Source organism: Alteribacter aurantiacus DSM 18675, from assembly GCF_000429705.1.
Taxonomy (GTDB): domain Bacteria; phylum Bacillota; class Bacilli; order Bacillales; family Salisediminibacteriaceae; genus Alteribacter; species Alteribacter aurantiacus.
Window position 1 is genome coordinate 689,679 of the sequence record NZ_KE386941.1, and the last position, 57,364, is coordinate 747,042.

Below are 57,364 nucleotides of genomic sequence, written 5' to 3' on the forward strand. Positions count from 1 at the left end.
AAAAATTACAAAATACGATGAGTCAATATGAAAATAATCATAACTGGCAACTGTATTTGTGGAAAGAAGAAGCGATTATTGGAGTCGTGGGTATTGAAAAAGACGGTGAAACGGTCTATTTACAACATTTGTGTGTTAATCCGTCGTACCGTGAAGAGGGAATCGGAAAGAAAATTGTGAGAGAATTGGAAGCTTACACGGGATATGAGCTTTGCCCAACAAAGTCTACTAGTTCATTTCTTTCCTCTTGTAATGATTGCAATGATTAAAGAAAAAGAAAGGAAGGTCTAAGCCTCCCTTTCTTTTTTCTTTTGGATCAAACTGGATTTCCTTGCTTGAATCACATCGGTACGATCTCTTTTTTTGTGTTTAAGAACCAAATTAGGATCATAGTGATCTTCTTGTCCCTTCCAATTTAGACCTTTTTCTTTGCAAATCTCCTTGCAAGTCGCTTCTAACTGCTTATCATTTAATTCAATATTAAACGGGGTGTAGGGGGCACTCGCTTTCATTTTCTTTTCTAACGCGATAAGTGATACATAAAGATGATTGTAGTCCATGCCTAATTCATCATACTTGTGAGGATCTTGACTGACCATGAAAACAACCTTGGAGATTAGTTTTTTCGCTCCAGCATGATTTCCCTGACGCTGATGATAAAGAGCGACAGCGAGTTGAATGAGGGCGAGCCAGTGACGTTGTTTGTCTTTTTTCCAATGCTCTTCCATTACTTCATGACATTCAAATAAGTCTCTTTCTCCTTGAAAGTAAATCAAGTATTCAATATAAGCACGCGGATAATGGTTCATACATACCTCCCAAAATAAACGGTTTCTTTTACTACGATACACTTAGAAAGGGTTTGTAATCAAACGTTTTAGTGCTTAATATACGAGGCGTACCGATTCTTTGTGTGATATAATGCTACAAGAATAAACTTGAAATGGTGAATGCAGAATGCAATATAGCGTGAAATTAAACTCTTTTGAAGGACCGTTGGATTTACTTTTGCATCTTTTGCAAAAAAACGACTTGGATTTATACGACATCCCGGTTGCCCAGATCACGGACCAGTACATGGAATATATACATACGATGCAAGTGCTTCAGTTAGACATAGCAAGTGAATATCTCGTAATGGCTGCTTCTCTTCTAGAGATGAAAAGCAAGCTGTTATTGCCACCTCAGCAGGAGGAAGAGCTATACGAAGAAGAATATATTATGGACGATGCAGATGATCCTAGAGATGATCTTATGAAAAGACTGATTGAATATAAAAAGTATAAAGAGGCTGCAGGAGAGTTAAAAGAAAAAGAAGTGAAACGAAGTCGGTTGTTTTCCAAACCTGCTGCCGACTTAACTCCTCTTCTTGAAGACGAGAGCAAAGAAAATGCCAATGTGGATGTTTCATTGTACGACATGCTCAGTGCTTTCCAAAAGCTTGTGAAACGGAAAAAAGAATCAAAGCCTATTTATTCTAAAGTGCATCGAGATGAAGTGCCGATTGAGGAACGAATGACGGAAATTATTCAGCGATTAGAATCATTGGAAGGAAGAATCACTTTTACAGCTTTATTTGATGACCGTTCTAGAACCCAAAAGGTCGTTACTTTTCTTGCCGTTTTGGAATTGATGAAGTCGAAAATGATCGGTTGTACACAAGACGGGAATTTTAATGACATTGTTGTTTACCAAAAAGAGGTGTTAACGATTGACGAATAATGAAATGAAAGCCATTATTGAAGGATTACTGTTCGTCTCAGGAGAAGAGGGAATTGAGCTTTCCCAACTTGAATCTGTCCTTCAAAAAGATAAGGAAACAATAAAGGACCAAGTAAACATTCTTACAGAAGAATTTAAACAAAAAGAGCGAGGCATTCAAATCGTAGAGTTGGGAGGGAATTACATCCTCACAACGAAAGAGGAACATGCAGATTACTTTAAAAAGCTTGTACAATCTCCTACAACTGCTACGTTGTCACAAGCAGCTCTTGAAACGCTAGCCATCATCGCGTATAAACAGCCGATCTCCAGGGTTGAAATTGAGGATATTAGAGGTGTGAAGTCCGAGAGACCGGTCAGAACCCTCCAAGGAAAAGTGTTGATTAAAGAGGTTGGAAGAGTGGAAGGTACTGGAAGAGCGATTTTGTATGGGACAACGAAAGAGTTCTTGGAGCACTTTGGGCTTCGCTCAATAGAAGAGCTTCCCCCGTTACCAGAGGATGTGGAAGAAGATGATATTGAAGGTGAAGCAGACCTTTTCTTTGAAAAATTCCAAGAGCAAATTTAGCGTTAACCGTGACATCATTTAGTACAGGCATCATAGAATGTACTATAGTGTGTCGAGGAGGTTATTATGGTTGATAACGTTGTGAGAGACCACCTTTTATTCACTGAAGAAAGACTTTCGGCCAGCGCGAAAGAGCTTCGTCAATTTTTAAATCGAGTAACTGTGGAAATGTTAACCGATGGTGATCGTGCAAAAAGCTTTGTAGAGGTTTTATTAGATGATTTGAGACGACTATCCGTGTTTTTTGATGAGGGGGCTGAAAGGTGCAGAATGGTTTTGTCTGCAGGAACGTTCAGGCTGCCTGTAGCGAAAAAAACGTTGCATTGGATCTTCCACTGGTGTGTTGAAGCTTTTTTCCAACCTCGTCAAGATGCATGGTATGAAGAGAGCCGTGCAGCTTATCAAAATGAATCAGTCATCCGATTTAGAGACAATCCTCCTGATCAAATACAAGCACTGTTTATGAAGCTTGAAGTCAACCTGTTACAACTGAGAGAAGAAATAGAACATTATGAAGTGGAATAAAAAAAGCACGAGCCGTCTAAAGAATGTAGAGGCTCGTGCTTTTTTTATACACTGATATTTTTTATGAAGGGATAGTGGTTGATCTGAAGATAAAGGGGTTCGTCTTGATTATATTCACCGTAAATGATGTCTTTGACTTGTAATCCTTCTTTTGTAAACATGCCTTTTAATTTTTCGGTTGTTAAGGGTGTTTGGTCTACGTTTTGTTCCACCCATTGTCCATCACTGATAATGCAAATGGGAAGGGTGGCTTTTAGCTGTGATTGTTTATTTAGATCTTGCTGAGAAAGGGGTTGAAAAGGTGTTTTTTTTAGCACATTGACTGTTCCATTTGGCTCAAGGATGGCATATTCAATTTCTTTAAAAGAAAAAACATCCTTGTCTCTTAATAAATGCTGAAGTTGGTCAAGGTCCAATTTATTCTTCTTGAGTTGATCACGATCAATGATCCCTTCTCGAATCACAATGGCCGGCTTTCCTTCTAAAAGAGATCTTGTTTTTTTCCATTTTTGTGTAATGAACTCGATAAAATAGATAAACGCTCCCCACAACGTTATGGCATAGAGGACATAATGCAACCCGGTTTCTTTGTCATAAATAGCATTCCCCACTAATTCTCCCAACACAAGCGCTGAGATAAAATCGAATGGTGTAAGTTGATTAATCTGCGTTTTCCCTAGCACTTTCGTCAGAACCAATAAGGCAAAAAAGCCGACAATAAGTTCAAAGGTTAACGAAGGAAAAGTAGTGTTCAATGCAAAGACCTCACAATGCAACGTTCATTTCCCTTTATTATGTCTTCATACAAACACTCGATACACTAACCTTTTCCATTTATGAATTTCAAAGGTTTGAGAAAGCTAAAGCTAACAAGGAAATAAGCATCTTTACATATTTCTTTTAAGGCTTTTCATACTAAAGAAATGAAGAAGGAGGGGCTTGTAGTGTTCAATGGAGGAAAATCCATGTTTATCATTGTGGTGATTGCTCTTTGTTTCTCTCTTGCTTTCGGGTGCGGTGGAGCTGATCAAACCAAGGAGAAAGCAAAAGCGAAAAGCGGAGCCGAAGTGACCTATATTGAAGATAAAAGCACGGTAAGTCAGGCAAAAGCAGACGGTGCAAAAAAAGAAGTGGCGACAATAAAAGAAGTGAAAAAAGTTCGTGGGGCTTCAGTGGATAACGATATTTATTTAGCCCTAACGGTTGAGGGGTTTGACCGTTTCTTTTTGGAAAGAATCAGAAGCGACGCTCAAAAAAAAGTGAGCAACAAATACCCGAAAGAAAATGTTCACATCACAACGGACAGTAAGATCTCCTCAGACTTGGAAAAGCTAGAGAAAAAATTATCCAAAGACGGAGTGAAGAAAGCAGATTTAAAAACGGATTTGAAAGAAGTTGAAGATGACATGAAAGGATAGGAGGAGAGTTCAGTGGGAAAGAAAAACAAGCTTCAAAAACTAACGCCAGAACAACGAAAGTATCAACTGACGGCGCAAAAGCATGAAATAAAACGACCTGTAATAAAAAATGTAATTAAAGCTTTCTTTGTAGGAGGGTTTATTTGTACGATCGGCCAAGCCATTCAGCTTTTTTACATGTATCAATTTGATTTTACGGAAAAAACGGCAGGGAACCCAACTGTAGCTACTCTCATTTTTATTGCTGTCCTTTTGACTGGCTTTGGTGTATATGATCGATTTGCCCAGTTTGCAGGTGCAGGGACAGCTGTTCCAGTTACAGGTTTTGCTAATAGTATCGCATCTGCCGCTATTGAACATAAGACAGAAGGCTATGTTCTTGGTGTTGGAGGGAACATGTTTAAATTAGCGGGATCTGTCATCGTGTTTGGTACATTTGCAGCGTTTGTGATCGCTTTGATACTTACACTTACCGGGATAGAAGGAGGATAAACGATGCTAGCAGGTAAACGCACATGGACGTTTGACAAACGACCTGTAATTGCTTCAACGGGCGTTGTTGTCGGTCCTTTTGAAGGAAACGGAAGGTTGTCTGATGATTACGATATTATTCATGAAGACATGTGGTGTGGACAGGACTCTTATGAAAAAGCGCAGAAAAAGATCTTTGAAGATGCTGCGTTAAAAGCTCTCGATAAAATTGGTAAGAAACCTGATGATGTTCAGTTTATTTTCGCAGGGGATCTCTCGAACCAAATTACAACGACGTCATTTGCGTGCAGGACGTTATGTATTCCCTACATCGGATTATTCGGTGCGTGCTCTACGTCGATGGAAGGGCTAGCCCTTGCTGCATATGTAATGAATTATCAAGGAGCCAACCTTGTTGTGACTGGTTCATCCAGTCATAATGCGGTTGTAGAAAAAACGTTCCGTTACCCTACAGAGTATGGTGCTCAAAAACCACCTACTTCTCAATGGACCGTTACCGGGGCAGGAATGGCTTGTTTAACAAGAGATGGTGATGGTCCTGTCGTGACTTCAGCGACGATCGGCAAAGTGATCGATATGGGCATGAGTGATCCCTACAACATGGGTGCGGCAATGGCTCCTGCTGCAGTGGATACGATACAAGCTCATTTAAAAGATTTAGGTATTTCCGCCGATCATTATGATCTAATCGTAACGGGAGATCTAGGAAAAATCGGTCGATCCATTGCGTTGGATTTGTTCGAACAACAAGGGACACCCATATCCCCCGATGTATTTCAAGATTGTGGGTTGCTTTTATATAAAGAAAATCAGCCTGTTTTCGCAGGAGGAAGTGGAGCAGGCTGTTCAGCTGCAGTGACGTATGGTCACCTCTTAAATCGAATGAAGCGGGGCGAGCTAAAACGCATCTTAATTGTGGCAACTGGTGCCCTTTTATCACCGCTTACCTTTCAACAACATGAATCGATTCCATGTGTTGCCCATGCTGTAGCTATCGAAGCAGGAGAGGTGAAAAGTCAATGATGACGTTCTTTTGGGCTTTTGTAGTAGGTGGTTCGATTTGCGTAATTGGTCAACTGCTTATGGATGTAGCCAAACTAACCCCAGCGCACACCATGAGTACATTGGTTGTAGCAGGTGCTGTTATGGATGGATTAGGACTGTATGAACCGTTGATTGATTTTGCAGGAGCAGGTGCCACAGTACCGATTACAAGCTTTGGTAACGCCCTTGTTCACGGTGCTGTTGCAGAAGCTAATCAGCATGGAATAATCGGAATTGTGACCGGGATTTTCGAAGTAACTAGTGCAGGTATATCTTCGGCCATTATTTTTGGATTTATAGCGGCCCTCATCTTCCGTCCTAAGGGGTAAAAAAGGAGTGAAAGAAAATGAATAAAGAGTCGGAGTACGTTCAAGACTGCTATCTTTCGTTACAATCTCTTGGTACAGGCTTAAATAATCTTCAAATAGAAACGTCAGACGAGGAGGCACACGATGTCTTTCGCGAGGGAGCATTAAAAACAAAATCAATGGCTGATGAATTGGGAAAAAGAGTGCAAAAGCTAAAGCTAGAAGGAAATTAAACACTCGTTTACAAAGGAGAGAATAGTATGCCTGGTTGGTTGGAAGTAACGGTTCGAACAATTAGTGCGTTAATTTTAATTTTGGCTGCATCAAAATTGTTAGTTAGAAAAAGTCTGGCACACATGACACAAACGGAATTCATAGTCCTTGCTTTCTTTGGAGCCATGCTTGGTGTAGGGGCCATACAATTGTCGATTCCGATCGCGTTTCCTCTTCTAGGCTTTTTTATCGCAACGTTGTTTTTATATGCTGTTCAGCTCGTGAAACTAAAAAGCCGGACATTTCGCGTGTGGTTGCAAGCCGAACCTGCTCCGGTAATTAAGAATGGCAAGATCCTTGAAGAGGAACTAAGAAAACAAAAAATCTCAAGTGATGATCTTGAAACGGAATTGAGAAGAAAAGGAATCTTCAAAGTTCAAGATGTAGAGTTTGCTATGCTCGAAGGCACAGGTGAGGTCGATGCTCTTCTTAAAAGGGATGTGCAGCCTGTCACAGCTCGTGATTTGAATTTGAATTTGGGAACGGTAAAAGAGACAGAAACGGTCATTAGAGACGGAAAGATACAAGATGAAGCCTTAAACAGGCTTGGCTTTAGCAGAAGGTGGATGGAAGAGAAAGTTGAGAAGTTAGGGCTTACCGTCGATAATATCTTCCTTGCCCAAGTGGATCGTGATGGTCAACTATACACAGACATCTATGACGACCAGTTAAAGCAAGCAGAACCTAAAGAAAAAGAAACTCTTTATGCTCTTCTACAAAAAACACAGGCTGATCTTGAGAGGCTCTCGGAAAAGACAATGGACGAAGAAGCGAAAAGGATGTATACCCGTCAGGCTATTGAGCTAAAAGAGCTAGAAAAAAAGCTCGATACATTTCTTTTAAGCTAATGAAAAAACGGCGGACCTTCTTTGCTATACTGGTTTTCGGAGACATGAAGCTCTAGATTTTCATTAATGCTTGCAAAAAAGACATTGCCAGAATGAATGACCCCCTTTTCTTTTAATTGGTCATGTAGCCATGCGAGGTCCAGGCCCAATTTTTCCAAAACGCTAATATACACTTTTCCTTCCATGATCACCGGGTACGCAATGCCGGGTGATTTTTTTTGTAGTTTTAAATCCTCAATGGTTACTGCTTCTTTATCTTCAATTAATTGTACGGTAAGAGAGCCGTTCCCCTCTACAATAGCTAACTTTACGTTAGATAAGTCAAATACATTTTTTTCTCTTAGCATTTGCAAAATGTTATCAACGGAATAACGCATTTTTTCCAAGTTTCTTCTTAATAATTTCCCATCATGGACGACAATGGTAGGTTCAAAGGTCATCCATTTTCCCATTTTTCGATATTTAATCATGATATACGAAGCGAATCGTTGAAGAACGGCTATGCCGATAATAGCAACAACGGTATGGATGTGTTGGACATTCGGTTGGGCAATATCGGCCCCTGTAACAGACGCGAGTGTCATGACGACAAGGAAGTCAAACACAGGCAATTGTCCAATTGATCGTTTGCCCATAAAAAGGGTTATAGCAAGTAAAAGAGGTAAAATAGTGGCGATGCGAAAGACGACAATCAAAAGCTCCCCAACCATATCCTTACCTCCTCTGTTGTGATACTGTCTATTTTCTTCCATTTTCCTTTCATTATACTTACTTCTTCCTGTGAATGGCATATCAAACTCACTTACGCATAGACTTGTACAAACGCGCAATAGAGGACGGTGTGCCATGATTAATAGGGTTTTGAATGTGATTGTTGTATTGATTATAACCAGTTTGTTGATCTCGCCAATCCAAACAGCTGCCGTTAGTTATCCTGGAGAAACGTCTGCTCATGGTGCCATCTTGATGGAGCTGGAAAGCGGGAGAATTCTGTATGAAAAAGAAGCACACACACAAATGAGAATTGCGAGTATAACGAAAATAATGACAGCATTACTTGCCATCGAGTCCGGAAAAATGGACGAGATGGTTACAGTCTCTACAAGGGCAGAAGGGACAGAAGGATCATCACTTTATTTATATGCTGGTGAAAAGTTGCCTCTAAAAGATTTAGTTTATGGGCTCATGCTTCGTTCAGGAAATGATGCAGCGGTAGCCATAGCAGAACATGTAGGCGGAAGTCTTGAAGGCTTTGTGTATTTAATGAATGAAAAAGCAGAAGAAATCGGTATGAGTAATACGGTTTTCAACAACCCCCACGGACTAGATGATCATGAAGAACATTACTCTACAGCTTATGACATGGCCATCCTCACACGTTATGCAATGAAAAACCCAACGTACCAAGAAGTATCTGGAACAAAAAGCTACCGTGCATCTGAAAGGGAGAATGGGTACCGTCTGTTTAATAATAAAAACCGTCTCCTAACACAGTTGTATCCTTATTCAACTGGTGGGAAGACCGGTTATACGAAGAGAGCAAAGCGTACCCTTGTATCAACGGCAGAAAAAGATGGTGTAGAACTTGTTACGGTTACGTTAAACGCCGGTAGTGACTGGCACGATCATATGAATTTATTTAACTGGGCGTTTAATACCTTTACGACGGAAGAGATTATTAGAGAGGGTAAAATAAACGGAGTTAAAGATCCCTTCTACCAAGGGAAGCTCTATGCAAAGTACAGCTTTGAATATCCTTTGACCGAAGAAGAAAAAGAGAGTGTTGAACAAGAAGTGCGCCTTCTCTCACCTGATGAAAGGTGGGTAAAAACCGGGTATCCGGATCCTATTGGGGCGATTCATATCACTCTAGAAGGTAAAGGAATCGGTGTTGTTCCTCTATCTTTTGAGAAAGTAGCCAAGGAAGAACCGTCCTTCTTGAAAAAGTTCTGGGATGCGCTCTTTATGATTAGCGGAGTGAAGGACAGTGGTTAACATCATTTGGGTGGCCTTATTCGTGATCGGAATCGTTTTTGCTATGTTTAACGGAACGATGGATCAAGTGAATAAGGCAGTTTTCGACGGGGCAAAAGAAGCGGTAGCTATTTGTATTGGATTAATTAGCGTTCTAGTTTTTTGGTTAGGGTTAATGAAGGTAGCTGAAAAAGGTGGGATTCTAAGGGGGCTCAGTAGAATTATGGGCCCTGTCGTTAGGAAATTGTTTCCCGACGTTCCTAAAGAACACCCTGCCATGGGATATATCCTATCGAACATGAGTGCGAATTTATTTGGACTTGGTAATGCAGCGACGCCAATGGGAATTAAAGCGATGGAAGAATTAAAAAGACTGAATGACGGTAAAGACGAGGCAAGCCGATCCATGATTACGTTACTTGCGATCAACACTGCAAGTATAACGCTTATTCCTACAACTGTTATTTCGTTGAGGCTGAACTACGGTTCGGTTTCCCCGACGGAGATTGTAGGAACTACGATTGTAGCCACTGCTTGTTCTACTGCAGGTGCTATTCTAATCGACCGTTATTTTCACTTTCGACGAATGCAAAAAAAGAGGGGGTGATCACACATGCAATGGATTACTTATTTGTCATTGTGGATCATCCCATTGTTAATTGCCTTTATTTTAGTTGTGGCGACGATCAAAAAAGTTCCCACTTATGAGACGTTTGTTGAAGGAGCGAAAGAAGGCGTTTCTATGGCTTTTTCGGTTATCCCATACTTAGTGGGAATGCTTGTAGCCATAAGCGTGTTCAGAGAGTCAGGTGCTATGGACTTCTTTATTGACTTATTAAGACCAGCTCTTGCTGCAGTGGGAATTCCAGCTGATATCGTCCCACTTGCTATGATTCGCCCTCTATCGGGGACAGGAGCTCTTGGGATGACTTCTGACCTCATTGCTACCCACGGTCCTGACTCCTTTATTGGGAGACTCGCATCTACCATGCAGGGAAGTACCGATACGACCTTTTATGTCCTAACGGTTTATTTTGGCGCCGTTGGCATTAAAAAAATGGGGGATGCATTAAAAGTTGGACTTTTGGCCGATGTGATCGGAATTCTGGCTGCAATTACTGTCGTGACATTGGTTTTTGGATAAGCTATGAAAGTATAAATGATCGTGTTAGAGGGTCTGCCCTGCAAGCTTTTATACCTTGCAGAGCAGGCTCTCTTTTATTATTTTCTCGGTTATCGTAAAAAATCTTGCTTTCAGATAAAAATTGTTGAAGTCGCTACTTCTAAAACGGTGATGGTAGTAATGAAATGGTTTAATCTATATGAAAACTGTCTTTATTTGAATAAAAACGTTGAGACTCGAGTGAAAAAAAGCTAAAATTAAGGTTTGAAACAGAAAGGTATACGCCGACAATGCATATAGAGTGGTTTTGAAGGCAACAGAAGAGGTGAAAGCAGTGGAGAGATTACAAAAAGTTATTGCCCAAGCGGGCGTTACATCAAGAAGAAAAGCAGAGCAATTCATTGAAGAAGGACGAGTGACTGTTAACGGAAAAACAATTGTTGAACTGGGCACAAAAGTGGACCCTCATAACGATAAAGTCGAGGTAGACGGTGTGCCGATCGATAAAGAAGAACCTGTATACTACCTTCTTTACAAGCCCCAAGGTGTCATTTCAAGCGTTGAAGATCATTTAGATAGGAAGGTCGTAACGGACTTTGTAGGTTCAGAGAAGCGTATTTATCCTATAGGTCGTCTTGACTACGATACGTCAGGTTTAATTCTTCTAACAAATGACGGTGACTTTGCCAATGTTCTTATGCACCCGAAATTCCGTATTCATAAAACGTATATTGCTAAAGTCAAAGGAATTCCATCAAGACAAAATTTAAAACTTCTTGAAAGAGGGATTAAATTAGAGGATGGAAAAACAGCACCGGCAAGAGTGAAGCTTGTGAAAGCAAACAATCAAAAAGGAACCGCTATCGTTGAAATCACGATTCACGAAGGAAAGAACCGACAAGTGAGGCGGATGTTTGAGGCAATTGGACACCCGGTTGACAAGCTTAAAAGAGAGCAGTATGGATTTTTAACTCTAAAAGGACTCAATGCAGGGGAGTTCAGGGAACTAAAGCCACATGAAGTCAAGAAATTAAGAGAGCTTGCTGTCACATAATCGTCATTTTTAAATAAGACACTTCACTGTTAAGACAAATGCTGTAGTGCTAATATAAAAATAGTGCTCGAAATTTGTGGAACAGAGACACGTTAGATAAAAAGCAAGTTACTTTGTGTCAGGTCATGTAACGGGTACACGATCGTCATTCATTGTTGGAGTGATCGTTTAGAAAAGAAGAATTACTATTCTTTAAGTAGCAGCTATTAAAAATGAGGGATGAAGATGAAAAAGAGGAGACTGATTATACGTTCAGCTATCTTGGTTGTCTTGGCAATTGCCTTAGGGTATACAGCCGTGACCTATTTCTCAGAGGAGCGAGGGCTGGTTGATGCAGGGGATCAAGCACCTGATTTTGCTCTTGAAGATATGAATGGAAACACAGTCCACTTGGATGAGCTAAAAGGAAAAGGCGTATACCTGACTTTTTGGGCAACGTACTGTACCTATTGCCGTCAAAAAATGGAGTACTTAAAAGAGTACCATGAAGAGTATCAAGAAAAAGGCGTTGAAATTGTGGCATTGAATGTTGATGAATCTACAGTACAGGTTCAACGTTTCCTAGATCGTCATAACGTTCCCTATACAAATGCCATTGACAGAGGGATGAAGGTAAGTAACGCCTACGGGGTAAACAGCCTTCCAGCCGTTCTGTTAATCGATGAAGAGGGCGATGTGATTGACCGTCAAATCGGCGGAAAGACTGAACAACAAGTATTAGAAGCGCTGGATCAACTGGTACCTGGCAGCGAGTAGGGGGTCACCATGAGTAAAGTCAAATGTGAATGTGGGCATTTAAATCCTTACGGCACCTATTTGTGTGAATCGTGTGGAAAGCCCCTGAAAGAAGATGACAACTCTTTAGCGAATATGCGTTATGAGGGTGTTGCAAGACGTTCTCAAACGTATAAAAAATCAATTGTTGATAAGATTTGGAACTTCTTCTCTTCAGTAAAAGTCGGTGTTTGGATTATCGTTCTTACGTTAATCGCGTCTTCCATAGGAACGATTTTTCCACAAGAGATGTTTATTCCTCCTGGACAACCGGCCTCTGTCTATTACTATGAGGAATACGGTACGATGGGGCAATTATTCTATCAACTTGGCTTTCATAATTTATATAGTTCTTGGTGGTATATGCTTCTTGTAGCCGGTCTTGGTGTATCTTTAATTATTGCTAGTATCGACCGCTTTGTACCTTTGTATAGAGCATTGAAAACGCAGCGAGTAACAAGGCACCCAGGGTTCATGAAACGTCAGCGATTGTTTAAAAAAGCCGATACTGTTACTGAACCAAGCGAAGAGATTAAGAAAGCTTCTGAAGTACTTAAGGAAAGAAAATACAATGTACGCGAAGAAAACGGCAATATCTTAGCTGAAAAGGGGCGTTTTTCCAGGTGGGGTCCTTATGTCAATCATGTAGGATTGATTATCTTTTTGATAGGTGCCATGTTAAGGCTTTTCCCGGAAATGTACTTAGAAGACCATATATGGGTAAGGGAAGGCCAAGAAGTTGAAGTACGTGGAACTGGAGGAGAGTATTCAGTTCGCAATGATGATTTCTTGGTTGAATTTTACGATCCAGAAGACGAACGGTTCCGCGAAGGACTTGAACGCTCAGGTGGAGATGTCGTAAAGACATATCAAACGACAGCGACCTTGTTCAAACAATCATCTGAAACCATTGGTGCAGGTGAAAAAGAAGAAGTTCAACAGCACCGGATTCGTGTGAATGACCCGATGTCATTTGAAGGCTTCTCCTTATATCAAGTGGATTATAAATTAAATGAATTAGCCGCTTTTACTTTTGCGTTAGAAGAAATTGACGGAGATTCGGAAGGTCTTGAAGATGTAAGGTTTGAGGTTAATCTGTACGACCCTGAACCATCTTACGAATTCGATAATGGGTACCGTGTTGAAATCTACGATTATTTCCCGAACTTTACCTTTAACGATGACGGGGAGCCTTCAACACTTAATCGGATTCCTGATAACCCTCGGTTTATTTTTGAAGTATTTGCTCCTGGTGAAGACGATGGAGAGCTCAGCTTTGTTGGCATTCAACTAAACGAAGCGATAGAAGAAGATAATCAATACCGTCTGCGCATGGTCGACTTTGAAACCAATCATGTAAGCGCACTTGCGGTTAGGCGGGATCGTACGTTGCCAATCCTTATTCTTGGAGGGATCATCTTTATGGTAGGTCTCGTTCAAGGTTCCTACTGGCATCACCGACGCATGTGGATTCAAGAGCGTGATGGTGAACTCTGGATTGCAGGACATGCAAACAAGAACTGGAATGCTTTGAAAAAAGACTTCGATTATCTTGCGGAGCAAACGAACATTCCTGCGCCTAATGACCAGACGGATGAACAGGATGAAAGCGAGCGTACTGACGAAGGAGTGAGAGAGGCCGATGACAATGGCTCAACTAAGCAGTAATTTACTTTTGATCGCGTTCTTTTTGTATTTCCTTTCAACGCTCATGTTTGCAGTATCTGTAACAGGGCGTCGCTTTAAAGATAAAAAAGGAATTGAACGAAACCGACTGGGGACATATGGATATATTTCATCAGTAGCTGCCTTTGTATTAGCGATGGGGTATTTTATTACCAGGTGGATTGCCGGAGGACACGCTCCGGTAAGTAACATGTTTGAATATACGACGTTTCTTGGAATAATGATGGGGCTTGGTTTTGTAATCATTTATCCGATCTACAAAAGCCGAGTGTTAGGGTTATTCACGATGCCAGTCGTAATGTTGATTATTGCATACGCATCTGTGTTTCCTACTGAAATTCAACCGCTGATCCCGGCACTGCAGTCTAATTGGTTAAAAATCCACGTGATTACAACCGCATTGGGACAAGGGATTTTGGCAGTCGGTTTTGCCGCTGGTCTTGTTTATTTGGTTAGAGTAACAGATTTTAAAACAAAATCGAAAAAAGTGACATCATTAGAATTGGTCTTTTTCGGTTTACTCTGCTTTGTCGGACATATCCTTTTGAATATGGGCTTTTCCGCAGTTAACTACGAAGCTGAGTTTCAGTATATAAATGAATTTGGACAAGAGGCACCAATTACGTATCAACTACCTGCCTTAATCGGACCGAATGAAGGAACACTACTATCCGAGGATCGGTTATCACCGCTTGTAAATGCGCCTGATTTCATCGTTCCTGATGATTTAAATGCTGTTATTTGGGCGTTTATCTCTGGTGCTGTTCTATATTGGGTGCTTCGTCTGATCTTTAGAAAGCCGATTGGTGGAGCGTTACAGCCCCTTGTAAAAAGCGTAAACCCTCAAAGTGCTGATGAGTTGAGTTACCGTGCCATTGCAATTGGGTTCCCGATTTTTACTCTTGGAGGACTGATCTTTGCAATGATTTGGGCACAAATTGCCTGGACCCGCTTCTGGGGTTGGGACCCTAAAGAAGTGTGGGCACTGATTACATTCTTGTTTTACGCAGCATATTTACACCTTCGTTTATCAAGAGGGTGGCAAGGTGAAAAGAGCGCATGGCTTTGCGTAATCGGCTTTGCCATTATCATGTTCAACTTGATTTTTGTAAATCTCGTTATAGCCGGCCTTCATTCTTACGCTGGTATGTAAATAAATCTAAGACCGCTTTAGAAGGTTATTCACTTTCTAAGGCGGTCTTTTATATGTTCTAGTAAGAAACCTTGCAAGGTTCACCTTTTTGACACAACTTTCAAGGAGAAAAATGACGTGATATACAAAGAAATGATACACTAGTAATACTAGACATTTGTTTGCACATAGGGGGTAACATACGTGAGTACGGAAGCAAAGTTATTGGTGGTTGATGATGAAGAACGCATTCGTCGACTCCTTAAGATGTACTTAGAACGAGAGAATTATGAAGTGAAGGATGCGGAGAATGGAGAGCAAGCATTGGAGATGTCTTTGGAAGAAGATTTCGATCTTATCTTGCTTGACTTAATGATGCCTGGAATTGATGGTATTGAAGTGTGCGAAGAACTTAGAAAACATAAAGCGACACCTGTGATCATGCTGACCGCCAAAGGTGAAGAAGCAAATCGTGTACAAGGATTTGAAGCGGGTACGGACGATTATATCGTTAAGCCATTCAGTCCAAGAGAAGTTGTACTTCGGGTTAAGGCGTTACTAAGACGAGCTTCAACAACGAAGTTCTTGCAAACGGAAACACAAGCAAAAGATGTCCTTGTTTTCCCTCATTTAACGATCGACAATGATGCTCATAAGGTGATGGCAGGCGGTGAGGAGATTAACCTCACTCCAAAAGAATACGAACTTCTCCACTACCTTGCTCAAGCTCCGGATAAAGTATTTGCTCGTGAGGACCTACTTAAAGATGTGTGGAATTACGAGTTTTTCGGTGATTTGAGAACGGTCGATACGCATATTAAAAGGCTTAGAGAAAAGTTAAACAAAGTTTCTCCTGAAGCGGCCCACATGATTGCTACCGTTTGGGGTATCGGTTATAAATTTGAGGCGAGTAAATAGATGTTTTGGAGAAGTGTAGTAGGAAAGTTATGGGCGACGATCTTACTCTTAGTAAGCGTCGTCCTTTTAGTACTTACTGTCCTTTTGCTTCAATACTTTGAACGTTTTCATGCTGAACAATCAGAAGAACAACTTTTAAATCATGCATCATTGATTGCAAGCCTTATTGAAGATGATCATACAGACGAAGCAGCGATTGCCATGTCAAGAAAAATTGCAGAAACTTACGGGACGCGAGCTGTTATTATTTTGGATGAAGAGGAATTTTGGTATTCTTCAAATAATACCAAAGGAGAGCTACCGATTGACTTGTTTTACTCGGATAGAGAGCTATCCCAAGTCATGGATGACCAAGAAGTGGTCGTCCAACGTGGCGACTACGAGCTCAACCAACATAACGGTGATCACCAAGAACTACTTATCGTGGGCCTTCCGGTAACAAGTAGTAATCAAAATGGAGCCGTGTACTTGTATATGCCTCTTGATATTGTAGAGGAGGCTTCGGTACAAACGAAGCACATTATCTTGTTAAGTGCAGGCGTTGCCATTGTATTAACGACTATTTTTGCCTTTTTTCTAACAACAAGGATTACTGCCCCGTTACGTAAGATGCGTCGAGCTTCTCTTGAAGTGGCTAAAGGGAATTTCAACACGAAAATTCCGATTCGATCAAATGACGAAATCGGACTGTTAAGTATGGCATTTAATAGAATGGCCCGTGCTCTTAACACTAATTTAGACATGCTTAATCGTGAGAAAGAACAACTATCAAGAATCTTGAGTTCAATGGCTGATGGGGTAATTACTCTTGATCGAACGGGGAAAATGAGTGTTATGAACCCACCTGCTGAAGCATTTGTTATGGCTTGGACATATGAAAACCACCCTCAAGCCTCCAAACAAGTTTTACCACAAGAAATTAAACACTTGTTTAAAAAGGTAACAGACAAGGGTCAAGAGCAACTAGTGGAAGTTGATGTGCAAGGAAGAAGCTGGGTCATCGTCATGACACCTTTGTATGACCAAGAAAACATTCGCGGTGCCGTTGCAGTATTACGTGACATGACAGAGGAACGAATGCACGATAAGCTGCGTAAAGATTTTATTGCAAACGTGTCGCACGAACTCCGAACACCGATTTCAATGCTCCAAGGCTATAGTGAAGCCATTATTGATGATGTAGCAGGATCTGAAGAAGAGAAAAAGGAGTTAGCTCAGATCATTTATGATGAGTCCCTTCGCATGGGGCGTCTAGTGAACGAACTTCTCGATCTTGCCAGAATGGAAGCCGGCCACATTCAGTTAAACCTTGAATGGGTTGATACCACTGATTTATCGAAGAGAATTGTCCGTAAGTTTAGTGGAATTGCAAAAGAACACCGTGTTCAATTAAAAGAACAAATCGACTCTGTTAAATCATCACTATACGTTGATCCGGATCGAATTGAGCAAGTACTGACGAACTTAATTGATAATGCGATTCGTCACACCCCTGAAAACGGCGAAGTTACGTTAAGGCTTGCTGAAGAGGAAACGGGGATCACAATGGACGTGATAGATACAGGCAGTGGTATACCCGAAGAGGATCTCCCATTTGTGTTCGAACGGTTTTATAAAGCTGATAAAGCAAGAACTAGAGGACGCGCCGGCACAGGACTTGGCCTCGCGATTGTTAAAAATTTAGTCGAAGCCCATAAAGGAAAAGTGTCTGTTCATAGTAAACTGAATGAAGGCACGACATTTACAGTGTATTTACCTTATGAAAAAGAATAAGCCAACATGCCCCCAAGGTCCGGGTTTGACCTTGGGGGCATGTTGGCGAAGCAATGAGCGGAGCCAATGCATCCCTTGAAGCAGGTTACGAGCGCTTTTCTCGTAACCTGCGAGCAGTGACAAGCGTTTACATCACGATTAAAAAACATCGAGTTGCTTCGACGAAGACGCTTCAAAGCGTAAGCTAGAAGAGGAAGAAGCAAGTAATGCATCAGCGCTTTGTGTTTACATCTTCAGTTGCCTGCTAACCCAGTACCATGAGTATAGAAAATGATTATGAGCTCTTCTTACGATTACAGGTCTTTTTTGATCTCTCTTACAACGTGAGTAATTTCGGGAATAATAAGCTCGTCCATTGCCAGTTTCACAGCTCCTGAACTCCCCGGTGTTGAAAAAATAGCTATTTTTCCTCTTATGCCTGCAATTGTTCTACTTAGCATAGCAGCGGAACCGATATCTTTTTCATAACTCAAATATCTGAACAATTCTCCAAAACCGGGAATGGTTTTGTCTAGTAGTTGTTCTATTGCTTCGTATGTAAGGTCTCGTAAGGCAAGGCCGGTCCCGCCATTAATGAGTACTGCGTCGACCTGTCTGTGTGCTTCCGCTGACATAACGGCTTTTTGAATAGCTGAGTAATCATCTTTTACTATAAGGTGGTTGATAATATCATGGCCGGCTTCTTGTAATTTACTGACCATAAGGTGGCCACTTTTATCTGTTTCAAGGGTTCGTGTGTCAGATACGGTAAGTACTACACAATGTACTTTAGACGGTGCTTCTTTTTTATGTTCGTGTACACTCATATTAAGTAAAACCTCCTAACGGTTAGTAGCTTCATTTTAGCTTAATTAAGGGGATTGATCATCTATTTAAGTCAAAAAATCTTTTGTCTTGATGTGGTCTGTGTTGGCTTTTTCTAGCGATTAGGTAGGTTATTTACTTCTATTTGCTCGCCGACACCGCCGCGGAAAGGGAGCGGATGGGGCGAAGCGGAGCCTTACACCCTGACGTAAGGGTATACTTTTTTTATAAATATACGTATACAATTGATTCGTGTATAATGGAGTAGAAACATTTATACGTCTGCTACTTTAAGGTCGTACTTAACACGGTACGTTAAAAGGGAAGTCCGGTGAAAAGCCGGCACGGTCCCGCCACTGTAAGCGCATTGATTGTCTTCATAGCATTTATGCTATTAGGATATCCACCTATTCCACTGCCTTTTGCGGGAAGGAAGGAGGCAATCGTACATGTGTGAGTCAGGAGACCTGCCTTAAAGTTTTTGTACCTTCGGGAGAAAGGTAAAGCAGTGATGATCATTGTTTAATGGGTATTTACCATGAACAAGGTTTTCATATGCAAAACTTCTGCCTTTGAAGGAATTCGAGGGCAGTTTTTTTATTTCTCAGCACGTACATATTTCGACGTAATCTGTTTTCTAAAATGGATTAGGGGAGAGTTACACAATGAAAAAAGAAAAATGGATTACATTAGCGGCAGGTACAGTTCTCGTTTTATCGGCATGTGCCACCACCGAAGAAGAGACAGAAACAACGGAGAGTGGCGAGCCAGAAGAGAAAGGCAGCTTCCCAGTTACTGTTGAAGATGCTAGAGGAGAGGAACTGACGATTGAAAGTCAGCCAGAGGAGATTATTTCTTTGTTGCCTAGTAACACAGAACTAATCTATGGATTGGATGCATGGGACCAACTGGTTGCTGTAACTGCAAATGACGATTTTCCTCAAAAAGCAAGTGAATTGCCAAGCGTCGGGGATATGACGATCGACGTTGAGTCCATCATTGCAAAAGATCCCGACCTCGTATTAGCCGGTGCGATAAACGACCTAGAAGCCCTTGAGCAAATTGAAAATGCTGGTATCCAAGTCGTTGTCGTAGAAGATACAAATACGTTTGAAGACTTCTACACAGTCGTAACTGTTATGGGGGATGTATTAGGGAAATCTGAAGAAGCGGAAGAGATGGTACGTTCGTTTCAAGAAGAGATTGATAGGATAGAAGGCATTGCTTCGGATATACCGGAGGAAGAGCGTGTAAGTGTGTGGATTGAAGTAGGGGCAGATCCTCTGTTTACTGCTGGAACAGGGACCTTCATAGATGAGATGCTGACAACGATTGGGGCTGAAAATGTAGCAGGAGGCGAAGAAGGCTGGGTTCAATTTACAGAAGAAGATGCGGTCCAATTAAACCCTGAAGCTATCATTTTAACTTATGGCGCTTATGTAGAAGATGCTAGAGGAGATGTATTGAACAGGTCTGCATGGCAAAGCGTCTCTGCCATTGAACAAGATCGAGTCTATGAAATGGAAGACTCAAATATGATTACACGACAAGGCCCTCGTTTAATTGAAGGAGTCGAAACCCTTGCCGAACTTATTTACCCAGATCGTTACTGATCGTTATAAAACGAGCATATACCTCATCTTTTTCCTGCTTCTACTAAGTGCAGTATTTACCGGTGTCGGTGTCGGTAGTGTGGGCATTCCGCCAGTCGAAGTGGGAAAGATTCTACTCGATCAAATACCAGGTGTGAATATGCCGAGTGCGACAGAGGGGACGCTCGAGAATATCATAATGGAGATTCGTCTACCGAGAGTTCTCTTGGCCCTCTTTGTAGGGGCATCTTTATCTGTAGCGGGCGCAAGCTTTCAAGGACTTCTAAGAAACCCTCTTGCTGATCCTTATACTCTTGGTGCTTCTTCAGGAGCAGCTGTTGGAGCAGTAATGGTGTTTTATTTCGGGCTGACAATTCCTTTCTTAGGCTCATTTACCCTTCCTGTTGTGGCTGTAATTGGAGGTTTTGTCTCATTATATTTAGTGCTTTCCATGGCCAGGCTCGTGAGCAAAGCCATGTCTGTAGAGACAATTATTCTGATTGGAATTATTTTTAGCTCATTTTTAGGCTCACTTATCTCTCTCATGATTGCCTTAAGCACCGAAGAGCTCAGACAAATCATTCATTGGCTAATGGGCTCAGTAGGCATGAGAGGGTGGCCGTATGTATATTTGATCGTTCCTTTCTTTATTATTGGTACAGCATTGTTACTGGTTCACTGGCGGGAATTAAATGCGTTTGGATTTGGAGAACAGTCTGCGCACCATTTAGGTGTTGATATTAAACGAAAAAAAACGGTGATTTTGTTTGCGGCTGCTCTTTTGACAGGTGGTGCTGTTGCCGTATCCGGGACGATTGGATTTATTGGGTTAGTAATCCCTCATTTTGTACGCCTCTTAATAGGTCCTGATCATAAACATGTACTTATTCTTTCAGCAATAGGTGGAGGGGCGTTTCTAATCTTCGCAGATGTTGTGGCAAGAACGATTATTTCACCACAGGAGTTGCCAATCGGTGTGATTACTGCTTTAATCGGAGCTCCAGTGTTCGGGTTGATCTTAATTTATAAAGTGAAAAAGCAAAGGTAGAGAAAAGCACTGAAAGCTGTTTTGTATTTCCAGTGCCCCCATAGAGGAGGTGGAGACCATGATTCATGTGTCGTCCTTATCAGCAGGATACAATGAACGTTTTGTTGTAAATAATGTATCGTTTACGATTAAAAAAGGGGAAGTATACGGAGTATTGGGGCCAAATGGCAGTGGTAAGACAACGTTACTGAAAACACTGACTAAGTCACTTCCTCACCAAAAGGGGACCATAACAATCGACGATAAACCTGTTGAAACGTACAATGTTAAAGAACTTGCAAAAGTGATGGCGCTGGTCTCCCAACACCATGAACAATCATTTACGTTTACTGTAAAAGATGTGGTTACAATGGGGAGGTATCCTCACAAAAAAGGACTTTTTCACTTTTATGACGAAGAAGATGATCGGATTGTTCATCAAATGATGGAGCTCATGGATGTTTTGGAGTACAAAGACAAACCTCTTTCACTTTTAAGCGGCGGAGAGCAACAGCGGGTGTTTCTCGCTCGCGCTCTTGCTCAAGAACCTGCCCTTTTGTTGCTTGATGAGCCTACGAACCACTTGGATTTATCTTATCAAATTGAACTGATGAGCCGAATTGTCCAATTAGCGAAAACGAAAAAGCTGACCGTTGTAGCCATTCTACACGACGTAAACCTTGCAGGGCTCTTTTGCGACCGTCTCTTACTGTTAAGTAACGGGAAAAAAGTTGCAGAAGGACCTCCGGTTGAGGTCCTTAATCGTACAAATTTAAGTGAACTGTACCATACTCCATTAATCGAAATTGAGCATCCGACTGTACCTAAACCATTGATTACGTATGACCCTTCATTGACAAACGTGGTACAAGAAGAACCCTCTTTCTTGTCTTCAATAGAATCACAGGGCTGTTTTATTATAAAAAGCGATCGTCCCCTTCGCGTTATTACGTCACGTAAAGAAGGAAGTCCAACGGGATGGCGTTCAGCATTTATCTATCAATTCGCTGACCGTGGTAGTCGCAGTCATAAGGACATGGTATTTTCCTTGAAGAGGAAAGCCCCTCACTGGTTGAAAGAAAAAAACAAGTCCACTTTTTCCATCCTGCTATTTGGTTCAGGTAACAAGGTGATCGTTACCGTTTACTTAAACGGTCAAATCAGTGACGGAGAAACGTTTCATTTATTGATGAACCTTTCGGGCATCGTTCATCAAGCCATCCCGAATGTGCAATTGGAGGAAATCTGCATTGCCTCTACTGGTATCGGTCAAAAATGGGATGAGAAAAATGCCTTGTTTGAAACTATAAAAAGTCTTATTGAAAAAGATGAAAAAGGGGAGGTCCATGTATGAAGATTTATACGAGAAAAGGTGACAAAGGGAAGACCCACTTGATTGGAAAAAGGGTCGAGAAAAATCACTTAAGAGTTGAAGCGTACGGTACAATTGACGAGTTGAATAGCTTTATCGGGCGTGCTCTTGCTGGCTTAACAGGTGAAGAAAACAAAGATATCGTTGAAGAATTAACGAATATTCAGCACGAATTGTTTGATTTAGGTGCAGATCTTGCGAATGTTACAGAAAAGCCTGTATATAAGACAAAAGATGAATATGTAGAAACACTAGAAAAAGCAATTGATAAATATTGGGCAGAGGCACCTGAAATTAAAACCTTTGTGTTACCAGGTGGAACGCCAGCAGCGGCAGACCTTCATGTTTGCAGGACGATTGCTAGAAGAGGAGAACGGCGTATTATTGCCTGTATGCAAGAAGAAGACGTTCCTGAAGTAATAATAAAGTACACAAATCGCTTATCGGATTACTTGTTCGCCGCAGCAAGAGTAGTGAACGCACGTGCAGGTTGCAAAGATGTCCTTTACCGAAGTAATAATGATGTGTTTAAATAACACCTCAAAAAAAAGAAGCTGGTCAATTGACCGGCTTCTTTTTATAGGAAATTAAACATTTACTTCAATGTCAGCATCTTCGCGAAGTTGCTCAACATATTTGTTAAGTTTTATATTTTCTCGGATTTCGTTTTCTGTTTCTTCATCAAGCTCGGCTTCAGGGTTTTGTTGAGCCGCTTGCTGGAATTGTTCTTCTACTTCTTCATCAGTTACTTCAATTGCGTCTTCATCAAGGTGATTCAAAGTCATGAGCTCTTCAACGGCTAATTGCTCTCGGATGTCCTCTTTCAAGTCTTCTTCAGACATGCCGGACTGTTCCAGAGCTTCTTCATACCCGTCACGATCCTCAAACATTTGATCAATTAACGTATTAAGTTCTTCTTCTACTTCTTCATCAGAGACTTCAATGTCTTGGTTACGCGCTTCTTGTGATAAAAGCTCTTGGTTGATGAGTTGGTCGACAAGTTGTTGACGCATAAACTGAACATCTTCTGCTACTTCCTCATCGTCCAATTCTACTCCTTGCTGAGCATACATCTGCTCTAATTGCATCATTTGAGCATCGTATTGTTCTCTAGAAACTTCTTCACCATTTACAGTAGCAAGTGGCTCACCATCAGAGGCTTCATCATCAGAGGCTTCACCATCATCATCCATTTCTACTTCTTCAGTTTCAGGAGCATCGTCACCTTCATTTACTTCAGGTGTTTCTTCGTCTCCACATGCAGCTAATACTGTAATTGCAGTCACGGCGACTCCGATAGCAATCGTCTTTTTAAACCGTTTCATCTTTGCATCACCTTTCTAAGTTGAAATGATAACCTTTTGATTAGTTCCCACTGTACCATACAGCATGGACGAGTATCAAACATCTAAATCTCAAAAAGTATGGACATGTGAAGTGTGCTAGAATAGAATCCATAAAGACGGGAGGGGCTACAGATGCGCACGGATTACCATAATCATTTGGAAAAAGGAACATTGACTTTGGATTATTTAAAAAAGTTTACAAATGAAGCGAAGGAAAAAGGGATTGAGGAATTCGGAATTTCCGAACACGCTTATCATTTCGCAGAAACTGAAAACATCTTAAGTAACCCGTGGGTAAATGAACGTCGTTGGTACGAGATGACGGACTACGTTCAATTGTTTAAAGAAGCAAAAGAAGCGGGAATTGACGTGCGTATGTCTATTGAAATGGACTACACACCAGGGAAACATAAAGAGATGGAAGCATTCATTCAAAAATACCCTTTTGATTATGTCGTTGGGAGTGTCCACTGGGTAGGTGATTTTGGTATTGACCTTGCTGAATATCGAAAAGAGTGGGACAAAAGAGATGTAAAAGAGGTTTATAAACAGTACTTTGATCAAATCGTTACCCTCGCAGAATCGAACCTTTTTGATATTGTTGGCCACTTGGACCTTGTGAAAATCTTTGGGTATGTTCCCAAGGACCGTGCATTCTTACTTTCAGAATACGAACGGATAACAGATGCCCTCAAGAATTCTAAAACGTGTGTGGAGATCAGTACAGCCGGTCTTAGAAAGCATGTTGGCCGGATGTATCCTGAACCTGAACTTTTACGTATGTGTAATCAAAAAGGGATTCCGATCGTCTTGTCTTCAGACGCTCACGAGCCTGAACATGTAGGCTATGCGTATGATGAGGCTGTTCGTTTTGCAAAGACAGCCGGATATTCCACTGTCATGACATTTAAAAAAGGAGAGAGAAGAGAAGTGGCTCTTACATAGTCTTGGAATTCAAAAAGGCTGCTCAGTATTATACTGAGCAGCCTTTATCGTGTTGTTTTTATTTACAGTTCCAGAACTGTCACGTGACGAATCTCGTCAACGTGCTCTAATGCTTCAATCGTAGCAGAGGCCACTTCTTTATCTACAGTCAAGATCATCATGGCGTCACCGCCTTCTGTTTTTCTTCCTACCTGCATCGTAGCAATGTTAACATCGTGGTTTCCTAATAATTGACCAACTCGCCCAATAACACCAGGTTTGTCTGTGTGTTTAATAAATAATTGATGGTCAGAAGGTTGGAAATCTACAGTGAAATCATCGACCTTAACAAAACGCAATCCAAAGTCTTGGTTTGCCGTTCCAAGGATCGTAAATGTATGATGTTCACCGTGAACGTGCCCTTTAATGAGACTTTGATAGCCGGTTTCTTCTTGGCTCCTTTTTTCACTGAATGAAACGCCTCGTTCTTTTGCGATAAAGTTAACATTCACATCGTTAATATAAGAATCCACGCGGCTCTTAAAAAAACCAGTCAAGAAGCTTCGCGTTAAAATAGCCGTGTCGTTTTCGGCTACTCGACCGGAATAGGTGATTTCAATATCTTTAACTGGAATACGCATCGAAGTGGATGCCATCTTACCCATTTTGTATGCGAGTTCATAGAAAGGATGTATTTTTTCGAAGTGATCTTTTGAAATGTGAGGGAAATTTAAGCCGTGAATAATCGGTTTCCCTTTAGAGTATGCCAAAATCTCTTCTGACACTTGTTCGGCTACACTTCGTTGGGCTTCTTTTGTAGAAGCGGCGATGTGAGGGGTCAGAATCACTTGGTCCAGATGCTTGAGTGGGTGGTCTCCCAGTGGTTCATCCTCAAATACATCCAAGGCAGCTCCGGCCACGTGGCCCCTCTCGAGAGCATCAACTAAAGCAAGCTCATCAATAATTCCGCCTCTCGCACAGTTTAAAATAAACACGCCCTTTTTAGCTCGAGCTAGCTCCGAAGCACCAATCAACCCTTTTGTCTCTTTAGTAAGTGGGGTATGAACCGTAATGACCTCACTTTCCTCAAGGATTTGATCAAGACTGGCGTTAGTTACGCCGAATTTTTTAGCACGATCGTTGGTCAAGAAAGGATCGTATACAAGAACATCCATCTGGAATGCTCTAGCCCTTGCTGCTAACTCCGTTCCGATGCGTCCAAAGCCGACAATTCCGAGTGTTTTCCCATAAAGCTCAAACCCTTCAAACTTCTTTCGGTTCCATTCACCACGTTTTACACTCTCACTCGCCTGGGGGATATTTCGAAGAAGTGAAATCATCATGGCGAATGTATGCTCACAAGTAGAGATGGTATTTCCATCAGGTGCATTAATGACAATCACACCATGCTTTGTAGCGGCATCAAGGTCGATGTTATCTACGCCAACACCTGCCCGGCCAATAATTTTAAGGTTTGGAAGGAGCGTGAACGTGTCGTCTGTCACTTGCGTAGCACTCCTTACAACAAGTGCATCTATTGAGGGATCGGGCTCTGAAAACTCTGCTACATTTTTTTCAACAACGTTAACTTGTGGATCATTGAGCAAAGGCTGGAGTCCTTCACTGCTTAAACGATCTGAAACCAGTACCGTAAATGTGTTTGTTGCGGTTTTTAAGTTTGACACCAAAACGTCCTCCTTGATCTGTTATGTTCTACACAATATATCAGATATCTTAACATGATAAAAGAAAATTCTAAATATTAATTTTATCAATGTAATGCAATGAAGAGATAAAGTCAGTTTTCAAGAGAACTGATTGTATTCAATAATATTATTATGTAAACTAACTGAACTACTTATCTTGATAATGCGATTTTTTTGGGAGGATAGGCAAAAAAGACACTCAGAATAAAAAACAAAATATCTTTTTTTTAATGTCTAACGAATATTTTAGGTGAAAAGAGAAGGGAGGTTATGGTTAAATATATTAAATGGCCTGTGATCACGTTCACGACTCAGTATGGATTGAAAGCAGTCATACAAAAAAAGCCCGCAGAATCAGCGGGCTTTTTTATAGTCTATTCAAATTTTAATGCGTCTCCATCAAAAGACTCGTCCGCAATTTTAATTGAATCAGTAGGGCAGCCGTCAAAAGCATCTTCCATGTCTTCATGAAGCTCATCAGGTACTGCAGTTGTTCCTTCGTTATCATCCAAAATAACAAACGCGATTCCATCATCGTCGTAGTCATAAATATCAGGTGCAGCTGCACCGCATGCTCCGCAGGCAATGCAAGTGTCTTTGTCTACAATCGTGTACTTTGCCATTGTTAATTACCTCCCAATATAATGTAAGTAAGATCCCTTTAATTCTCTATTATGTAGAAAGGGAATTTTTAGAACCATAACATAAATGCTTTCACCTATTGTTATTGTAATGGTTCTCCCTCTTTCTTTCAATAGAAAATATAAGGGGTGGTTATGGTCTGTAGCTACAGGATCTTTTATAATGATAAAAGGTTGTTGGAAAGGGGAGAAGCATATGGATGGACAAAAATGGCTCATTCTTACCATAATTCAAAAGTTCGGTGGACAGCGCAGCATAAACGGTGTCATGTATTTGCTGCAAGGAAGACGTTCCTCTCAAGTCATCCAGGATGCTTCGTTGTTTTATGTTTTACCTTTAACGGCGAGTTTAAAACATCGTTCTAAAGAAGAATTAGATAAGGTGAGAAAAGAACTACTTAAAGGCAATGCGTACATAGTAAACAATGATGGAAAAGTATCCCTAACTCCTTATGGAATAGAGATGCTTAATGAATATAACCGTCGCTTTTCTATCCCTCCTCACTATAATGGGGGCAAATACGAACTCAACGACGAGGCGGAGTGGTTTTGGCAGCGACTATCCCTTTTTATCCAGTCTCTTTCTTTTCGTCTTAAAACGAAAAGTCCTTTTATTCCAATACAATATGACACTGGTGTTCAAGATTGGGTAAAAAAACACTTTCCACCTGCCTCACAAAGAGAAAAGATGGCTCATGGTTTATATTGTGAGATTTTTCATTTGCTTAAGGAAATAAGAGACCGAGAGGCAACCTTGTTCGTCAGTCGGCTTACCTCATGGAACAGGACAGGGCTTACAATCGATCAGCTAACCAAAAAAAATGATGACCCTTTGTTAACGTCTCTGTCTTTTCGATCTGTTCTTCACTACATGATCAGTCAAGTAGGACAAGATAGAGGCAAGTATCCATATTTGAGGGTGTTTTTAAAGGAAAGTAAACAGACGGTACTCGTAACGAAAACAGCTCAGGAAACGTATTTTTGGCTTACTAAAGGGTATACGCTTGAGGAAATTTCACATAAGCGCAAACTAAAGAAAAGCACGATCGAAGACCATATTATCGAGATTGTTTTATTTATGCCAGAAGTGAATGCCGAACGCTTTGTCGACCGGCATATTCTTGATTACGTATTAAATGTGGCAGAGGATTTGAAAACCCAAAAACTAAAAGCCATTAAGGATGCTCTTGGTAATGAGTATGATTATTTTACGATTAGAGTAGCTCTGGCGAGTCGAGAAGAAAGGGTGAAGAAAGGGTGAACTTAGAAGCTGAATTAGAACGAACGTTGGGCTTTACTACGTTTCGAACAGGTCAAAAAGAAATCATTCATGACGTATTAAATGGAAAAAATGTCTTGGCCGTTCTTCCTACAGGTACGGGAAAAACCCTTTGTTATCAATTTCCGTCAAGGTATATAGAAGGATTAACGATTGTTGTTTCACCTCTTATATCTCTTATGGAAGATCAAGTTCACCAACTCAGGTCATTTGGTGAAAAAGGAGCAGTAGCTATAAACAGCCATGTAAACAGGCTAGAAAAGGAACGAATCGTAAACCAATTGAATGGCCAATCCCTTTTGTATGTATCTCCGGAGATGCTCCAAAGTGATTGGTTAATCAATCAACTTAAAAGGCAAAAAGTAGGTTTAATGGTGGTCGATGAAGCTCACTGTATTTCTCAATGGGGGCATGAATTCAGAACTGATTATTTGAAGCTTGCTTCCATTAGACAAGAGCTTGGTCTTCCGCCGTGTTTAGCATTGACTGCAACAGCCACTCCCGCAGTGCAAGAGGATATAAAAGCACATTTGGCGTTAACGAATGTAGCGGAACACATTTATTCCGTGGACAGGACTAATATCAGTCTTCATGTAAAAAAAGCGGCTACCTATGATCAAAAGGTAGCCGTGATTAAAGAAGCTTTACTCCAATTTCAAAAGCCAGGCATTGTATACTCGGCTACAAGAGCGGAATGCCAATGGCTCTCTCAGAAGATGAGTAAAGAAACAAATGCAAAAACCGCTGCTTACCATGGTGGAATGGAGAATGGTGACCGATTATTGGTTCAACAACAGTTTATCCGTGATGAAATCGATGTTGTTTTTTGTACTAACGCCTTTGGTATGGGTATAAACAAGCCGAATATCCAATTTGTAATACACGCCCATCTTCCTCAGTCTGTTGAGCACTACGTTCAAGAGACAGGACGTGCAGGAAGGGGGGGACAACAAAGCGCGGCTCTTTTGGTTTACACAGAAGATGACCGATTTCTCCCTTTATCATTTATCGACTACGAAATACCTTCAAATGAAGAGTTAAGGTCGCTTTTTTACCTTATCGAATCAAAAAAAAGTGCTGGTCAACAAGAAGGGTCTTTTTTAGAGTGTATAAGGAGCCTTGCTTTTGAAGAAACGAAAGAGCGCCTTCTAGCCTATCATTTTGAAAGGCTGGGTGTCCTTAAAGGTGATTGCTTGGATTTATTGCAATGCAAAAAAGAATGGGAAGAAGACCTTATGCACTTGTTTAAATCCAGAAAACGTAAAAAGAGAGACCAACTTGACAGCGTAGAAGAAATATTCGGACAAGCCGATGGCTGTATCAGGAAACAAATCTTGGCTTATTTTGGAGAGGAGCAACACCAGGTCGTTCGACCATGTTGTTCAAGCTGTGACGACAAACCGGTTTTTGAGCGTTCCTTCAAAGAAGAACGAGAAAAAACGAATACGTTGACCAAAAGAAGCTGGGAAATGATGTTGAGAGACGTTTTTCATCAAGAACAGGAGGAAGCAGATTGAAATCTCAAAAAGAGATCATTAAGCATTTATCTGATAAAGATTTACTCCTCAACCTCTATGCATCTCAGTTATTTATGCTTTTACTCGCGTTTTTTGCGTCCAAGCTCCTATTAGGAAGTTGGTTTGCCCCTTTATCAATGATTTCATTTTCATCAGAAGCAATTGTGATTGGGTTTTTAATTGCTATTGGAGTGGTAGTGGTAGAACTTGTTTTTGTGAGAATTCTTCCAAAGCGTTTTTTTGACGATGGAGGTATAAACGAAAGGGTATTTAAAAAAAGGTCAGTAGTTCACATTTTGATTCTATCTTTAACCGTTGCTATTTGTGAAGAAATTTTATTTAGAGGTGTAATTCAAACCTCGTTTGGAATTGTTATTGCCTCGATCATTTTTGCACTTATACACATTCGATATTTGACGCACCCCTTTTTATTCGGCTTTACCATCATACTAAGCTTTTTGCTTGGATACGTTTATTTAGTTACCGGCAACTTACTCACAGTCATTGCAGCACACTTTTTTATTGATGCAATTTTAGGCGTTTTTATTCGATTCAACGTTCTTGAAAAACTAGGAAAAAATCCTTAGTTCTTACTATTTACTTAATCAGATAAGTAGGGGAAGATAATTGTAGACATTTGTAAAAGCTTGAGGTGAAGGAACATGGGAACTCAAAACACGGTAGAGTGTGATGTAGAAGATGGTCAAAGGAACGAAAATGAAGGGTTAGATGCTCTTAGCCTTCCGCCGAGAAGTGTTGTAAGGAAACAAAGAGAAGAAGAAAAAAAGCGACGTAAAGAAGAACGGGGAACCCCTGCAGAAAAGGAACATCATGAAACGGTCGGTAAGGTACAATTCCCCCTAGTAAGACTGTTCTTACTATTGTTCTTTATGCTAGTAATAACGGTGATTACCTATCCAGTATGGATTGAGTACCTACGTTAATAGTCATGATTAGAGCCTTGTCCTCATATACATGATGAAAAACCGTTGGAGGTTGATCATGAATTCTAATGAGGGATTCAATAAAAATGAAGACAATTTGATTGTCAATGCGCTAGTTAAAGCAAAACAAAAGGAAAAAGTGGCTGAAAAGAAAGTTGTACGAGCAGGGTTGATTTGTTTATGTATGATCATTTTGACCGTATTATATGTAACTTTAGCTGTCTTTTTTACCCACCATTCATCACAGTATTGGTCTGTCATGATTCACGATCCTATTTTACTCATCTTGATCGGTGTTTTAGTCTATACCTTCGCGTATTTAAAGAAAAAGAAAAGCGCTCAGGAAAAAGCGGATAAAGATTTTAAAAAACTTCGCGAAGACATTATCGATCGCTCCATGGATGTGTGGCAAACCCAAGGGGTTACGAACGATCGCAACGTCTATTATGATTACTTGCTTAAAAACCACAACATTAATTTGTACCATAAATAATCCATAGTAAGAGGCTGTCTTTATTGATTAAAGACAGCCTCAAGTATGTGAATTAAGAACTTTTCGCTTCAATATTCGGAATGGAGATAAGTCCAAAAAAAGCACAGCCGTTCCGTTTGAATCTTCTGCCATGAATGATAACGCTTTCACCTTCGATTTGTTCAATCTTGCCATAAGCCACTGTCTTACAAGTTGTAATACAAAAAGCCTCAACAGGATAGCCAAGTTTCATGTTGCTGGCGAACTCCGCGTCAGTTATTAACGAGCGGTTTTTCCATTTTTGCAGGTTCATCGGAATCCTCCTTGTACATATTGAGATGTCAGAAAATTAAGAATCTTTATAATGATTATACTCAGATCTTGATTGTTTAGCAAGAGTCTTTAAAAAAATGGGCACGACTAATTCATTGTTTCGAGTTATAACAAAAAGGCTCCTTCTACATATAATGTACGGAGTCAATAAAAGAGGTGAGAACTGTGTATGATCAAAATAATCTTGGGAACACCATTCTGATTGTCGTAACGATCTTTGTGTTCTTATCCTTTACATTAGGATATGGAACGACTTCTAACGGAGATGATGACTTCGTCGTAATTACATCATAACAGTAGGTAGGTGCACACTATTGAGTAATAAGGGGAAAGGCCACAAGCAGAATAATAAAAAATCTTATACAGAAGACCTCGGCCCCTTAAGTCCTCAACAACTTGCAGTGATACTAGCTATGCTTACGAATGTTTTACGAGTAAAGGCCGTTCTCATTACCGTCGATCAAACAGTGGAAGTTGTTTTGCAAGGCAATATAAAGCAGCAAAAAAAAGAAATTCAGAATATGCTTAACGAACTAAGTGAAGAACGAGTAGATGAATGGATGAGGATGCTACAAAAGTTTAATCATGATGAATAAAGATAAAAGAGAGGTCATTTTAAAAGATACTCTCTTTCTTTGGCTTGAAAAACAATTTGTATTAAAATAAAAACATATGGTGTATCCATATGAAATTCCGATACAATGTAAGGGGTTACATACTTATTTTTACCATTATTGATAAAGGAGTGATTGTTATGAATGAAGTGAAATCCGACATTCAAATTGCACAAGAAAGCTCAATGGTACCAATTAAAGAAATGGTGGAAGGCTTGGGTATTAACGAAAATGAATGGGAGCCTTACGGTCATTATAAAGCAAAGTTATCATTATCTCTTATGGATCGGTTAGAAAAAGAAAAAGACGGAAAAGTGATTTTAGTTACAGCTATTAATCCTACTACTGCGGGAGAAGGGAAATCTACTTGTACCGTTGGACTTGGACAAGCTCTTAATAAAATCGGGAAAAATGCCATGATCGCTTTAAGGGAACCCTCATTGGGACCAACGATGGGCATTAAAGGCGGAGCAGCTGGAGGTGGATATTCCCAAGTGGTTCCTATGGAAGATATAAACCTTCACTTTACCGGAGATATTCACGCAATTACGACAGCTCATAATGCGTTGGCTGCTATGATGGATAATCATATTCACCGCGGCAATGAGCTTGGCATTGATGTTCGTAAAGTCGTATGGAAACGTGTGATGGATATGAACGACCGCTCGCTCAGAGAAGTCATTGTTGGCTTAGGAGGACCTTTAAAAGGAGTTCCGAGAGAATCTGGATTTGACATTACGGTGGCATCAGAAATTATGGCTATCCTTTGTCTTGCAACGGATTTAAAGGACCTAAAAAAACGCTTAGCGAAAATGGTTGTAGCATATACGTCAACTGACGAGCCAATCACGGCAAAAGATTTAGGCGCGGAAGGGGCTTTGACATTACTTCTAAAAGACGCTATGAAACCGAACCTAGTGCAAACACTTGAAAACACACCTGCCCTTATTCATGGAGGTCCATTTGCAAACATTGCCCATGGTTGCAATAGTGTCATTGCTACCAAAATGGCAGCGAAACTTTCCGACTATGTTGTAACAGAAGCTGGTTTCGGTGCGGATTTAGGAGCTGAAAAGTTCCTTGATATTAAAACGAAAGCCGGTGACATTGACCCTGACCTTGTTGTTATTGTCGCAACGATCCGTGCTCTTAAAATGCATGGAGGGGTTCCTAAAGATAACTTGAAAGAAGAGAACGTAGAAGCATTAAAAGAAGGGCTTTCAAACCTTGCAAAGCATGTGGATACGATTAGGCAGTTCGGGCTTCCCCATGTTGTAGCAATCAATCGCTTTTTACATGATTCGGACCAAGAAATTCAAGTCCTCACACAATGGTGTGAACAACAAGGGATCAACGTCGTATTAGCTGATGTTTGGGCTAATGGAGGCGAAGGTGGAGTAGAATTAGCCAACAAAGCTGTTTCTTTGATTGAAGAAGGAGATAAGAATTTCACTAGAATGTACAAAACGGACGATTCCATTCAAGAAAAGATTACAGCCATCGCACAACGCGTTTACGGTGCAAAAGGTGTGGAATTTAGCAGCTACGCGAAAAAGCAAATCGCTGATTATGAAAGATACGGATGGGCTGATCTCCCAATCTGCATGGCTAAAACACAATATTCGCTAAGTGATGACCCTACAAAGCTTGGGCGCCCGAAAGATTTCACAATCACTGTAAGGGAACTTAAGCCTTCTGTAGGGGCTGGATTTATCGTTGCTCTTACTGGTGATGTGATGACCATGCCTGGACTTCCAAAAGAGCCGGCTGCATTAAAAATGGATGTAGATGAAAATGGACGAGCAGTAGGGTTGTTTTAGAAAACTCTAAAAAGTTTTTACAAGCTTTTAAAATACTAAAGAGTACCATTGAATGGAAAAAAGACGATTCCGCTATCATTATTGGACGAATGGCGGCTCGTCTTTTTTTTATTGGCATAATCTGATAGGAAAGGATGGTTTAGTTGCTATACGGATGAAAAGGTAGTTCATCCATTACTTCATGAAAATGAACAGGATAGGAGGACCTTGGGAATGAGGAAGAAAGAGTTTTATATTGTTTTACTAGGACTTGTCTCAAGTCATTGGGCAATTTTGTTTTTTAAAGGGCAACCATATGACTCACTGGATCTTCTAATCGCTTCTCTCGTCTTCTCTCCATTTACATGGTTTTTGTCGACAGTTCTTTTTATACTCGGCTTTTTAGCCTTTGCATACGTGATCAAAAAACAGTTTCAATCGGTTACCATTAGCAAAGGAATTGGTTGGTTTGGCGTTTCTGTTTATTTCATTGTAGTTTTTCAATGGGTAGGGCTCATTTTTACTTTACTTGCTTTTCTCTATGGTATAATGGATGCGCTCGATTTGAGAAAAAGAGAGGAGAACAAAGAGTGGGAGTAATCGTGTTTTTCATTTTAGTTCTGATCACTATAGGAATGTACTTCCTCTTTTCTTACATGCATGGTTTAGCAATGAGCCATCATCTATCTAAAGAAACCATTAAGCTACCAGGCAAGTTCGGGGAGACAAACGTTTTATTTATAACAGATATACATTTTAGAACATTAGATGAATCTTTGTTTACTCCTTATTCCACAAAGATTGATATGGTGTGGATAGGTGGAGACCTTGTTGAAAAAAAGGTAAAAAAAGAGGCACTTGAGCATAACCTGAACGTCCTTTCTTCACTTGGTCCGGTGTATTTTGTGTTTGGAAATAACGACTATGAGTGGCCTGAGAGTGCGTTTGCTGAGCTGTTGGATAAATATGATGTTACTGTTTTACATAATCGTTCAATTATTTTTCATCGCTGTTGGACTCTTGCTGGTGTGGATGACTTTACAAATGGCGAACCTGATATTAATAAAGCCCTTTCCCGAACGGTCGGTCCGACTATAGTATTAAGTCATAACCCTGAGATTGCACATGATCTGGGAGAATATACAGATGTACACTATATCTTTAGTGGTCATACGCATGGGGGACAAATTCGATTAGGTCCGTTTGGAATTGCTGAAAAATCAGGTTGGGCTGTTAAGAGTAATAAACGAGTGTTTATCAGTAGTGGGTTTGGCACTACGCAATTTCCACTAAGGTTAGGCACTAAAGCGGAATGGCACCTTATAACCATTAAAGGTGATCGTTAAACGAAAGGTGTATATAAGTTAAACATATTTTACACAAGCGCTACAAATAGGGTATACTAATTCAAATGGTAAGTGAGGGTATATGTCATTTTGTCGCGTGGCCCCCTGTGGAAAGGAAGGGTCTTAAGCTTCAATTTAGACAGGTATGAGTGAATATCTTATGAATTAAAAAATTGTATAAAAGGATGAGGGCATTAAGGCACTCATTACTTGTAACTAGGTGGGGTGACGATGAGTCGTACTGAAGGTAAGTACAATATTAAAGCCGTCTCCAATATGTTGGGCATTCAAGCCGGTACCCTTCGTGCGTGGGAAAGACGTTACGAAATTATAAAACCTGTAAGAAATCAGGCAGGTCACCGTTTATATACGGATGAGCATATTGCAATCTTGAAATGGCTACTCAACAAAGTAAACAAAGGCTTTACAATTGGACAAGCTGTAGGATTACTGGAAGATCACGACTTGTCAGATAGTGTGGTAGAGGCAGGATATGAAAGTGATAAAGCTTGTGCGTTAAAAGAAGAATTGTTTGACGCCCTTTTACACTTTGAAGAACATAAAAGTAATCGTATCCTAGATCAAGCTTTCGGTATGTTCTCAATAGAAAAAGTGATGTCGGATATCCTCGGCAAAATCTTGGTTGAAGTAGGGGATAAGTGGGAGAACAATGAAATTTCTTCTGCTCATGAACATTACGTGACTGCCTTTCTAAGAACAAAAATAGGTAGTGTCTTCCACAACCTTCCAGTGGACGGGTTGTTACCAAAAGTGATTTGTGTGTGTGGACCGAACGAAACGCACGAAATCGGATTGCTTATATTCACACTTTATTTAAGACGAAGAGGGTATGAAGTGATTTACCTTGGTAGCGGTGTTCCTCAAGAAGATTTAGCGATCGTTGTTGAAGAAGTTAAACCAAAAATGCTCTTTATGTCTTGTACACTGTCTATTCACTTAAATGATACGTTAACCGCAGCAAGGTACATTCAAGATCATTTTCACAATGTTAGAGTTGGGATAGGCGGTAGCGCTACCCAGCATGTGTCCAGTGAAGAAAAAGAAAAAAACGCTGAAATGTTCGTTGGTTTTGACCCAACTTCTTGGGAACAATGGATTCGAGCATAATAGATTGGGCGTAGTGTCGAACCAAATATTCCTCCTTTACATACTGTAGTAGTAAACACAGTCACCGACGAAGTGAAATGCGGAAATATACGTCCGATCCCTTCTTTAAGTGACAGCCTTCAAGGAGGGTCGTCAATGCGCCTCGAACGTCTGGCATACGACAAGATTAAGATTTTTCTTACATTCGATGATTTGAAGGACCGCGGTATTACCAAAGAGGAACTATGGATGGATGTCCCAAAAGTACATGACTTATTCAGAGAAATGATTGTAGAAGCCAGTAACGAACTAGGATTCGATCCAGATGGACCTGTAGTCGTTGAAGTCTTTTCACTCCCTGCTCAAGGGATGGTCATCATTGTATCTAAGTCGACTGAAGAAGTTGACAGTGATGACGAAACGTTCGACGACTCGTATATAGAATTACAAATTACTTTAGGTGAAACTGAGGATATCGTATACAAGTGTGTGGATTTTGAGGATGTCATTCAACTCTCCCACCGTTTACATCAACTCGGAATTACAAAGGGTACATTGTTTTCTTATTTAGGCCATTACTATTTACACTTTACGGATTATGACCTTCTTGGAGACCCGGATACCTTTATTGCCATACTTGCCGAATATGGTCAAAGCTCCCATGTTACGATTCATAGACTGCTCGAATACGGCAAAGTGCTTATGAAAGACAATGCGGTAAAAAGAGTAAAAGAATGTTTTCATTAACACCAAACTCCGTTATCGGAGTTTTTCTTTTTTACTTTAAACTGAAGTGGTTGTTGTAATTGCGAAATAGAATAGGCTGGTTTGGGTTCAAAAGATTTTCACTCAATTGTTTGTTCGGGAGAAAATGTAGGAAAAAAGTTTACTCAAAAAGAAATCAAGAGTGGAAAAATCCTTTTTGTTTCTTTATAGTAGTAAATGTAAGACAGGGGATTTATCATTTTATTATTTACATATAACACGTTGAGGTGAAATCAATGGAAGGAAACGAAAAAGCAGGCAAGGAGAACACCGGTAAGACAGAAAAGGCAGGCAAGCAAGACGTACTCCTTTCTACAAGAACTGTTGTAAAAACAGCACTTGATAAACTAGGTTATCCTCAGGAAGTTTATGAGTTGATGAAAGAACCTTTACGTATGATGACGGTTCGTATACCAGTAAGAATGGATGACGGATCTATAAAAGTCTTTACAGGTTACCGCGCTCAGCATAATGATGCCGTTGGTCCTACAAAGGGTGGCGTACGTTTTCATCCGGATGTTTCCGAAACGGAAGTGAAAGCGTTATCAATTTGGATGAGCTTAAAAGCGGGTATTGTGGATTTACCTTATGGTGGAGGAAAAGGAGGGATCGTTTGTGATCCTAGAGAAATGTCCTTTCCTGAACTTGAGCGGTTAAGTCGAGGGTATGTGCGGGCAATCAGTCAAATTGTTGGTCCGACTAAGGATATTCCTGCACCTGATGTATTTACAAATTCTCAAATCATGGCTTGGATGATGGATGAGTACAGTCGGATGAAGGAATTCGATTCTCCAGGGTTTATTACAGGAAAGCCTATTGTACTTGGTGGCTCCCATGGACGTGAATCCGCAACAGCTAAAGGAGTAACCATTTGCATAAATGAAGCAGCGAAGAAAAAAGGCATCAATATTGAAGGAGCCCGTGTGGTTATTCAAGGATTTGGAAATGCAGGAAGCTTCTTGGCTAAATTCATGCACGATGCAGGTGCGAAGGTAGTAGGAATTTCAGATGTTTACGGTGCTCTGCATGATCCTGATGGTCTTGATATCGATTACCTTCTTGATCGACGTGATAGCTTTGGTACAGTGTCCAAGCTGTTTAAAGAGACGTTGACGAATGAAGAGTTATTGGAGCTGGACTGCGATATTTTGGTCCCTGCCGCCATTGAAAATCAAATCACAGAGCAAAATGCGGATAACATCAAGGCTCAAATCGTAGTTGAAGCGGCTAACGGGCCAACGACCATCGGTGCGACCAAAATGTTAAGTGACCGCGGTGTTCTCCTTGTGCCTGACGTTCTTGCCAGTGCAGGGGGAGTAACGGTGTCATACTTTGAATGGGTTCAGAACAATCAAGGCTACTACTGGTCTGAACAAGAAGTAGAAGAACGCTTGGAGAAAGTCATGACACAATCGTTTGAAAATGTATATCGTTTATCAACTACTCGAAACGTGGACATGCGCTTGGCCGCTTATATGGTCGGCGTTAGAAAAATGGCGGAAGCAAGTCGATTCCGCGGTTGGATTTAAGGGAATCACGGTGACCTGGAAGCTGAAAGACAGCTTCTTGGGTCACCTTTTTATTGTTTTATGGATTGTGTTTTAATGGGCGATGACATTAGTAAAGACCATCCTCATGATTTTATTGTAAAAATTTCCTGTGGTTTTTTCATACGCTGTTTTCGGAATTATTGTTGCTTTTATACAAGAAAAAGTTGAAGCAGAAGGGCACAAGACTCCTGTGGCCGAGGAGGCTTGCTAGCACCGCCACGGAAAGCGAAGGGCCCGTATGCTTTAACAGCAATTTTAGAGATAAAAAAATAATAAAAAAGTTACAATATATACGAAAACAGCCTTTTCATAAGTCGGTCAGCTTTAAACGCTATATCCGAAGTCTCATCAAAATGTTTAAAACTTGCGAACTGGTTTAAAAGTATGTTTAAGTAATAAACAGCAATGTATAAAAAAGGGTGGTATACAGGTGATTAAAGAGAAAATTATTATTATCGGTGCGGGTCCCTGTGGTTTATCCGCGGCGATTGAACTAAAAGAAAAAGGATATGATCCTCTTGTGATTGAAAGGGGTAATGTTGTCAATGCCATCTACCATTATCCGACTCATCAACAGTTTTTCTCCACAAGCGAAAAGCTAGCCATTGGAGGGATCCCTTTTTATTCAACAGAACGAAAGCCAAAACGCAATGAAGCTCTCGTTTATTACCGTGAAGTAGTGAGAGAAAAAAATGTAAGGATACATGCTTTTGAAGAAGTGAGGGAAGTGACGAAGCAGGAGAATGGTACGTTTTCACTTCGAACGCAAAAAAACAAGCAAGAAAAGCGGTACGAAGCAAGCTATGTCATTGTAGCTACCGGCTACTATGATTCACCGAATTATATGAATGTTCCAGGGGAAAAGAAACCTCATGTTCTTCACTATTTTAAAGAGGCTCATCCTTACTTTGATCAAGATGTTTGTGTAATTGGCGGTAAGAACTCGGCTGTTGATGCGGCTCTTGAACTGGACAAAGCAGGGGCCCGTGTAACGGTACTTTATCGTGGGAGCGAATACTCTAAAAGCGTGAAGCCTTGGATTCTACCTGAATTCGACGGCCTGGTTAAAAAAGAACAAATTAAAATGGTTTTTGATACGACCATTGATGAAATTACAGATAACGATGTGATTTATTCTGAAAAGGGGCAACAACACAAACTTAGGGCTGATTTTGTTTTTGCTATGACTGGGTACCATCCCGATCATTCATTCATTCGCAAAATGGGTGTTCATACGGATTCGTCAACGGGGCGTCCGGACTTTAATCCCGAAACAATGGAGACGAATTGTGAAGGGATTTATATTGCCGGAGTTATTGCTGCGGGTAATAATGCAAATGAAATCTTTATTGAAAACGGTCGTCATCATGGAACAAGTATTGCTCAGTCAATTATTAAAAAAGAAGCAGGCGGCGTATAAAAAGCGCAGCTTGCTTCTTTTTAGGTTTTGTCTTCATTTAACGTTGGAAAATATCTTGTAGTCTCTCTCTATCGGAAGTCTTCTCTAAAGCGACCATCAGTTTTAACCTGGCCTTTTGACCATTGAGCCCATTCGTAAAAATCATTCCCATTTCCTTTAATTCTTTTCCGCCTCCCTCATAGCCGTACGTATCCTGAACCACACCATTAAAACAGCGAGACACCAGTACAATTGGAATGCCTTTATCTATAAGGGATTTAAGAGCCGGTAGTGTCCTAGGAGGAAGGTTTCCTTGGCCGAACGCTTCGATAACCAATCCGTCAATAGGTAAGTCACATAATGACTGAAGAACTTCAGGCTCCATCCCTGCTACGGCTTTTAATAACAAAACCTTCTTTTGAAGGCTTGGAACTACAAATCGTTGATCGGATACTGGGTGGTGATGAAAGTGGACACCCCGTTTTGATACAATGCCGATGGGGCCGTATTGGGGGCTCTGGAATGTTGCGATATTACTTGTGTGTGTTTTCGTAACATTCTTTGCCGTGTGGATCTCATCATTTAAAACGACGAGTACACCCTTCCCACGAGCTTCGAGACTTGAAGCTGTTTTAATGGAACTGAGGAGGTTATAAGGACCATCAGAACCAAGCTCATTACTAGAACGCATAGCTCCGGTAATGACTACCGGTATATCCGTTTCCAAAATAAGGTCTAACATATACGCTGTTTCTTCAAGGGTATCCGTTCCGTGTGTAACGACAACCCCGTCAATTCGTTCTTCCATTACACGTTTATCAATTCTTTTTGCTAGATGAACCATGTAGGAAGGAGTCATATGGGGAGAAGGAACGTTTAAAAAATCTTCAACTACAAGTTCTGCGTCTTCAACTCCGTGAATCGTATCGTGAAGGGGGTTGAGGGGGTTTGGCTTAACAGCCCCCGTCTTTGTATCTTCACTCATGGCAATCGTACCGCCTGTATGTATAATGAGTATTTTTTTCATCTGCTTCAACTCCTGAAAAAAGATTATTAACATATCCTTTGGCATTCCCGCTCTTTTCGGCTATCATTTCATTATAGGATAACGATGTATCGTATTTAACTCTATTAAGGTACCATGGTTTTAAGGTAAATAACAGAGAGGGAATCAAGAGATGTTATTGATTATTGCCGCAGCTTTGGCACCATCAGTTGCTTTACTAAGCTTCTTTTATCTAAAAGATGAATTTGAAAACGAACCACTCGTGACGGTCGCCCGTTGTTTTGTCTTTGGCTGTCTTCTTGTATTTCCGGTTATGTTTATCCAGTTTGCTTTTGATGAAGAGGGTTTGTTACAGTCTGAAATGGCTACAGCTTTCGTTCAAACATCTATGGTTGAAGAATTTTTTAAGTGGTTTGTTGTTTATTTTGCTGTTTATCATCATGTCCATTTTAATGAAAGGTACGATGGGATCGTCTACGCGTGTGCTGTAGCACTCGGGTTTGCTACAGTGGAAAATGTATTCTATTTATTGGCCAGTGGTGTAGAGGATGCTTTTGCAAGAGCATTGCTTCCTGTTTCCAGTCATGCGTTATTTGGAGTAGTAATGGGGTATTATTTAGGTAAAGCTAAATTTAACAAAAAAAGAAAAAAGACATTTATCTTTCTATCCTTTTTGTTGCCGGCTTTGTTTCATGGAACCTACAATTTTATATTGCTAACACAGAATTACTGGACATACAGTGTAATACCCTTTATGATCTTTCTTTGGGTATACGCACTTAGAAAAGTGAAACATGCTAATAGGATGCAAGCGAAAGACTACACAGAGAATCAAATTAGTTAATTGGATGGGACGTAAGAAACAGTATAGTAAAGGAGCGATAGAAATGCCTGAAACAAAACCTAGATATAAAGTTGTTATCAGATGTGAACAATGTGGTGAAAAGTACATTTTAAGAGGCAGGTTAAATAATGAAGGTGGTTACGATACAGGATTTAAACGATGTGTTTGTGGAAATGAGACAAACCTTGATATAGACGTAACCCCGGAATAAACAAACAGGCAAAAGGTGATCCAAGATACTCCAATCTTGGATCACCTTTTTTGTTGCTAAGAGAATGTATATCCCTTCTTACATGTGGATCCCTTTCTTTTGTTCTCATTTAGCTTTGTAGTGCATTAGATTGTCACCCGTTCATGTGTGTGGAAGGGGAAATCCGTTATTAACCTAGGAGAACTTGTATATTGTATCTCCTAACTCGTTCATCCTGCGGAGAAACTGGTAAATGAATTTAAGAAAGCCGTAAATACTGGTTGGTAACACGTAAATCTTCTTCATTCAAGATGAAATGCTACTCTGTTTTCAAGTGTTTTATCATGTATACGGAGAAACATAAAACATGGCTATAAAAAAGTAACAGCCTATACGAAAAAACCTTTTAATAACGAAACTTTCGTTTTGAATAAAATAAAGCCAATAGATAAAACTACCGTTATGAAAGAAAGATTCGTCTTTGATTTCTTTGCCAAGAAAAGGAGGATACAACATGAAGAGTCATGAAGGCAGACGTCTTAAGCGTTTGTTTTTTGCCGTACTAGTTTGCGTTCAGTTTGTCGTCTTACTTCCTTCCTTGGAAGCTCAGGCTTTCACGGATCAGGTCATCCAAAAAGGAGCTACCGGTGACGACGTAGTAGAATTGCAGTCCAGACTGCAATACATCGGCTTTTACCATGACACCATTGATGGTGTATATGGCTATGGTACGTACTGGTCTGTTAAAAAGTATCAAGAGGAGTTTGGTCTTGAGCCCGATGGTTTAGTAGGGCCAAAGATGAAAGACATGCTCAAGCGAACGACGAACTTTGACAAAGAGTATGTTCACAGAATGCTAAAAGAAGGTCGTAAATTTACCCATTACGGCGGTATGCCACTAGAACATCAAAAGGGACCAAAACCTGGTGGAAAAAGAGGGAAGCCAGCTCCTGCACCTAAACAACCAAGTGCACCTGGAGGAGAGCCTCAAAAAGGTGGAGCACCTAAAGAACAACCTTCTCCTGAAGCTGGAACACCACAAAAAGGAGCGCCTCAAACCGAAGCGCCACAAGAGGGAACTCCAGAGACTGGAACTGAACAACCACAAACCGACACACAACAACCAGAGGCTGAAACACCTGCCCCGGCACCGGGAGAAGATATTCCGGATATGACTCCTGAAGAAGACGATTTTCCGGGTGATGAAGCAGACATTCAAGAAGCCATCAACACACCTGAAGGGTTTACAGATAACGACATTCAAATTATGGCTCAAGCCGTTTACGGCGAAGCTCGTGGCGAACCGTATACAGGACAAGTTGCCGTAGCAGCTGTTATTTTAAATCGAATTGAAAGTCCGACTTTCCCGAACAACCCGTCCGGTGTCATATTCGAGCCTCGAGCATTTACTGCAGTTGCTGATGGTCAAATTAACCTTGAGCCAGACGATACTGCAAGGAGAGCGGTTTTGGACGCCATTAACGGTCAGGATCCATCAGGTAATGCCTTGTACTACTTCAATCCTGATACAGCAACATCAGGGTGGATTTGGTCAAGACCACAAATCAAGCGTATTGGTAAACACATTTTCTGTGAATAACGAATGGAGGTGAACGTATGATTCGTTCAGTTATTATTGGCGTTTTAGCAGTAGCCGTTTTAGGCACAGGGTATTGGGGTTATTTAGAGCACCAAGAAAAAAATGCGATACTCATACAATCCGAGAACAACTATCAACGAGCGTTCCACGAACTTTCATACAACTTGGATCATCTGCACGATGAGTTGGGGTCCACACTGGCAATGAACTCAAAAGAGAGGCTTTCACCTTCACTGACGGATGTGTGGAGAATTACATCCGAGGCTCAAAATGACCTTGGGCAACTCCCGTTGTCTCTCATGCCGTTTAGTAAAACAGAGGAGTTTCTCTATAAGATCGGTGATTTTTCATATCGAAATGCCGTTCGTGATTTAGAGCAAGACCCACTGTCGGAAGAAGAGTATGAATCCTTGAAAGAGCTTTATCATCAGTCTGGGGAGATCCAGGGAGAGATGAGAAAAGTTCAAAGTATGGTTCTTGAGGATCATCTAAAATGGATGGATGTTGAAATGGCTCTTGCATCTCAGGATGAACCTGGGGACAATGCTATTATCGACGGGTTTGAAGTCATCGATGAGAAAGCAGGCCAGTTCTCAGAGGCGAGCGTAGGCGACGTCGGAAGCCGTACTCAACAGGACGAAGAAATCGCGAAAGCCGTTGAGGATCTGGAAGAAATTGATGAACAAGAAGCCGTTAATATTGCTGGAGAGTTTCTCGATCGTAAAGGCAAGCTTGAAGCAGATGTTGAAACAACAGGTGATGGATTGGACTATAAAGCCTATAGTTTAACAATCGAAGACCCTGAAGATGGACACTACATTTACATGGATATTACAAAAAAAGGTGGAAAACCGTTATATTTACTGGAAGACCGCCAAGTAGAGTCAGCTGAAGTGAGTTTGCATGAAGCATCACAAAAAGCCAAAGAATTCCTTGATAAAAATGGTTTTGAAAACATGCAATTAGTGGATAGTAGACAATATGAAAATGTAGGCGTATTTGAATTCGCATATGTTGTAGATGATATCCGAGTGTATACGGATGCTTCTGTCATCGAGGTAGCACTGGATAATAAAGATGTAATCGGTTATGAAGGGTTTTCTTACATCGCAAACCATCAAAAAAGGAAGCCTATGGAAGCTTCCCTAAGTGAAGACGAAGCTAGGGAAAGGCTTAATCCAAGTCTGGAAGTGATGGAAGTTCATAAAGCGATTATGGAAAACGAGTTGGAAGAAGAGGTTTTATGCTATGAATTCTTCGGTGTGATTGATGATGATACGTACCGAATTTTCATAAACGCAGACAATGGACGAGAAGAAAAAGTGCAAAAGATGGACCGGGCTGAGCCGGTTTATGATTTCGATTAACAGAAAGGAGCGGCTACTAGTCGCTCTTTTTTCGTGGTTTTTGAATAAAACGAATGAGATATGTGACTTTTAACTGAAAAGTCACAGTTCTGAGTGCGAAGGCTAGCCTTTTTGGTGTTGAAACATTATGCTTTTTGTAAAATGAAGGAGGAATCCGATCATCTCCCTCGAACGTGTATTCAAGGGTGATTTTGGAGTTTGTTTATTAAGTGGTATTCATCACTTTTAAAATGGTATCAATTCGATTATACAAGGAAGTGGCATTAGTGGTTTTAGTAGGTGAAACATTATTTATTGAACAAGAATCAAAGCGGTTCCGCAGTAAGGTAACAGACGTAACAGAAGAGTCGATCAGCATCCAAGAAATTTCAAGTAGCCACATCCAAAAAGGAAAAAAGGTAAAGTGTTGGTATCTGGGAAAGGATCAAGCCATTTATCTTTTTGAGACTATTATTCAAGGCAAGGAAGCAACAAAGGTCCCTTCTCATATATTAAAACGTCCTCTCTCATCAAACGTGTTGAGAGTCCAGCGGAGGCACTATGTACGTGTCGATGCTATGATGGATATTGTGGTTTACCCAACTGGAGAACAAGAAGAATCTTTTACTACCCTCTCCCTTGATATTAGTGGTGGCGGTATGAAGCTTGTGCTTCCTGACAACCATACACTAAAAGAAGATAATGAAGTCCGCATCCTGGTCCCATTGTATTTTGATCAGGAGGAGGTCGAATATTGTGATCTTAGTGCGAGGGTAGTTAGGGTGTTTTTTCACGATGGTATTGCGAAGGCATCGTTATCTTTCGATAATATCGCGGAGAAAGATCGGCAAAAGGTAATTCGGTATTGTTATGAGAGGCAGCTAATGAAAAGGCGCAAAGAAAAAACACTACAAATAGAGAATTGAAATGCCTTCATTTCCCTAAATGGGTTGAGGAATTTGGTTTATATAAATAGACCTTATTGAATAAATTGTGATAATATAGACGAAAGAATTAGAATTTAAAAGAACGTAGCATTCGTTTCGTAATAGGAAGGAAATTCAAGATGAAGCAACTAATGAATATTGCAATTGATGGACCCGCTGGTGCCGGCAAAAGCACCGTAGCAAGAGAAGTAGCTAAAGAATTATCGTACACGTATATTGACACCGGTGCTATGTACCGCGCATTAACGTTTGAAGCTTTAAAGCAAAGCGTGGATGTACATAACGAACATCGAGTTATGGAAGTTCTTCAAGGAATGGATATTACCCTTGAAAATGAAGGTTTACATAGCCGGGTTTACGTCAATGGCGAAGAAGTAACAGAAGCCATTCGCACACACGAAGTGACAAGTAATGTTTCTTATATTGCAAAACATGAACAAGTTCGTAAAGAGATGGTATATAAACAACAAGAGATGGCAAAAGCCAAACGTACCGTCATGGATGGCCGCGACATTGGAACGGCAGTCCTTCCTGATGCGGAAGTGAAAGTCTTTTTGACCGCATCTGTAGATGAAAGGGCACGCCGTAGACACGAAGAGCACTTACAAAAGGGGATCCCATCCGATTTGGATGTTTTGAAAGAAGAGATTGCCACAAGAGACAAAATTGATTCTGAACGAGAATTCGCTCCTTTGAAAAAAGCGAACGATGCCGTTGAATTAGATTCCACATCCATGTCTATAAACGAAGTAATAGAGGCCATTTTAAAGCTTGTAAAAGAAAGGGCGAACACCGGTGAATAAAACGTTATTTCTCATAGGAAAATTTGTATGCCGAAGCTTTTTTAGGATCTTTTACAGGGTTCGGGTTCATGGCAGAAGCAACATTCCTTCAGACGGTGGCGTTCTTCTATGCAGTAATCATATTCACAACCTTGACCCTCCTTTTTTAGGTGCATTCCTTAAGAGGAATACAAGATATATGGCCAAAAGTGAATTGTTCACAAAACCGATCTTAAAAGGGCTTCTTCCAAAACTTGGAGCTTTTCCGATTAGAAGAGGCATGAGTGACAGGCAAGCCCTGCGCACAGGATTAACTTTACTTAAAGAAGAAGAGATGATTGGCGTTTTTCCTGAAGGAACAAGAAGCAAGACCGGTAAGCTTGGGAAAGGGCTTACAGGTGTTGGATTTTTCGCACTTCGTTCCAATGCCCATGTCGTCCCAAGCGCGATTATCGGTTCTTATAAACCTTTCTCGACGTTAACAATTATTTACGGCAAGCCGGTAGATATGCAAGAATTAAGAGACAACAAAGTATCGGCAGAAGAAGCTACTGAAGCAATTATGAAAGCCATTGAAGACATACTAGTCCAGTACGAAAACGAAAAAGGGTAGAACTTTCACATTGAGTGGAAGATTAAAATAAGTTTCAACGTCCCGGTTTTACGGGGGATTAGGGAGGTAGTGTCAATGTCAGAAGAAATGAACAAAGAAATGGCGGAAGTAAAGTCTTTTTCCGTTGGGGAAATTGTTACCGGTACGGTGACGAAAGTAGAGGAAAAACAAGCGTATGTCAACGTCGGATATAAAACAGATGGCGTTGTTCCAATCAGCGAACTTTCTAGTTTGCATGTTGAGAAAGTAAGCGATGTCTTGTCTGAAGGAGACGAGATTCAATTAAAAGTGACCAAAGCTTCCGACGACGAGCTTGTGTTATCTAAACGTGCCGTAGCTGCTGAAAAAGCATGGGCTGATATGGAAGAGAAGCTTGAAAGTGGAGACACGTTCAATGCTGAGGTAGCTGATGTTGTTAAAGGCGGACTGGTAGTGGATGTAGGGGTTCGAGGGTTCATCCCAGCCTCGCTTGTCGAACGCCATTACGTAGAAGATTTTTCCGATTACAAAGGTAAGTCTCTTCGATTAAAAGTTGTAGAAATGGACCGTGAAAAGAACAAACTGATCCTTTCTCAAAGAGCGGTGCTAGACGCTGAAGCCCAAAATCGGAAGCGTTCGACCCTTGAAAACATCCATGAAGGCGATGTGATTGAAGGGACAGTTCAACGTCTGACGGATTTCGGTGCGTTTGTTGACATCGGCGGCGTTGATGGGTTGGTGCACATTTCTCAAATGGCACATCATCATGTGGAAACACCTTCAGAGGTAGTGAATGAAGGAGACAAGATCCAAGTAAAGGTACTGGGGGTAGACCCAGATAACGAAAGAATATCCTTATCCATTAAAGAAACACTACCAGGACCATGGGAGCAAATTGAAGGAAAAGTGAAGTCCGGGGATGTCGTATCTGGCCACGTAAAACGACTAGTTTCATTCGGTGCATTTATTGAGATTGCTCCCGGTGTTGAGGGCTTGGTACACATCTCTCAAATTGCAAACCGACACATCGGTACACCAGGTGAGGTTCTTGAAGAAGGTCAAGAAGTTCAAGCTAAAGTACTTGATGTGAACATTAGCGATAAGCGTATTTCTTTGAGTATCCGCTCTTTAGAAGAAGAAGCTGAAGTGAAACAAAACAAGAAAATAGAAAAAGAATATCAAAAAGAAGAAGAAGGTTCCGGTTTTTCCCTTGGTGATATGATCGGTGACCAATTAAAGAAATATAAATAACATATCGATTGAAGGTGACGTTGGATGAGCAGAGCCAAAAGAAAAGTGGATCACATTGAAGGTGCTTTACTCTCTGGGCAAGCAAGACATTCGGGGTTTGATGATATCTCCTTTGTTCATCAGAGTTTACCGAATACAGACTCATCCGCGATTCAACTTGATACTAAAATCGGCGAACTGACTACCAGTTCGCCGATTTTTATCAATGCGATGACCGGTGGTGGGGGAGGAGCTACTGAAGAGATAAATGGTGCTCTTGCTGAAGCGGCGAGTGAATTAAACATCCCAATCGCAGTAGGATCGCAAATGAGTGCACTAAAAGACCCATCAGAAAGACGCACGTACGAGACTGTGAGAAAGTACAACAAAAACGGTATTGTGTTTGGGAATGTAGGGAGCGAAGCGACGGTCGATCAAGCGAAAGACTGTGTAGACATGCTTGAGGCAGATGCCTTGCAAATTCACTTGAATGTCATTCAAGAGTTAGTCATGCCGGAAGGGGATCGTACCTTCGAAGGAGCATTATCACGCATTGAAGCGATTTGCAAACAGGTGGACGTACCTGTGATTGTGAAAGAGGTTGGGTTTGGCACCAGTTCGGAATCGGCAAGGAAGTTAGTTGATGCTGGGGTGTCAATCATTGATGCAGGAGGATTTGGTGGAACCAATTTCTCCTTAATTGAAAACCAGCGCAGAGAACATAAAATGACGTTCTTTAACGATTGGGGAATTCCAACAGCCTCATCAATTGCGGAAGTTGTAAACGTTTGTCCCGATAAAGTCATTTTGGCATCCGGGGGGATACAATCAGCATTGGATATTGCTAAGTGCCTAGCTCTAGGAGCAAACTCTTGCGGGATGGCAGGTCAGGTCTTAAAATGGGTTAAACAAGGTGGAGCGGATGAAGTCGTTCATCGAATTCAACATGTTCAAAAAGAGTTGCGTTGGATAATGACAGCATTAGGAATAACCCAGACCTCTTCGTTTCGCCATGTACCGATTGTCATCTCAGGTCATACTCATCATTGGCTTAATGAAAGAGGGATTGACACAACGCAATTCAGCCGCCGTTCTATGTAAAGAGACAATATGATTTTGATAAAGCTGTACTATGCATTTTAAATAAAAGGCACTGAAAACGGTCTGTTTACTGTTTCAGTGCCTTTTTTTTATTTGTTTTGGAAATTAGATTTTCTCTTAAATGTGGATAACTATTCTGTGTATATCTTATCTTTAATTCGTCTAGCTCCAGTGCATACGTGATCGAGATCATTTTATTCCTACAGATGAAGCCAAAAAGCGGACTCATTTTGGAGGCTTCCCTTAAATGCTTGTACTTCCACTGGAAGGGCAACGAATGCTTTCGCCATTGTGTGCGAAAAGCCAAGTTTTCTTTTACGCTCGTGACTGATGCGCTTGCACGTTTGTTCCTCGCTGGAATCTACATAGTTATTTTCAGCTATGTTTTTTCATTGGGCGGGTTTTCACCTAAACACATGATTTACTTCTAGCTCGCCTCTAAATAGAAAATATACGAATTAATGTGTTGGTTACCTCTCACGCTGTCTTTTATTAGCACTTGTTGCATTTTCCAATTCCGTCGCTCCATCGTAGTGAATAGATTGATCCCTGTCGGATTCTACTCTCTTTGATTGCTTTAACTTCTTTTCTTGGCGGTCTTTACCCATAAATCCCACCTCCTTTTTACATACTGACGTATATTTTCCCCCTTTTTCTGACGATTATGTAAATGAAGGAGGTGTGGTCGATGGGGGGATTTTGGTTCTTTTGGACAATGTGGCTCGTGGTGTTGTATCTTACTTTTTTTTATGATTCGAAAGTTAGGTCTTATTATTTGTCCTTTCTCTTTGTGATCATGATCGTTACTCTTTTTTCTTTTGATTTATATGACGTAACTATAAATAGCGGAGCTGTTCTTTTGTTATTATTTGGCTATTGGCTTTTGCGCAAAGAAAATAAGATACCTTTATTTAAAACGATGCTACTAAGTGTTGGAATTGCTCTGTTGTGTGGTTGGTTAGAATTTGTATACTACTATGAGCCCGTGTGGATGTTATATTCTCACAGTGTAACTTCAATCGTGCTCATTTCCGCATTGGTCATTTTCTTAGGGAAAAGGCTAAGATATCGTTTGTCGGCGTTATTGACAGGCTACTTTCAAGGCCAAATCGGATTTTATTTCTTTCTCATGGTCACGTCAAGAGCAGGTCCGGAAATGTATGTAATTGGTTCTTTGGAGAGCTTGAATGTTTTCGCTCTGTCGTTTTTAGTCGTCAGTCTTTTTAATGGCGTAGAATGGATGGCTACTCGTTTAAGAGAGCGTGTGCTTTCATCATTGGGCCCAGGATACATTCAACCTAAGAAGGTCAATGTATAACCTTAACAGTAGATGAATGAAGGTTTGTTAAGGTTGTCTTCTTTTGATATAATAAGTAGGTTGATTCTAGCTGACCCTTCTTGACAAAGGAAGGGTCTTCTTTATGACATAATAAGCGCAACATTTTTTAAGAAAACAATGATGAACAAATATTATTTAATCCCTTAAAGAATGTAGTAAAGAAAGAGAGGGCTTAACATGCCTAAACCAGTAGTTGCCATTGTTGGACGTCCGAATGTAGGAAAATCCACAATATTTAACCGAATAGTAGGAGAACGTATTGCAATTGTAGAAGATAAACCAGGAGTAACCCGTGATCGTATATACGGGAACGGCGAGTGGTTAAACCACGAATTTCATTTAATCGATACTGGCGGTATCGAAATGGCAGATGAACCTTTGCTCAATCAAATGCGTTATCAGGCTGAATTGGCCATTGAAGAGGCTGATGTTATTATCTTTGTCGTAAACGGCCGAGACGGGATTACAGCAGCGGATGAGGAAGTATCACAGCTATTATTCCGTTCCAAAAAGCCAATCGTGCTTGGGGTTAACAAGATGGACGACCCTACCCTTCATGAAAAGATGTATGAGTTTTACAGTTTAGGTATTGGAGATCCAGTAGCCATTTCCGGTTCTCACGGTCTTGGACTTGGAGACTTGCTTGATGAAGTGACGGGGAGATTCGAAAACATCATTGAAGACGATTACGATGAAGAAACGGTTCGAATTAGTTTGATCGGCCGACCGAACGTCGGGAAAAGCTCACTTGTTAATGCCATGCTCGGAGAAGAACGAGTCATTGTAAGTGATATTCCCGGTACAACGAGAGATGCTATTGATACGCCATTTGAAAGGGACGGAAAAGACTACGTCATTATTGATACAGCCGGAATGCGTAAAAAAGGCAAAGTATACGAAACAACTGAAAAATATAGTGTCATTCGTGCTATGAGAGCCATTGAACGTTCTGACGTTGTCTTAATGGTTATTAATGCCGAAGAAGGTCTTATTGAACAAGACAAGCGGATTGCAGGGTATGCTCATGAAGAAGGACGAGCGATCATCATCGTCGTAAACAAATGGGATGTTGTTGAAAAAGACGATAAAACCTTAAGGGAATTTGAGCAAAAAATTCGTGACGAATTTTTGTTCATGGATTATGCTCCAATTTTGTTTGTGTCAGCAAAAACAAAACAAAGGTTGCATAAAGTGCTTCCGTTAGTCGAGTTGGTGAGCGAATCACACAACCAGCGTGTACCGACCAATGTGTTAAACGATTTGATCGTTGACGCTGTCACTATGAATCCGACTCCAACAGATCACGGTGGTCGTAGACTGCGAATCAATTATGCTACACAAGTAGCAGTTGCACCGCCTACATTTGTTTTATTCGTTAATGACCCTGAACTCTTGCACTTCTCGTATCGTCGTTATTTGGAAAACAAGGTACGTGATACGTTTGACTTCACGGGGACGCCAATTAATATTTACGCACGAAAGAAAAATGACTAGAGTGAGCTGAACCGGCAGGCGGATTGGATGGTCCGCCTGTTACCATTAAGGACTCGTTGATACATACATTTAGGAAAAGCGGGGGGATGGGATGTACATGATCATATCCGTCATTGTGGCGTATTTACTTGGTTCAATTAGTTTTAGTGTTATTATTGCTAAGAAGCTTAGACAAGTGGATATACGTCAGCATGGCAGTGGTAATGCAGGCGCTACGAATACGTTAAGGGTACTAGGTGTAGGGCCGGCAATTGTCGTTTTGCTACTAGATTGCTTTAAAGGTGTAATCGCCGTTATAGTGGCGTTGCTTTTAACCGGTGGAGATGCGTTTACTGCGAGTGCAGCAGGATTGGCAGCTATTATTGGCCACAATTGGCCTGTATATTATGGCTTCAAAGGTGGTAAGGGAGTAGCCACAACCATTGGTGTGTTGGCAACATTAGTATTAATGCCTGCTCTTTTTGCAGGAGCAATTGCGATTTTATCAATTATCTTAACCCGATATGTTTCATTGGGATCTTTACTTTTTATCTCCGGAACAACGTTGTTTGTTTTTATTTTCAGTATTGTTAGCTCTTATTCAAATGACTATTTATATGCGTTGCTAGCCATTACGGCTTTATCTTTTTGGCGACACCGATCAAATATTGAAAGACTTCTAAAAGGTACAGAAAGTAAAATCGGTCAAAAAGCAACTACAAATTAAAAGGGGTGCTACCAATGGCAACGATTACAGTACTAGGAGCAGGAAGTTGGGGAACTGCCCTGTCCATTGTTCTAGCAGATAACAATCATCAAGTGAAGCTATGGGGACGCTCAGAGGCTTCTACTCGTGAAATGAACACGTTACATACAAATGAAAAATATTTACCTGGTGTCAAATTGCCAGAATCGATTGAAGCGACCACTGATCTAAATGATGCTGTAACAAATAGCGATACGTTGGTTATTGTAGTACCGACGAAAGCGATGAGAGACATCCTAAAAGAGGTCACGCCCCTATTGAACAAGCCTGTTACGATCGTTCATGCAAGCAAAGGAATTGAGCCTGAAACATACTTGCGTGTGTCTGAAATCATCGAGGAAGAGGTGCCTGAAGAACGAAGAAAAGCCGTTGTCGTCTTATCGGGTCCTTCTCATGCCGAAGAAGTGAGCACGAGGCAGCCAACGACAGTGACAAGCTCTTCTTTAAATTTGGAACAGGCTGAATATGTTCAGGATCTGTTTATGAATACAAACTTCAGGGTTTATACGAACCCTGACCTTATTGGGGTTGAGATTGGCGGTTCATTAAAGAACATTATTGCCCTAGGAGCAGGTATGACGAGCGGACTTGGATATGGAGACAATGCGAAGGCTGCTTTAATGACGAGAGGACTCGCAGAGATTGCTAGATTAGGGATGAAGCTAGGGGCCAATCCGATAACATTTGCAGGGTTGTCAGGGCTTGGTGACTTAATTGTGACGTGTACAAGCGTGCATAGTCGAAACTGGCGAGCGGGTAATATGATAGGTAAAGGGAAGACGATTCCAGAAGTGTTAGACGAGATGGGGATGGTTGTAGAAGGAATTCGAACAACAAAGGCCGCTTTCCACCTAGCCGAAAAAGAGCAAGTTGAGATGCCAATTACAAAAGGGTTGTACGATGTATTGTTTAACAATAAACAGCCTGAAATGGCAGTTGAAGAATTGATGGGCCGTGTGAAGAAGCATGAAGTGGAAGACTTGAAATTAGGAGAAACGGACCCGCTGAACGATATGGAACCATAACGATTGGACACTCACCGAAGACCCTCCTGTGCATATGATATGTTGATATCATGGCGAGGAGGGTTTTAACCTTGGACGAAAAGAAAAATATTTTTGGCGAGATCGAAAAAAAGACGAAAGTTAATCAACAAGATCTTTTTAAATTGGCTCAATCTGCAAGCAACACGAATTTGAAAAGCGAACAAAATGTACGGCAACTCATACGTCAGGTTGCATTAGTAGCAGGTGTATCCGTCGATAAAAAGAAAGAAGACGAACTGGTCAAGGCGATCATCTCCAACAATGTGCCAATGGACTTTGGGACACTTGCAAAAATGTTTCAAAAAAACAACGGTAAATAGGCAATCGCGCGCGCGAACCTTTTTCTTCGGCATATACTGAAACCGAGGTAGCGCCAAAAACGGGCTGTTCGTATTGGCGGTGTTTAGTCATAAGTTGAGGAAAGGTGCCCCCTTTTCTTCAACTTTTTTTCTTTTTCACAGTTACTAAAGAGATCGGCTGGTCTTAGATTACGGCATTTATGGTTATGAATTCAATACATGGATTCCGTGGTTTATCTCTGTTCGTATGAAGGAGGCCATTGCTCGACTAGACTTCAAAACGATGCTCTAGAAGAACAACGGTAGTGAAAAATGTACAAGCTTGTAAAGAAATGAAGAACGTGACCAAAAAGTGAACTCTTGTTTACTCGTGCACCGCACGTTCAGGTTTTGTTACTTGTGTGCTATAATAATCGAGGAAATTAACACAGATTTAGATAGATGATGGAGGAATTTGTAATGGATGATGGTTTAACGAAAATGTGGGTCAGTTTCTTTGCTATGGCTCTGATGTTTGTCTCGGTCATTGTGACAATCATATCTCGTGAAAAGTTAAAAGGATGGGTTCAGAAGATTTTCTTGACACTTAGTTTTTGTTGCATTTTAGTATCAGGCCTTATTATTTTCATCGTTGTTTTTACTGGTCCGGTACCCGAATAAGATCATGTGTAAGGCAGGGGTTTATTAATGAAGACGTTATCAGCAAGTGTATGGATGGTAATGGCGGCTCTACTTTTATCAGGTTGTTTGTTTCCTGATTCGGAGCGTGCAGAAAACCAGATCCCATATGAAGATCAAATTCAAAGTGTCCAAACAGCTGTCCATCAATACAGAGAAAGCACTCAGGTTTTGCCAATTCAAACACGAGATGCAGAAACTTCGGTATTTATGAGATATCCCGTCAACTTCAGAACACTTGTACCTGGATACTTGCAAAGTGCACCGGGAAACGCTTTTGAAAATGGCGGAACATTTCAATACGTATTAACGAATGTAGAAGAAGAAGCGGAAGTAAAACTTGTGGACCTTAGAAGTTCAAGGAAGCTTCAAGAAATCAGTCGTAGAATTGATTCATATCGCTCCAGTAACCGCTTCGCTCCTGTAAATGGTCAAGTAGGACCTGGCGTTTTAGAATTAAACTATGAAGCGCTAAGGTACGATGAAGTCGCTACAGTCCAGAGTCCTTTCAACCCCAACCACAAACTTCCGATTCATATGGCTACTAACGGAGACTTGATTATCGACTACAGAATTGATGTGATGTATTTTATTGAAGAATACGGTATGGACGGCTTCTCAGAAGGAGACGACTTACGATGGTTACTAGTGGAACATTCTCCATTTGTGCCAGCCCACTCTAAACCAATCACGGTCAAGGACGGAGAAGTCGTGTATATGGATGAATCTGAATTATCGGACCTGAGTCAAAACTGAATAAATGTTCTATAAAGCCTCCTCTTTCAATATAGTTACTAAAAGAAAGGGAGGCTTTTTTTGTCTGTCAATTGACGATAAGTCGACGTATTGTTGAGGATCTTGGACCGTATGACTCCCTTCTAAATCGGTTTTTCATTCGTATAAGTGGGTGATGCTATTTGAATAACCAGTAGAAAAAAGGATGATCGTAAACTGCTTGTCATAATGGATGGGCGAGCGCATAAGTATATAGTGTCATCACCTTGAATCGTATGCAGAAGCTGTCAACATAAAATCGATCGGGAGGGGATCGTGTGGAAAAGTTCGATATTTTTAGAGATATCGCTGAACGGACGGGTGGCGATATTTATCTTGGCGTCGTAGGTTCTGTACGAACAGGAAAGTCGACGTTCATTAAAAAGTTCATGGAACTTGCCGTCATTCCGAATATTGAATCAGAGGCTGACCGTGCAAGAGCACAAGATGAATTACCGCAAAGTGCTGCTGGGAAGCAAATTATGACCACTGAGCCGAAGTTCGTTCCGAATCAAGCGGTATCCATTCATGTAGACGATGGTTTGGACGTGAATGTGAGGGTTGTAGACTGCGTTGGGTATGCTGTACCTGGAGCGAAAGGCTATGAAGATGAGAATGGACCAAGAATGATTCATACACCTTGGTATGAAGATCCAATTCCATTCCATGAAGCTGCAGAGATTGGAACGCGAAAAGTGATACAAGAACACTCTACTTTAGGTGTTGTAATTACAACGGACGGTTCAATTGGAGAGATTCCTCGCCACGACTATGTTGAATCGGAAGAGCGAGTCATTGAAGAGTTAAAAGAAGTCGGGAAGCCGTTTATCGTTATCGTAAACAGCGTACATCCACATCACCCGGCAACGGAAGACCTCCGCCAGTCGATTGAAAATCAACATGATGTACCAGTTCTCTCCATGAGTATTGAAAGTATGACAGACCAGGATATTAATGCCGTGATGAGAGAGGTCCTCTTCGAATTCCCAGTTCATGAAGTGAATGTGAATTTGCCTAGTTGGGTGATGGTACTAAAAGAAGAGCACTGGCTCCGTGAGAACTATGAAACGGCTGTAAGGGACACGGTAAAGGATATAAAGAGACTCAGAGATGTTGATCGAGTGGTCGGAAACTTTGTAGATTATGAGTTTGTAGAGCGTGCTCAACTTGCAGGCATAGAAA

General features: G+C 40.9%; 65 protein-coding genes and 1 riboswitch (2 of these 66 only partly in view). Of the genes, 55 read left to right on the top strand and 10 right to left on the bottom strand.

Features of this window, described 5'->3' with window-relative positions; genetic code table 11:
- Positions 1-269, top strand: the 3' portion of a protein-coding gene (locus tag G476_RS0106695) for a GNAT family N-acetyltransferase (protein ID WP_026689417.1). 79 nt of this gene lie to the left of the window's left edge; 269 of the gene's 348 nt are visible here — the last part of the coding sequence; the start codon falls outside the window, past its left edge; it ends in the stop codon at positions 267-269.
- Between the two features lie 18 nt (positions 270-287).
- Here G476_RS0106695 and G476_RS0106700 read toward each other — a convergent pair whose 3' ends face one another.
- Positions 288-809: a DUF309 domain-containing protein gene (locus G476_RS0106700; RefSeq protein ID WP_026689418.1), complete on the bottom strand. Its 522-nt coding sequence runs from the start codon at positions 807-809 to the stop codon at positions 288-290.
- A 148-nt stretch (positions 810-957) separates the two neighbouring features.
- Here G476_RS0106700 and G476_RS0106705 point away from each other — a divergent pair, with 148 nt between their 5' ends.
- From G476_RS0106705 to G476_RS0106715, 3 genes are all read left to right on the top strand, one after another.
- The gene (locus tag G476_RS0106705; protein ID WP_026689419.1) at positions 958-1,722 is read left to right on the top strand and encodes a segregation/condensation protein A; all 765 of its coding nucleotides are present in this window, start codon (positions 958-960) and stop codon (positions 1,720-1,722) included.
- Positions 1,712-2,290 (top strand): SMC-Scp complex subunit ScpB, encoded by a 579-nt coding sequence (gene scpB, locus G476_RS0106710; protein WP_026689420.1) that lies wholly within the window; start codon positions 1,712-1,714, stop codon positions 2,288-2,290. The genes G476_RS0106705 and scpB overlap by 11 nt, the downstream gene beginning before the upstream one ends.
- Positions 2,291-2,356: 66 nt before the next feature.
- Entirely contained in the window at positions 2,357-2,815 is a 459-nt protein-coding gene (locus G476_RS0106715; RefSeq protein ID WP_026689421.1) for a DUF3907 family protein, read from the top strand.
- 44 nt (positions 2,816-2,859) lie between these two features.
- Here G476_RS0106715 and G476_RS0106720 read toward each other — a convergent pair whose 3' ends face one another.
- Positions 2,860-3,570: a DUF421 domain-containing protein gene (locus tag G476_RS0106720; protein ID WP_026689422.1), complete on the bottom strand. Its 711-nt coding sequence runs from the start codon at positions 3,568-3,570 to the stop codon at positions 2,860-2,862.
- 189 nt (positions 3,571-3,759) lie between these two features.
- Here G476_RS0106720 and G476_RS21405 point away from each other — a divergent pair, with 189 nt between their 5' ends.
- From G476_RS21405 to G476_RS0106755, 6 genes are read left to right on the top strand one after another with little or no spacing between them, the layout of a single operon-like run.
- Positions 3,760-4,233: a YhcN/YlaJ family sporulation lipoprotein gene (locus G476_RS21405; protein ID WP_051314687.1), complete on the top strand. Its 474-nt coding sequence runs from the start codon at positions 3,760-3,762 to the stop codon at positions 4,231-4,233.
- A gap of 12 nt (positions 4,234-4,245) precedes the next feature.
- Complete coding sequence (gene spoVAC, locus G476_RS0106735) at positions 4,246-4,725, top strand: stage V sporulation protein AC (RefSeq protein WP_026689423.1); 480 nt, start codon at positions 4,246-4,248, stop codon at positions 4,723-4,725.
- A gap of 3 nt (positions 4,726-4,728) precedes the next feature.
- The gene (spoVAD, locus tag G476_RS0106740; RefSeq protein ID WP_026689424.1) at positions 4,729-5,748 is read left to right on the top strand and encodes a stage V sporulation protein AD; all 1,020 of its coding nucleotides are present in this window, start codon (positions 4,729-4,731) and stop codon (positions 5,746-5,748) included.
- Positions 5,748-6,098 carry a stage V sporulation protein AE gene (gene spoVAE / locus G476_RS0106745; protein ID WP_026689425.1) on the top strand — a complete coding sequence of 117 codons (351 nt, stop codon included), beginning with the start codon at positions 5,748-5,750 and terminating at the stop codon, positions 6,096-6,098. Before spoVAD ends, spoVAE begins: the two co-directional genes overlap by 1 nt.
- Before the next feature lie 17 nt (positions 6,099-6,115).
- Positions 6,116-6,310: a DUF1657 domain-containing protein gene (locus G476_RS0106750; RefSeq protein ID WP_026689426.1), complete on the top strand. Its 195-nt coding sequence runs from the start codon at positions 6,116-6,118 to the stop codon at positions 6,308-6,310.
- Positions 6,311-6,337: 27 nt separating this feature from the next.
- Complete coding sequence (locus G476_RS0106755; protein ID WP_026689427.1) at positions 6,338-7,198, top strand: DUF421 domain-containing protein; 861 nt, start codon at positions 6,338-6,340, stop codon at positions 7,196-7,198.
- Here the strand turns inward: G476_RS0106755 and G476_RS0106760 are convergent.
- The gene (locus G476_RS0106760) at positions 7,195-7,908 is read right to left on the bottom strand and encodes a DUF421 domain-containing protein (protein ID WP_026689428.1); all 714 of its coding nucleotides are present in this window, start codon (positions 7,906-7,908) and stop codon (positions 7,195-7,197) included. The two genes, G476_RS0106755 and G476_RS0106760, sit on opposite strands and share 4 nt — an antisense overlap.
- A 136-nt stretch (positions 7,909-8,044) precedes the next feature.
- On the opposite strand from G476_RS0106760, the gene G476_RS0106765 reads away from it, so the two are divergent.
- The 9 genes from G476_RS0106765 to G476_RS0106805 all read left to right on the top strand — a co-directional run bounded on the left by G476_RS0106765 (position 8,045) and on the right by G476_RS0106805 (position 17,632).
- Positions 8,045-9,193 (top strand): D-alanyl-D-alanine carboxypeptidase family protein, encoded by a 1,149-nt coding sequence (locus tag G476_RS0106765; RefSeq protein WP_026689429.1) that lies wholly within the window; start codon positions 8,045-8,047, stop codon positions 9,191-9,193.
- Positions 9,186-9,779: a nucleoside recognition domain-containing protein gene (locus G476_RS0106770; RefSeq protein WP_026689430.1), complete on the top strand. Its 594-nt coding sequence runs from the start codon at positions 9,186-9,188 to the stop codon at positions 9,777-9,779. Before G476_RS0106765 ends, G476_RS0106770 begins: the two co-directional genes overlap by 8 nt.
- A 6-nt stretch (positions 9,780-9,785) precedes the next feature.
- On the top strand, positions 9,786-10,316 hold the full coding sequence (locus G476_RS0106775) for a spore maturation protein (protein ID WP_026689431.1): 531 nt from the start codon (positions 9,786-9,788) through the stop codon (positions 10,314-10,316).
- Between the two features lie 313 nt (positions 10,317-10,629).
- Positions 10,630-11,349: a pseudouridine synthase gene (locus G476_RS0106780; protein ID WP_026689432.1), complete on the top strand. Its 720-nt coding sequence runs from the start codon at positions 10,630-10,632 to the stop codon at positions 11,347-11,349.
- 225 nt (positions 11,350-11,574) lie between these two features.
- Positions 11,575-12,105: a thiol-disulfide oxidoreductase ResA gene (gene resA / locus G476_RS0106785; RefSeq protein WP_026689433.1), complete on the top strand. Its 531-nt coding sequence runs from the start codon at positions 11,575-11,577 to the stop codon at positions 12,103-12,105.
- Positions 12,106-12,114: 9 nt separating this feature from the next.
- A complete protein-coding gene (gene resB, locus G476_RS0106790; RefSeq protein WP_026689434.1) occupies positions 12,115-13,791 on the top strand; it encodes a cytochrome c biogenesis protein ResB in 1,677 nt (558 codons plus the stop codon).
- Positions 13,772-14,962: a c-type cytochrome biogenesis protein CcsB gene (ccsB, locus tag G476_RS0106795; RefSeq protein ID WP_026689435.1), complete on the top strand. Its 1,191-nt coding sequence runs from the start codon at positions 13,772-13,774 to the stop codon at positions 14,960-14,962. Before resB ends, ccsB begins: the two co-directional genes overlap by 20 nt.
- Before the next feature lie 183 nt (positions 14,963-15,145).
- A complete protein-coding gene (locus tag G476_RS0106800; RefSeq protein ID WP_026689436.1) occupies positions 15,146-15,859 on the top strand; it encodes a response regulator transcription factor in 714 nt (237 codons plus the stop codon).
- Complete coding sequence (locus G476_RS0106805; protein ID WP_026689437.1) at positions 15,860-17,632, top strand: ATP-binding protein; 1,773 nt, start codon at positions 15,860-15,862, stop codon at positions 17,630-17,632.
- Positions 17,633-17,925: 293 nt separating this feature from the next.
- Here G476_RS0106805 and G476_RS0106815 read toward each other — a convergent pair whose 3' ends face one another.
- Positions 17,926-18,438 (bottom strand): MogA/MoaB family molybdenum cofactor biosynthesis protein, encoded by a 513-nt coding sequence (locus G476_RS0106815; RefSeq protein ID WP_026689438.1) that lies wholly within the window; start codon positions 18,436-18,438, stop codon positions 17,926-17,928.
- A gap of 274 nt (positions 18,439-18,712) precedes the next feature.
- Positions 18,713-18,925: riboswitch (cobalamin riboswitch) on the top strand.
- A 176-nt stretch (positions 18,926-19,101) separates the two neighbouring features.
- On the opposite strand from G476_RS0106815, the gene G476_RS0106820 reads away from it, so the two are divergent.
- Genes G476_RS0106820 through G476_RS0106835 form a run of 4 tightly spaced genes read left to right on the top strand, consistent with a single transcriptional unit; the run spans position 19,102 to position 22,963 of the window.
- Positions 19,102-20,049 (top strand): ABC transporter substrate-binding protein, encoded by a 948-nt coding sequence (locus G476_RS0106820; protein WP_026689439.1) that lies wholly within the window; start codon positions 19,102-19,104, stop codon positions 20,047-20,049.
- The gene (locus tag G476_RS0106825; protein WP_026689440.1) at positions 20,018-21,076 is read left to right on the top strand and encodes a FecCD family ABC transporter permease; all 1,059 of its coding nucleotides are present in this window, start codon (positions 20,018-20,020) and stop codon (positions 21,074-21,076) included. The genes G476_RS0106820 and G476_RS0106825 overlap by 32 nt, the downstream gene beginning before the upstream one ends.
- A 58-nt stretch (positions 21,077-21,134) precedes the next feature.
- Entirely contained in the window at positions 21,135-22,409 is a 1,275-nt protein-coding gene (locus G476_RS21410; protein WP_051314688.1) for an ABC transporter ATP-binding protein, read from the top strand.
- Positions 22,406-22,963 carry a cob(I)yrinic acid a,c-diamide adenosyltransferase gene (locus G476_RS0106835; protein ID WP_026689441.1) on the top strand — a complete coding sequence of 186 codons (558 nt, stop codon included), beginning with the start codon at positions 22,406-22,408 and terminating at the stop codon, positions 22,961-22,963. The genes G476_RS21410 and G476_RS0106835 overlap by 4 nt, the downstream gene beginning before the upstream one ends.
- Before the next feature lie 51 nt (positions 22,964-23,014).
- Here the strand turns inward: G476_RS0106835 and G476_RS0106840 are convergent, their stop codons facing one another.
- Positions 23,015-23,752, bottom strand: coding sequence for a SurA N-terminal domain-containing protein (locus G476_RS0106840; RefSeq protein WP_026689442.1), 738 nt, complete (start codon positions 23,750-23,752; stop codon positions 23,015-23,017).
- 153 nt (positions 23,753-23,905) lie between these two features.
- Between G476_RS0106840 and G476_RS0106845 the strand changes: the two genes are divergently transcribed.
- The gene (locus G476_RS0106845; protein ID WP_026689443.1) at positions 23,906-24,718 is read left to right on the top strand and encodes a histidinol-phosphatase; all 813 of its coding nucleotides are present in this window, start codon (positions 23,906-23,908) and stop codon (positions 24,716-24,718) included.
- A gap of 62 nt (positions 24,719-24,780) precedes the next feature.
- Here G476_RS0106845 and serA read toward each other — a convergent pair whose 3' ends face one another.
- Together serA and G476_RS0106855 are read right to left on the bottom strand one after the other, a co-directional pair.
- Complete coding sequence (gene serA, locus G476_RS0106850) at positions 24,781-26,382, bottom strand: phosphoglycerate dehydrogenase (RefSeq protein WP_035186202.1); 1,602 nt, start codon at positions 26,380-26,382, stop codon at positions 24,781-24,783.
- A 395-nt stretch (positions 26,383-26,777) separates the two neighbouring features.
- Positions 26,778-27,026: a ferredoxin gene (locus G476_RS0106855; RefSeq protein WP_026689445.1), complete on the bottom strand. Its 249-nt coding sequence runs from the start codon at positions 27,024-27,026 to the stop codon at positions 26,778-26,780.
- 214 nt (positions 27,027-27,240) lie between these two features.
- On the opposite strand from G476_RS0106855, the gene G476_RS0106860 reads away from it, so the two are divergent.
- The 5 genes from G476_RS0106860 (at position 27,241) to G476_RS0106880 (ending at position 31,277) form a co-directional block, all read left to right on the top strand.
- Positions 27,241-28,305 (top strand): YpbB family protein, encoded by a 1,065-nt coding sequence (locus G476_RS0106860; protein ID WP_026689446.1) that lies wholly within the window; start codon positions 27,241-27,243, stop codon positions 28,303-28,305.
- Complete coding sequence (locus G476_RS0106865) at positions 28,302-29,840, top strand: RecQ family ATP-dependent DNA helicase (RefSeq protein WP_026689447.1); 1,539 nt, start codon at positions 28,302-28,304, stop codon at positions 29,838-29,840. The genes G476_RS0106860 and G476_RS0106865 overlap by 4 nt, the downstream gene beginning before the upstream one ends.
- Positions 29,837-30,427, top strand: coding sequence for a CPBP family intramembrane glutamic endopeptidase (locus G476_RS0106870; protein ID WP_026689448.1), 591 nt, complete (start codon positions 29,837-29,839; stop codon positions 30,425-30,427). Before G476_RS0106865 ends, G476_RS0106870 begins: the two co-directional genes overlap by 4 nt.
- Positions 30,428-30,502: 75 nt before the next feature.
- Positions 30,503-30,784, top strand: a complete 282-nt coding sequence (locus tag G476_RS0106875) for a hypothetical protein (RefSeq protein WP_026689449.1) — start codon at positions 30,503-30,505, stop codon at positions 30,782-30,784.
- A 58-nt stretch (positions 30,785-30,842) separates the two neighbouring features.
- Positions 30,843-31,277: a DUF2663 family protein gene (locus G476_RS0106880; protein WP_026689450.1), complete on the top strand. Its 435-nt coding sequence runs from the start codon at positions 30,843-30,845 to the stop codon at positions 31,275-31,277.
- A 52-nt stretch (positions 31,278-31,329) separates the two neighbouring features.
- Here the strand turns inward: G476_RS0106880 and G476_RS0106885 are convergent, their stop codons facing one another.
- Positions 31,330-31,569, bottom strand: a complete 240-nt coding sequence (locus G476_RS0106885) for a hypothetical protein (protein WP_026689451.1) — start codon at positions 31,567-31,569, stop codon at positions 31,330-31,332.
- A 185-nt stretch (positions 31,570-31,754) separates the two neighbouring features.
- Between G476_RS0106885 and G476_RS24015 the strand changes: the two genes are divergently transcribed.
- The 9 genes from G476_RS24015 to G476_RS0106935 all read left to right on the top strand — a co-directional run bounded on the left by G476_RS24015 (position 31,755) and on the right by G476_RS0106935 (position 40,190).
- Positions 31,755-31,883 (top strand): hypothetical protein, encoded by a 129-nt coding sequence (locus G476_RS24015; RefSeq protein ID WP_281170440.1) that lies wholly within the window; start codon positions 31,755-31,757, stop codon positions 31,881-31,883.
- A gap of 20 nt (positions 31,884-31,903) precedes the next feature.
- Positions 31,904-32,185 (top strand): hypothetical protein, encoded by a 282-nt coding sequence (locus tag G476_RS21415; protein WP_035186206.1) that lies wholly within the window; start codon positions 31,904-31,906, stop codon positions 32,183-32,185.
- A 149-nt stretch (positions 32,186-32,334) separates the two neighbouring features.
- The gene (locus G476_RS0106905) at positions 32,335-34,023 is read left to right on the top strand and encodes a formate--tetrahydrofolate ligase (RefSeq protein WP_425387227.1); all 1,689 of its coding nucleotides are present in this window, start codon (positions 32,335-32,337) and stop codon (positions 34,021-34,023) included.
- A 213-nt stretch (positions 34,024-34,236) separates the two neighbouring features.
- Positions 34,237-34,602, top strand: a complete 366-nt coding sequence (locus G476_RS23510; protein WP_026689453.1) for a hypothetical protein — start codon at positions 34,237-34,239, stop codon at positions 34,600-34,602.
- Positions 34,593-35,348 (top strand): metallophosphoesterase, encoded by a 756-nt coding sequence (locus tag G476_RS21420; protein WP_051314689.1) that lies wholly within the window; start codon positions 34,593-34,595, stop codon positions 35,346-35,348. Before G476_RS23510 ends, G476_RS21420 begins: the two co-directional genes overlap by 10 nt.
- Before the next feature lie 231 nt (positions 35,349-35,579).
- A complete protein-coding gene (locus tag G476_RS0106920; RefSeq protein WP_026689454.1) occupies positions 35,580-36,476 on the top strand; it encodes a MerR family transcriptional regulator in 897 nt (298 codons plus the stop codon).
- A 135-nt stretch (positions 36,477-36,611) separates the two neighbouring features.
- A complete protein-coding gene (locus G476_RS0106925; RefSeq protein ID WP_026689455.1) occupies positions 36,612-37,202 on the top strand; it encodes a genetic competence negative regulator in 591 nt (196 codons plus the stop codon).
- A 254-nt stretch (positions 37,203-37,456) separates the two neighbouring features.
- A complete protein-coding gene (locus G476_RS0106930; RefSeq protein WP_026689456.1) occupies positions 37,457-38,749 on the top strand; it encodes a Glu/Leu/Phe/Val family dehydrogenase in 1,293 nt (430 codons plus the stop codon).
- Between the two features lie 451 nt (positions 38,750-39,200).
- Positions 39,201-40,190, top strand: coding sequence for a YpdA family putative bacillithiol disulfide reductase (locus tag G476_RS0106935; RefSeq protein ID WP_026689457.1), 990 nt, complete (start codon positions 39,201-39,203; stop codon positions 40,188-40,190).
- A gap of 37 nt (positions 40,191-40,227) precedes the next feature.
- Here the strand turns inward: G476_RS0106935 and G476_RS0106940 are convergent, their stop codons facing one another.
- A complete protein-coding gene (locus G476_RS0106940; RefSeq protein ID WP_026689458.1) occupies positions 40,228-41,196 on the bottom strand; it encodes an asparaginase in 969 nt (322 codons plus the stop codon).
- Between the two features lie 151 nt (positions 41,197-41,347).
- Between G476_RS0106940 and prsW the strand changes: the two genes are divergently transcribed.
- The 9 genes from prsW (at position 41,348) to fni (ending at position 49,807) form a co-directional block, all read left to right on the top strand.
- Positions 41,348-42,019, top strand: coding sequence for a glutamic-type intramembrane protease PrsW (prsW, locus tag G476_RS21425; RefSeq protein ID WP_035186212.1), 672 nt, complete (start codon positions 41,348-41,350; stop codon positions 42,017-42,019).
- Between the two features lie 43 nt (positions 42,020-42,062).
- Positions 42,063-42,230, top strand: coding sequence for a hypothetical protein (locus G476_RS23795; protein ID WP_169720876.1), 168 nt, complete (start codon positions 42,063-42,065; stop codon positions 42,228-42,230).
- Between the two features lie 493 nt (positions 42,231-42,723).
- Positions 42,724-43,809, top strand: coding sequence for a spore cortex-lytic enzyme (gene sleB, locus G476_RS0106955; protein ID WP_026689459.1), 1,086 nt, complete (start codon positions 42,724-42,726; stop codon positions 43,807-43,809).
- 17 nt (positions 43,810-43,826) lie between these two features.
- Complete coding sequence (ypeB, locus tag G476_RS0106960; protein ID WP_026689460.1) at positions 43,827-45,176, top strand: germination protein YpeB; 1,350 nt, start codon at positions 43,827-43,829, stop codon at positions 45,174-45,176.
- A 266-nt stretch (positions 45,177-45,442) separates the two neighbouring features.
- Entirely contained in the window at positions 45,443-46,081 is a 639-nt protein-coding gene (locus G476_RS0106965) for a flagellar brake protein (RefSeq protein ID WP_026689461.1), read from the top strand.
- Positions 46,082-46,221: 140 nt separating this feature from the next.
- On the top strand, positions 46,222-46,905 hold the full coding sequence (gene cmk / locus G476_RS0106970; RefSeq protein ID WP_026689462.1) for a (d)CMP kinase: 684 nt from the start codon (positions 46,222-46,224) through the stop codon (positions 46,903-46,905).
- Positions 46,898-47,497, top strand: coding sequence for a lysophospholipid acyltransferase family protein (locus G476_RS0106975; protein WP_026689463.1), 600 nt, complete (start codon positions 46,898-46,900; stop codon positions 47,495-47,497). The genes cmk and G476_RS0106975 overlap by 8 nt, the downstream gene beginning before the upstream one ends.
- A 75-nt stretch (positions 47,498-47,572) precedes the next feature.
- Positions 47,573-48,727, top strand: coding sequence for a 30S ribosomal protein S1 (gene rpsA, locus G476_RS0106980; RefSeq protein ID WP_026689464.1), 1,155 nt, complete (start codon positions 47,573-47,575; stop codon positions 48,725-48,727).
- 24 nt (positions 48,728-48,751) lie between these two features.
- The gene (gene fni / locus G476_RS0106985) at positions 48,752-49,807 is read left to right on the top strand and encodes a type 2 isopentenyl-diphosphate Delta-isomerase (protein WP_026689465.1); all 1,056 of its coding nucleotides are present in this window, start codon (positions 48,752-48,754) and stop codon (positions 49,805-49,807) included.
- 470 nt (positions 49,808-50,277) lie between these two features.
- On the opposite strand, the gene G476_RS23245 is transcribed toward fni, so the two are convergent.
- On the bottom strand, positions 50,278-50,415 hold the full coding sequence (locus G476_RS23245; protein WP_084405652.1) for a YpzI family protein: 138 nt from the start codon (positions 50,413-50,415) through the stop codon (positions 50,278-50,280).
- Between the two features lie 80 nt (positions 50,416-50,495).
- On the opposite strand from G476_RS23245, the gene G476_RS0107000 reads away from it, so the two are divergent.
- The 8 genes from G476_RS0107000 to spoIVA form a co-directional block, all read left to right on the top strand.
- Positions 50,496-51,125, top strand: a complete 630-nt coding sequence (locus G476_RS0107000; RefSeq protein WP_026689466.1) for a YphA family membrane protein — start codon at positions 50,496-50,498, stop codon at positions 51,123-51,125.
- Positions 51,126-51,323: 198 nt separating this feature from the next.
- The gene (gene der / locus G476_RS0107005) at positions 51,324-52,640 is read left to right on the top strand and encodes a ribosome biogenesis GTPase Der (protein ID WP_026689467.1); all 1,317 of its coding nucleotides are present in this window, start codon (positions 51,324-51,326) and stop codon (positions 52,638-52,640) included.
- 91 nt (positions 52,641-52,731) lie between these two features.
- Positions 52,732-53,346 carry a glycerol-3-phosphate 1-O-acyltransferase PlsY gene (gene plsY / locus G476_RS0107010; RefSeq protein WP_026689468.1) on the top strand — a complete coding sequence of 205 codons (615 nt, stop codon included), beginning with the start codon at positions 52,732-52,734 and terminating at the stop codon, positions 53,344-53,346.
- A 14-nt stretch (positions 53,347-53,360) separates the two neighbouring features.
- Positions 53,361-54,410, top strand: a complete 1,050-nt coding sequence (locus G476_RS21430; RefSeq protein ID WP_035186217.1) for an NAD(P)H-dependent glycerol-3-phosphate dehydrogenase — start codon at positions 53,361-53,363, stop codon at positions 54,408-54,410.
- A gap of 71 nt (positions 54,411-54,481) precedes the next feature.
- Positions 54,482-54,751: a stage VI sporulation protein F gene (locus G476_RS0107020; RefSeq protein ID WP_026689469.1), complete on the top strand. Its 270-nt coding sequence runs from the start codon at positions 54,482-54,484 to the stop codon at positions 54,749-54,751.
- A 438-nt stretch (positions 54,752-55,189) separates the two neighbouring features.
- Positions 55,190-55,390 (top strand): DUF2768 domain-containing protein, encoded by a 201-nt coding sequence (locus G476_RS0107025; RefSeq protein WP_026689470.1) that lies wholly within the window; start codon positions 55,190-55,192, stop codon positions 55,388-55,390.
- Positions 55,391-55,417: 27 nt separating this feature from the next.
- Positions 55,418-56,164: a hypothetical protein gene (locus tag G476_RS0107030; protein WP_026689471.1), complete on the top strand. Its 747-nt coding sequence runs from the start codon at positions 55,418-55,420 to the stop codon at positions 56,162-56,164.
- 296 nt (positions 56,165-56,460) lie between these two features.
- On the top strand, positions 56,461-57,364 hold the 5' portion of the coding sequence (gene spoIVA / locus G476_RS0107035; RefSeq protein ID WP_026689472.1) for a stage IV sporulation protein A. 575 nt of this gene lie beyond the right edge of the window; only the first 904 of its 1,479 coding nucleotides appear in the window; its start codon is at positions 56,461-56,463; its stop codon lies beyond the right edge, outside the window.

Coding starts and splice junctions, on each gene's coding strand:
- G476_RS0106705 (WP_026689419.1), top strand. CDS start 958: ATGCAATATAGCGTGAAATTAAACTCTTTTGAAGGACCGTTGGATTTA.
- G476_RS0106755 (WP_026689427.1), top strand. CDS start 6,338: ATGCCTGGTTGGTTGGAAGTAACGGTTCGAACAATTAGTGCGTTAATT.
- resB (WP_026689434.1), top strand. CDS start 12,115: ATGAGTAAAGTCAAATGTGAATGTGGGCATTTAAATCCTTACGGCACC.
- G476_RS0106880 (WP_026689450.1), top strand. CDS start 30,843: ATGAATTCTAATGAGGGATTCAATAAAAATGAAGACAATTTGATTGTC.
- G476_RS0106885 (WP_026689451.1), bottom strand. CDS start 31,569: ATGAACCTGCAAAAATGGAAAAACCGCTCGTTAATAACTGACGCGGAG.
- G476_RS0106940 (WP_026689458.1), bottom strand. CDS start 41,196: ATGAAAAAAATACTCATTATACATACAGGCGGTACGATTGCCATGAGT.
- plsY (WP_026689468.1), top strand. CDS start 52,732: ATGTACATGATCATATCCGTCATTGTGGCGTATTTACTTGGTTCAATT.
- G476_RS0106760 (WP_026689428.1), bottom strand. CDS start 7,908: ATGGTTGGGGAGCTTTTGATTGTCGTCTTTCGCATCGCCACTATTTTA.
- ccsB (WP_026689435.1), top strand. CDS start 13,772: ATGGCTCAACTAAGCAGTAATTTACTTTTGATCGCGTTCTTTTTGTAT.
- G476_RS0106750 (WP_026689426.1), top strand. CDS start 6,116: ATGAATAAAGAGTCGGAGTACGTTCAAGACTGCTATCTTTCGTTACAA.
- G476_RS0107025 (WP_026689470.1), top strand. CDS start 55,190: ATGGATGATGGTTTAACGAAAATGTGGGTCAGTTTCTTTGCTATGGCT.
- G476_RS0106715 (WP_026689421.1), top strand. CDS start 2,357: ATGGTTGATAACGTTGTGAGAGACCACCTTTTATTCACTGAAGAAAGA.
- sleB (WP_026689459.1), top strand. CDS start 42,724: ATGAAGAGTCATGAAGGCAGACGTCTTAAGCGTTTGTTTTTTGCCGTA.
- G476_RS0106860 (WP_026689446.1), top strand. CDS start 27,241: ATGGATGGACAAAAATGGCTCATTCTTACCATAATTCAAAAGTTCGGT.
- fni (WP_026689465.1), top strand. CDS start 48,752: ATGAGCAGAGCCAAAAGAAAAGTGGATCACATTGAAGGTGCTTTACTC.
- G476_RS21430 (WP_035186217.1), top strand. CDS start 53,361: ATGGCAACGATTACAGTACTAGGAGCAGGAAGTTGGGGAACTGCCCTG.
- spoVAD (WP_026689424.1), top strand. CDS start 4,729: ATGCTAGCAGGTAAACGCACATGGACGTTTGACAAACGACCTGTAATT.
- prsW (WP_035186212.1), top strand. CDS start 41,348: ATGTTATTGATTATTGCCGCAGCTTTGGCACCATCAGTTGCTTTACTA.
- resA (WP_026689433.1), top strand. CDS start 11,575: ATGAAAAAGAGGAGACTGATTATACGTTCAGCTATCTTGGTTGTCTTG.
- G476_RS21410 (WP_051314688.1), top strand. CDS start 21,135: ATGATTCATGTGTCGTCCTTATCAGCAGGATACAATGAACGTTTTGTT.
- G476_RS0106820 (WP_026689439.1), top strand. CDS start 19,102: ATGAAAAAAGAAAAATGGATTACATTAGCGGCAGGTACAGTTCTCGTT.
- G476_RS0106835 (WP_026689441.1), top strand. CDS start 22,406: ATGAAGATTTATACGAGAAAAGGTGACAAAGGGAAGACCCACTTGATT.
- G476_RS23245 (WP_084405652.1), bottom strand. CDS start 50,415: ATGGGTAAAGACCGCCAAGAAAAGAAGTTAAAGCAATCAAAGAGAGTA.
- G476_RS0106845 (WP_026689443.1), top strand. CDS start 23,906: ATGCGCACGGATTACCATAATCATTTGGAAAAAGGAACATTGACTTTG.
- G476_RS0106920 (WP_026689454.1), top strand. CDS start 35,580: ATGAGTCGTACTGAAGGTAAGTACAATATTAAAGCCGTCTCCAATATG.
- G476_RS0106840 (WP_026689442.1), bottom strand. CDS start 23,752: ATGAAACGGTTTAAAAAGACGATTGCTATCGGAGTCGCCGTGACTGCA.
- G476_RS0106815 (WP_026689438.1), bottom strand. CDS start 18,438: ATGAGTGTACACGAACATAAAAAAGAAGCACCGTCTAAAGTACATTGT.
- G476_RS0106925 (WP_026689455.1), top strand. CDS start 36,612: ATGCGCCTCGAACGTCTGGCATACGACAAGATTAAGATTTTTCTTACA.
- G476_RS0106700 (WP_026689418.1), bottom strand. CDS start 809: ATGAACCATTATCCGCGTGCTTATATTGAATACTTGATTTACTTTCAA.
- G476_RS0106930 (WP_026689456.1), top strand. CDS start 37,457: ATGGAAGGAAACGAAAAAGCAGGCAAGGAGAACACCGGTAAGACAGAA.
- G476_RS0106805 (WP_026689437.1), top strand. CDS start 15,860: ATGTTTTGGAGAAGTGTAGTAGGAAAGTTATGGGCGACGATCTTACTC.
- G476_RS0107000 (WP_026689466.1), top strand. CDS start 50,496: ATGGGGGGATTTTGGTTCTTTTGGACAATGTGGCTCGTGGTGTTGTAT.
- G476_RS0106875 (WP_026689449.1), top strand. CDS start 30,503: ATGGGAACTCAAAACACGGTAGAGTGTGATGTAGAAGATGGTCAAAGG.
- G476_RS0106765 (WP_026689429.1), top strand. CDS start 8,045: ATGATTAATAGGGTTTTGAATGTGATTGTTGTATTGATTATAACCAGT.
- G476_RS0106855 (WP_026689445.1), bottom strand. CDS start 27,026: ATGGCAAAGTACACGATTGTAGACAAAGACACTTGCATTGCCTGCGGA.
- cmk (WP_026689462.1), top strand. CDS start 46,222: ATGAAGCAACTAATGAATATTGCAATTGATGGACCCGCTGGTGCCGGC.
- G476_RS23795 (WP_169720876.1), top strand. CDS start 42,063: ATGCCTGAAACAAAACCTAGATATAAAGTTGTTATCAGATGTGAACAA.
- spoVAE (WP_026689425.1), top strand. CDS start 5,748: ATGACGTTCTTTTGGGCTTTTGTAGTAGGTGGTTCGATTTGCGTAATT.
- rpsA (WP_026689464.1), top strand. CDS start 47,573: ATGTCAGAAGAAATGAACAAAGAAATGGCGGAAGTAAAGTCTTTTTCC.
- G476_RS23510 (WP_026689453.1), top strand. CDS start 34,237: ATGAGGAAGAAAGAGTTTTATATTGTTTTACTAGGACTTGTCTCAAGT.
- ypeB (WP_026689460.1), top strand. CDS start 43,827: ATGATTCGTTCAGTTATTATTGGCGTTTTAGCAGTAGCCGTTTTAGGC.
- G476_RS0106775 (WP_026689431.1), top strand. CDS start 9,786: ATGCAATGGATTACTTATTTGTCATTGTGGATCATCCCATTGTTAATT.
- der (WP_026689467.1), top strand. CDS start 51,324: ATGCCTAAACCAGTAGTTGCCATTGTTGGACGTCCGAATGTAGGAAAA.
- G476_RS0107030 (WP_026689471.1), top strand. CDS start 55,418: ATGAAGACGTTATCAGCAAGTGTATGGATGGTAATGGCGGCTCTACTT.